Genomic DNA, 57671 nt, shown 5'->3' on the forward strand with positions numbered 1-57671 from the left:
TCTGCGTTCTGCGTTCTGCGTTCTGCGTTCTGCGTTCTGCGTTCTGCGTTCTGCGTTCTGCGTTCTGCGTTCTGCGTCACTTACCCCATTCCCCCAGTACCAGCCCCTTGCTATAGTCTTTACATGGTTATTCTGAAAAAGGTTTCGCACGACATGCACATTACTCGTTCCGAAGACGTCGCTTTGTTTCTCGACTTTGATGGCACTTTAGTGGATTTCGCTTCTACCCCTGAGGGCGTGTACGTATCGGAGCAGCTGCGTCGGGTCTTATCCGACTTGGCTGTGCAACTTAATGGTGCTTTGGCGCTGGTGTCTGGGCGTTCGATTGATTCTCTTTCGGGGTTGGTAGATCTACCCCTGGCTATGGCAGGGAGTCATGGTGCCGAATGGTGCCTCGCTAAGGGAACGGTTGAAGAGCGTGATCTTGAAAGTGAAGCCTTCGCTGATATCAAGGCCAAGTTACTTAAATACGCGGCAAAAGACGACTTGATTGCAGAAGATAAAGGACATGCTGTGGCCCTGCATTATCGCGGGAAAGAGCATTTGCGCGAGACTCTGGATTATTTTATCGATGTCGAATTAGGTTTGGATGCGCGCACTGACGTGCGGGTTATCAAGGGTAACTGTGTTCGCGAAATTCAGCCCACAGGGGTTGATAAGGGTGTGGCGATTGCACACTTTATGGGCATGGAACCTTTTAAGGGGCGTCAGCCCGTCTATATTGGAGATGATACAACGGATGAAGATGGATTCGCCTGGGTAAACCACAATGGTGGTGTTTCCATAAAGGTTGGAGAGGGGAATACCTGTGCGGGCGTGCGCCTAGCCGACACTGGCGAGGTTTTTGCATTTTTGCAGGGACAACTGGATAAGTTGAGGCAATTAAATGATAGAACGCAATCTCGAGCTGGCTCTAATCGGTAACTGTTCCATTGGAGCCTTGGTCGATAAGAAAGCTGAAATAGTATGGAGTTGTTTACCCAGATTTGATGCAGAGCCGGTGTTCTGCTCACTTCTGAAAACGGATAACCCCGATTCGCTTACCGGCACTTTTGCTATAGATCTGGCTGATTTTAGCCATAGCGAGCAATCCTACGAGAAAAACACCGCTATTCTCACCACCAAACTCTATGATGATCACGGTAATGGGGTGATCGTTACCGATTTTATTCCCCGTTTTATGCAATATGGCCGAACCTATCGGCCGGTGATGCTCAATCGCAAACTGGAACCTATTGGCTCGCCTAAAATCCGAGTGCGATTGCGACCTGCGTGCAAAGACGGTACTCAAGGTTTCCGTAAGGTGCAGGGCAGCAATCATATCCGCTATATCGGTTGTGACATGGCCTATCGCATGACTACCGGTATGTCGGTGACGGCGATTGTCGACGAAACCTGGTTTATTCTCGATACCGAGCACTATATGGTTTTTGCCGATGATGCGTCTATTACCGAGCCTGTCAAACAATTGTGCGAGCGGTTTCTGGTGGAAACCGAATCCTACTGGCTCGAGTGGTCGCGCTATTTGGCAATTCCTTTCGAATGGCAAGATGCCGTTATCCGCGCGGCAATAACACTCAAACTAAGTGCCTACGAGGATACCGGGGCGATCATTGCGGCTATGACCACATCGGTACCCGAGGCGCGCGATACCGAGCGCAATTGGGATTATCGCTTTTGCTGGCTGCGTGACAGTTACTTTACGGTGCACGCCTTAAATCGCTTAGGCGCGACGCGCACCATGGAGCAATATTTACACTATCTTGTAAATATTGTCGCGCAAATGGACGAAGAATACCTTCAGCCAGTGTTCTGCATTAATGGTACCAAGCAAATGCCGGAGCGCATCGCCCACGATTTATCCGGGTATCGAGGCATGGGACCGGTTCGGATTGGCAACCAAGCTGCCGAGCAGATTCAGCACGACGTATACGGCGCGATTGTCCTATCTGCGACTCAAATGTTTTTTGACGAGCGCATTCGTCGTCCCGGCAATGTCGAACTGTTTAAATTGTTAGAGAAGATGGGTGAGAAGGCGCTGGCCTTTTACAACCAGCCCGATGCGGGCTTGTGGGAGTTGCGCGGTTCTAAGCATGTACATACCTTCTCGAGCATGATGTGCTGGGCTGCCACGAGTCGCTTGGCCAAAATTGCCGCTAAGCTGGGCGAGGATGAAAAAGCCTCTTACTGGTCCGATGCCACCCAAAAAATTCGCGATGCCATCGAAGAGCGTGGGTTCAACCGTGATCTGAATGCTTACACTGCCACATGGGACGGCGACACCATGGATGCCAGTTTGCTGCTCGCCTGCGAGCTGGGGTATATCGGTGGCAAGGACTCACGATTTGTAGGAACCATTAAAGAGATCGAAAACAGACTCATGCCCGAGGGCAGCAAATACCTGTTCCGCTATGTGGTTGAAGATGATTTTGGTACGCCCGAAAACGCTTTTACCATTTGTTCATTCTGGTACATCGACGCTTTGGCGGCATCGGGTCGAACCGATGAGGCCAGAGAGCTGTTTGAAGATTTGCTGGATAAGCGCAATCACCTGGGCCTGATGTCGGAAGACTTGGACCCGGCAACAGGTGAATTATGGGGGAATTTCCCGCAGACATATTCCATGGTCGGAATTATCAATAGCGCACGAATACTGAGTAAAAAGTGGGAGCATGAACTATGAGTCGTTTGATTGTGGTGTCCAACCGTGTCGCCAAAACTGACGGTGCCACCAAGGGCTCTGAAGGCGGCTTAGCTGTAGGTGTAATGGCCGCCATGGAAAAGGCTGGCGGTGTTTGGTTCGGCTGGAGCGGTAAAGTCGAGAACAAAAACGAACCCGCTAAACACGAAGTGCGCGGTAACATTGAGTATGTCACGGTTAACCTGCGCCAGTCCGAGTACAACCAGTACTACAAAGGTTACGCCAACAGTGTTCTCTGGCCTTTGTTTCATCAGCGCCCAGAGTTAATGCGTTATAGCGACGCCGATTTGAGCGGTTACTTGCAGGCGAACAACAAGTTCGCCAATGAGCTGCTAAAAATCATCCAGCCCGACGATACGATTTGGATTCACGATTACCATCTTATTCCCCTGGGTAAAATGCTGCGTGATGCGGGAATAAAAAACTCCATCGGTTTTTTTCTGCATACGCCATTTCCTTCGCTGGATTTGCTCCGCACTGTGCCGGGGTATCAGAAGATATTAAAGGGTCTGTTGCATTATGACTTGGTGGGTTTTCAAACCCAGGCCGACCACATGGGATTTTGCATGGGGGTTGCTCAGGGGCTTGGGGGCGAAATTCTCAAAAATGATCGGTTGCGCTTTGAGGATCGCCACTGCACCGCTCGGGTTTACCCTATTAGCGTGGAGACCTCTGCTCTGCCGGAGGCAGCCACAGCGGGCGAAGCCTCGGATGAATACAAACGGTTATACAATAGTCTTGCCGACAGGAAGCTGATAATCGGTGTCGATCGATTGGATTACTCCAAGGGTTTAGTACAGCGCTTTCAGGCCTATGACAAGTTATTGGGTCATTATAAGGAGTTCATTCGTAAGGCGGTGTACTTACAAATTTCCCCCACGTCGCGCGGAGATGTACAGGCCTATGGCGACTTAGCCAAGCGCATTGATCGCGAAGCTGGGCATATTATTGGCACCTACGCCGATTTTGACTGGATGCCTCTGCGCTACCTCAACCGAGGGTTTCGCCGTCGAACTATTCTTGCCATGTACAGACTGGCCAACGTCGGTTTAGTGACGCCATTAAAAGATGGTATGAACCTGGTGGCTAAGGAGTATGTCGCGGCGCAGAACCCGGAAAACCCTGGCGTACTGGTTTTATCTGAGCTGGCAGGGGCGGCCGACGAGTTTGATTCGGCAGTCATTGTTAACCCCTATGACGTCAGTGGAATCACCGGTGGCTTGGCCCAAGCGCTTAATATGCCTTTGGACGAGCGTATCGATCGCTGGCGTAAAATGATGGACGTATTGGAGCAGCACGATATTCACGCTTGGCAAAAAAGCTTTTTGGAGGACTTACATTCGCTCACCCATCCCCAAATTGCGCAGGCGGTTAATCAATAGCTCGTCTCGGATGTGCTGGGAGTTGGAAGGCGAAAATATGCTCCCGGATCTGGCGCACCGGCACGCTACTGTTTTACCGGGCGCTTGTTGAGCTTACGCTGCAGGGTGCGTCGATGCATGCCCAATGCCCGTGCCGTTGCGGAAATATTGCCCTGGTGAGCGCACAGTACTTTTTGGATATGCTCCCAAGCCAATCGGTCGACAGAGTGCGGTTGGCTGGCAATAGGGATAGGTTCAGATTCACTTTCGCCAAAAGCCGCCAGCACTTCATCGGCATCGGCGGGTTTGCACAAGTAATTGTGGGCACCGGCCTTAATCGCCTGAACCGCAGTGGCAATGCTGGAGTAGCCTGTTAGCACCACAATTCTCATATCGCTTTGGCGCGCTAGAAGCTCTCTGACCACATCCAATCCCGACTCGCTGCCAATTTTTAAATCAACGACGGCATAAGTGAAAATGTGTTGTTCAAGTGATTGCAGGGCGGCAAAGCTGTTGGCGGCGAGGGAGACTTGATAGCCGCGCCGCGTTAGTGAGCGTTTAAGAATTTCCCCGAAAGTCTGGTCGTCGTCAACGATCAATAGATTAAGATCCATTACCGGGCTCCAGAGGTAGACGAATAATAGTGATGGTGCCCGCACCTGGGGTCGATTGCTGTATCACCTCGCCGCCGTAGCGTTGAATGCTGGCGTGGGTTAGAAAAAGGCCAATACCTAAACCGTCGGCTTTGGTGGTAAACGGGCGCTTTCCCAGTGCCGCATTGGCGGCCTCTGTCAGACCCTCTCCCTGATCGGCAACCTTCCATACAAGCCTATGCTCGTCCGCTTTAACCTCAATGGTAATGTCGTGAGCGCAGGCTTCGGCGGCGTTGTTGAGTACATTAATTAAGGACTGTTCAATCGTCGGGTGAAAACGAACCCATTGCCCCTCCAGGGAGTCTGCGAGGTTGACATGGGCGTGGGCATCGGGGCGCAGTAATAACCAGCGATCAATTAGCTGATGGCAATAATCCCTGGCGGCGGTTAAAGGAGGGTGGGTTAGCTGCTCTATATCTGCGCGCTGGCGCAAGCGCTGTAAAATCTCCCCACATTCATTTATCTGGCGGCGCAGCAGGCTAAGGTCGTCGCCAATTAACGGGGTGATACGGTTGTCGCGGCTCAGGTCGCTCAGCAGCACCTTGATGGTCGACAGAGGGGTGCCGAGTTCATGGGCGGTCCCCGCCGCCTGAGTGGCGACCGCTAACAATTGTTCATCGCGTAAATCCTCTTCCCGTCGGGCATTAAGGCTATCTTGCTGGCGCCGCACCGCCGTGGCCATTTTGACCACAAAGTAGCTGATGAGCAGTGCGCTTAGGGCAAAATTGAGCCACATGCCGATAAGGTGAGAGTTAACCTCGGCCGCGTGGTGGTGACCACCGTTGGGTGGAGCCAGTTGCTGCAGCGGTATATGCCAAATGAGCAGGGTGCCATAGAGTGCTATGGCTGTCAGACTGAGCGCCCAGGCGTAAATGCCGGGCAATACCGCCGCCGCGATGCAAACGGGGACTAGTACATAAGAGAGAAACGGATTTGAGGCGCCGCCGGTAAAATAGGCTAAAGCGGCAACGGCCAGAATATCCACGAACAATTGGGCGGTAATTTCAACACTGGCCACTGGGTGTCGAACATATAGGCGGGCAAGCGATAGAAGGTTGACCGCCGTTAGCATTAAAATGACACTCACAATCGGTGCGAGAGGCAGTTCAATAAATCGATTGGCCCCGATTGTGGCGATGGTTAGGGCGGCGATAAGCAGGCTGCGAATTAATATCAGTTGACGCAGATGGCCGGAGGGGGCTTGCAAGGGGGTAATTCGGGCAGTCATGGCCCCATTATACGCCCATTAATCTTTGTCGCCTGCGGCAAAGCGTCGCACTACAGCAATTGGTGAGCATGGATTTGGCCACTGAGAATACCGTCGTTGGTTAACCAGAGAGTGCTAAGACTGTGTGTTTTAAACCATTCGCGCACTTGTTTTAAGGGGGTACTATCCTCTAGGTGCTCCGTCTCTCGCTGCATAATTTGGTGTACGGTGCAGTATACGTGGGCGCGACGCGTCCATTGGGTCAGTTCATCCAGATTCTCTACATCCTGGCCTGTGGCGCGGCGAAAGTTGTCGTTAATCATTTGCGCCCGGTAGGTCTCGTCCAGTTGCATCAGGCGATGAATGTCCGCACTTCCCACGCTGCCTACCAGCTGATGGTCAGAGGCGATTACCGGGACGCGGGCGAGCTCATGGCGCTTGAGGAAGTGGTCCAGGCGCTGGATGGCCCAGCCCTCGTAAGCCGACAGAACTTCAGTAGTCATTAAGTCTTTGGCGGTTTGCGGCATGGGCGCTCCTTTATTTAGGAGTGAGTGTACACCAACCTCTTGCGGCCTGTCCTGCGGATCGTTTTGCACCCGCGCCCTGTGCTGTACAGTGCAGGGTAACCGGGTTTGATGCGACGGCGTGTTTCACAGGGGTGGGCAGGCTTGCGCTTCTAAAGAAGAAATATTTGACAAGGCGTGAATCTATTCGGATAATATTATAATACAAAATAAAAAGTGCTCCTCCTCTGGGAGTACCAAAAGGGTTTTGTCTTATGGTTTCGTATGCCTTGGGCCTGGATTATGGGTCCGACTCAGTTCGAGCGTTGCTCGTAAATACCGCGACCGGTGAAGAAGTGGCCTCCAGCGTGGTTAACTACCCCCGTTGGGCCAAGGGTCTTTACTGCGAGCCCGCTGCCGACCAGTTTCGTCAGCATCCGCTGGACTATCTGGAGAGCCTCGAACAAGCGCTCGCCAGTCTCTGGCAAGAGGCGCCCGAGGGCGCTGCCCAATCGGTCGTCGGCATTAGTTTTGATACTACAGGTTCCACTCCTGTAGCCGTGGATAGTGACGGCGTGGCACTCGCGCTTAAGCCCGAGTTTGCCGAAAACCCCAACGCCATGTTCGTGCTGTGGAAAGATCACACCGCCGTGAAAGAGGCGGCCGAGTTTACCGCCGCTGCCAACCGCAGCGAGCCCAACTACCTTAAGTATGAAGGTGGCATCTACTCGTCTGAGTGGTACTGGTCCAAAGCGCTGCACGTTATGCGCGCCGACAGCGCGGTAAAAGAGGCCGTGCATATGTGGGTAGAGCACTGCGATTGGATGACAGCCGTTTTAACCGGCACTACCCATCCCGATGCCTTTCGTATGAGCCGCTGCGCCGCGGGGCACAAAGTGATGTGGCATGAAAGTTGGGGCGGGTTCCCGGCCAATGAATTCTTTGCCGGTGTCGACCCGATCCTCGATGGTCTGGTGGAGTGTCTGCCGACAGAAACCTTTACCGCCGACCAGAAAGTGGGCGAGCTGACCGATGAGTGGGCGCAAAAGCTGGGCTTGCCAGCCGGTATTCCGGTGGGTTTCTCGGCCTTTGATTGTCACATGGGTGCGGTTGCCGCCAATGTTCAGCCCGGTGTGTTAACCAAGGTCATGGGTACCTCCACCTGCGATATCACCATTGCCAGCGCCGACGCTATTGGCGATACCTGCGTGCGCGGTATCTGCGGCCAGGTGGACGGCTCTGTGATTCCCGGCATGATTGGCCTCGAGGCAGGACAATCGGCCTTTGGTGATCTTTACGCCTGGTTTAAAAAGCTGATCAACGGCCCAGCGGTTGCCATTATCGAGCAATCCGATGTCCTTGATGACGCTAGCAAACAGAAGCTGTTGGCTGAACTAGACGACAAGGCGCTGATTGAATTGTCCGCTGCCGCACAAGCTATTCCCGCCGGCAAAAGCGGTGTAACCGCCCTGGACTGGGTGAATGGCCGTCGCACGCCAGATGCCGATCAGACCGTCGCCGGCGCTATTTCAGGCCTTAAAATGGGCAGCGGGGCGGCCGAAGTGTTCCGCGCTCTGGTTGAGGCCACCGCTTTTGGTGCCCGTGCGATTATCGAGCGCTTTCGCGAAGAAGGCGTGGCGGTAGAGAGTGTGGTGGCCATTGGCGGCATCTCGAAAAAATCCGATTTTGTGATGCAAACTTGTGCAGACGTCTGGAATTGCCCTATCGACGTACTGGACAGTGATCAGAGCTGTGCCCTGGGCGCGGCTATCTTCGCGGCGACCGTGGGCGGTGCTCACACCGATGTGGCCAGTGCGCAAAAAGCCATGGGTTCGCAGGTGTGTAAAACCTATCAACCCAATAGTGACGCTGCATTGGTATACGATAAGTTGTACCGTCAGTATGAGACGCTGGGGCAGTTTGCCGAAGGAGACAAGTCATGAGCTACACCGAGTTAAAACGCGAAGTCTACGAAGCTAACATGCAGCTGCACCACCGCAACCTGGTGGTGTACACCTGGGGTAATGTATCCCAGATCGATCGCGATAAAGGCGTGGTGGCGATCAAGCCCAGTGGCGTGGCTTACGAAGATTTGAAAGTCGAAGACATTGTTGTGGTCGACTTGGAAAACACCGTAGTTGAGGGAAAAATGCGTCCTTCCTCGGACACTAAAACCCACACTCACTTGTATCGACACTTCGACAATATCGGTGGTGTGACGCATACCCACTCTACCTATGCGACCGCCTGGGCGCAGGCGCAGGAACCTATTCCGTGCCTGGGAACCACCCACGCGGATTACGCCTATGGCGATATTCCCTGTACCGCCGTGATGAGTGACGCGCAAATTGAGCGCGACTACGAAGAGGAAACCGGCGTACAGATTACCGACTGCTTTACCGGTAAAAACCCGGTGGAAACGCCCATGGTGATTATTGCCGGGCACGCCCCTTTTACCTGGGGTAAAGATGCGGCGCAGTCGGTTTATCACGCGGTAATTTTAGAAGAAATCGCCAAAATGGCCTATTTGACGCGCACCCTCAAGCAAAGTGTGCAGCCTCTCAAGCAGGGCATTATGGATAAACACTATTTACGTAAACACGGCAAAAACGCTTACTACGGCCAAAACTGAGCCGGTCTTAAGCAGTGAGGTAGTTATGAAAATTTATGGTGATAAGAAAGTTTGGTTTGTGACCGGCTCGCAGCATTTGTATGGGCCGGCCATGTTGAAAGAGGTGGCCGACAACAGCGCGAAAATCGCCGCTGGTTTAACTGCCGCTGATAGCATTTCAGCAGAAATTGAATCGAAAGGTGTGGTGACCACGCCAGAGGAAATTCTGGACGTATGTCAGGCCGCTAACAGCGATAAAAACTGTGTCGGTCTGATTCTGTGGATGCACACTTTCTCGCCCGCCAAAATGTGGATTGCCGGTCTGTCTGCGCTGAACAAGCCTTACATGCACCTGCACACCCAGTTCGGTGCCGAACTGCCTTGGGGTGAGATCGACATGCACTATATGAACCTCAACCAAAGTGCCCACGGTGACCGCGAGTTCGGTTACATTGGCACCCGTCTGCGCCAGGAGCGCAAAGTGGTTGTGGGGCACTGGGAGCGCGAGAGCGTGCAACAGCAAATCGATAACTGGGTTCGTGCCGCTATGGGCTGGAACGAAGCGAAAAACTTGCGCATTGCCCGCTTTGGCGACAACATGCGTCAGGTGGCCGTGACCGAGGGTGATAAGGTCTCTGCGCAAATCCAGTTTGGTTACGAAGTTCACGCTTACGGGCTGGGCGACCTGGCGAAAGTGTGCGACGCGGTTACCGACGAGGAAATCGCCGCGCAACTGGAGCTGTACAAAGCCGACTACGAAATTGCCGATGAAATCTTCAGCGATGCACATCAGTTGGAAATGTTGCAAAACGAAGCGCGCCTGGAATTGGGTATGGAGCGCTTTATGGAAGAGAAGGGCTGTAAGGCCTTTACCAACTGCTTCGAAAACCTGACCGGTTTGTCGGGCCTGCCCGGGCTTGCCACTCAGCGCCTGATGAGCAAAGGCTACGGCTATGGCGGTGAAGGCGATTGGAAAACCGCAGCCATGGGCCGCATTGTGAAGGTGATGAGCAAAGGCCGCGAAGGCGGTACTTCGTTTATGGAAGATTACACCTACCACTTCGGCGCTAAAGACCAGGTGTTGGGTGCGCACATGTTGGAAATCTGTCCCTCTATCGCAGGTGACAAGCCAAAAGTTGTGGTTGAGCGTCATACCATCGGTATCAAAAAAGACATCGCACGTTTGTTGTTCACCGGCGCCACTGGTCCCGCATTGAACATTTCAACCATCGATATGGGTACACGTTTCCGTATTATCGTGAACGAAGTGGACACTGTTGAGCCACCGGCCGATCTGCCGCACCTGCCAGTTGCCAAGGCGCTGTGGGAGCCCAAGCCGAGCCTGGAAGTGGCCGGTGCTGCCTGGATTCACGCCGGTGGTGCGCACCACAGTGTGTACACCCAGGGCATTACCACCGAGCAGGTGCTGGACTTCGCCGAAATGGCTAACGTGGAAACCGTGGTTATTGACGAAAACACCACGGTGCGCGAGTTCAAGCAAGAGCTTCGCTTTAACTCGGTGTTTTACCACCTGAATCAAGGTATTTAACACCGCGTCATCCACAAAGGACGCTACGGCGTCCTTTGTTGTCTCTGGGCACCTGTGTGTCCGTAAAATAACAAGAGTCAGCGATAATAATGAAGACTGAAAAGTTATCCGTCGTCGAAAAAGTAGGCTTTGGTGCCGGCGATATGTCCGTGAATGTAATGATCGCGGCCATGTTCTACTTTATGCAGTATTTTTATACTGATATTTTCGGCTTAAAGCCCGCTCACGTGGGTACGTTGTTCCTTGCCGCCCGCTTCCTTGACGCTCTCAGCGATCCGCTGATGGGCATGTTGACCGATAAGTTTAAAAGCCGTTGGGGTCGTTTTCGTCAGTACTTTTTGTACCTCTCAATTCCCTATGGCTTCGCCGTCTTTTTGCTGTTTACCACACCGGACTTTAGCTACAACGCTAAACTGGTATGGGCCTATGTAACCTATCTCTTTGCCACCTTAATGTTTACCGGTGTGGCTATACCCTACATTTCGTACATCGGTGTTCTAACCAGTGATCCGCAAGAACGGTTATCCGCCAATGGCTATCGCATGTTCTTTGCAAAAATTGCCAATGTTGTGATTGTAGCCTCAGTACCAGCATTAGCCGCCATGTGGGGTGATGGCAACGCCGCCAAGGGTTATCAGTTGGCGATGGGCTTTATGTCCTTAATTGGTGTGGGCTTGCTACTGTTTTGTTTTTCTACCACCCGCGAGCGTGTTGAGCATGTGGTGGATAAAAAGCCACTGGGCGAGCAATTAAAATTGCTGCTCCAGAACGATCAATGGTTGGTCCTCGCGGCCTGCTGCATGCTGGGGACTCTGGGTTATGCCATGCGCGGTGGGGTGGCCTTTTACTACACCATTTATTACTTGGGTGGCAGTGAAAGTATGGCGGCAACCTTTACCAGTGCTGGTATTGCCGCGTCTATTGCGTCCATGGTGGCTTCTACCTGGATTACCAAGCGCTACTGTAAGGTCAAACTGTTCCGCTACTCGCAAATTCTCGTGGGTGTGCTAAGCCTGCTGATGTACTTTGCCGTATCCCCCGGCGATATTGCCCTGGCGTTTGTGCTCTATGTGATTCTGTCTTTTGTCGTGGATTTGCATGCGCCAATTTTCTGGTCTGCTATTGCCGAGGCGGTGGACTATGGCCAAGCCAAAACCGGCAAGCGAGTGTCAGGCTTGGCATTTGGCGGTATCTCTTTCTGTCAAAAGGCGGGCGCCGGTTTGGCGGGCTTTATCACCGGCCTGTTGTTGACCTTTTTCGGTTACCAGGCAGGAGAGCAGCAGACTGAGTTTGCCCTTACCGGTATCGCCCTTATGTTGACAATTATTCCCGGTGCCTTTCACACCTTGCTGGGCTTTGTGCTTTACAAGTACAAAATTACTGATCGCTTTTACAACGAGATGGTGGAGCGCGGCGAGATTGAATCGGAAGCGCCCGAATACACCATTGAAGAGACAACCTAACAGTTTCGGAGAGAATAGTGACTGTATTAAAACCGTTAATTGAACAGCGGGCAGACCCGCACATTTACAAGCACACCGATGGCTATTATTACTTTACCGCCAGTGTGCCAGCCTACGATGGTGTCGAGTTGCGTCGCGCCAAAACCATTGCCGAGCTGGCTACCGCCGAGCCGGTTATGGTTTGGAAGAAGCCCGACACAGGCCCGTACAGCGATCTGATTTGGGCACCCGAGATTCACTTCAACCAGGGTGCCTGGTATGTGTATTTCGCTGCAGCGCCGTCGCGCGAAATTAAAAACGATTTGTTTCAGCACCGGATGTATGCAATTTCTTGCAAAGACGACAATCCGGTAGCGGGGCAGTGGACGTTTGAAGGTCAGGTTGACTCGGGTATTGATACCTTTTGCCTAGATGCCACCACTTTTACTCACAACGACGTGCTTTACTATGTTTGGGCACAAAAGGAAGAGGGCATTCGCGGTAACTCCAACCTCTACATTGCCCCCATGAAAACGCCTACCGAAATCGAAGGCGAGCCGGTGCGCTTGACCATTCCCGAATACGATTGGGAAATTATCGGTTTTTGGGTCAACGAAGGGCCGTCTATTGTGAAGCACGGTGGTAAGATCTTTATGACTTACTCGGCCAGTGCTACCGACGAAAACTACGCGATGGGTTTGCTGTGGGCTGATGAAGATGCCGACTTGCTGGATCCCGCGAGCTGGACCAAGTCCAAAGAGCCGGTGCTGCGCTCCAGCCCCGACTACAATATCTTTGGCCCCGGCCACAACAGCTTTACCAAAGCCGAGGACGGCGAGACTGATTTGCTGGTTTACCATGCCCGCACCTACACCGAAATTGAGGGTGACCCACTGTGGGATCCCAACCGTCACACTTTTGTGAAAAAGCTTAAGTGGGGTGAAGATGGTATGCCGATCTTTGGCGACGCGGCATTGGATGATTAATCTGGTGCAGATCCACTGAACCAAACCTTCAGGCTCGCTTTGCGGGCCTTTTTTTAATCGGTATAAACAGGTCCAGAACCATGATAAAAAAACTTGTCCTCTGTGCCAGCCTGGCGACCCTGAGTATCGGCGCCCAGGCGGTAGATTACTTTGCCATTGATCAAGTGCGTGTAAACGACGGCCCTTTTGCCCACGCGCAGAATAAAAATCTTGAGTATGTGATGACCATGTCGCCGGACCGGCTGCTGGCGCCTTATTTGCGCGAAGCGAGTTTAACGCCTAAAACGGCCAGCTACGGTAACTGGGAAAATACCGGTCTTGATGGCCATATCGGCGGCCATTATGTGACTTCGCTCAGCCTCGCCTATGCCGCTACCGGTCGCGACGATGTAAAGCAGCGCCTGCAATATGTACTGGATGAGCTGGAGCGGGCACAGAATGCCAATGGCAATGGTTACTTGGGAGGCGTGCCCGATAGCGATAAGCTTTGGCAGGAAATCGCCAAGGGCGATATCCGTGCGGACTTGTTTGCCTTAAACGGTTACTGGGTGCCCTGGTACAACCTGCACAAGATTTTTGCCGGGCTACGCGATGCCTACCTGTATACCGGTAGTGAGCAGGCCAAGCGGATGATGATCAAATGGGCCGACTGGGTGGATGATCTGGTAGCCGATTTATCCGACGCGCAAATTGAGCAAATGCTTACCACTGAATACGGCGGTATGAATGAAACCTTCGCTGATGTGTATGAGATTACCGGCGACAAAAAGTATTTGACTCTGGCGAAGCAATTTTCCCACAAGAAAATTCTTAATCCCCTAGAGCAAAAGCGCGATGAGCTGACCGGCCTGCACGCCAATACGCAAATCCCTAAAATTGTCGGCTTTGAGCGCGTGGCGCAGGAAAGTGGTAACGATTCCTGGCACCAGGCGGCGGAGTATTTTTGGGAAACGGTGGTGAATGAGCGCAGTGTCGCCATTGGCGGTAACAGCGTGCGTGAACACTTCCACGACAAAGATGACTTTGACCCCATGATCGAAGAGATTGAGGGGCCAGAAACCTGCAATACCTACAACATGCTTAAATTAACCAAGTTGTTGTACGGCCGCGATACCTCGCTCGATTACGTGAGCTACTACGAGCGCGCACTTTACAATCACATCTTGTCGTCTCAGCATCCCGATACTGGTGGGCTGGTGTACTTTACGCCTATGCGCCCTAACCATTACCGCAAGTACTCAGAAACGCATCAAGGAATGTGGTGCTGTGTGGGGTCGGGGATTGAAAACCACTTTAAGTACGGCGAGTTTATTTACGCTCACGAAGACGATGATTTACTGGTAAATCTATACATCCCCTCGACTCTTAATTGGGAAGACAAAGGGGTCGTGTTAACACAAAGCACGCAATTTCCGGATCGCTCCACGACCCGTCTCACCTTCGAAAAGGCCGGAGATGTGACCTTAAAACTGCGTTACCCACAATGGGCCACGGCGAATGCTGAGGTCACTGTTAACGATAAAGAAATCGCGGTTGACGCCTCAGCGGGCCAATACATCGAGCTTGATCGGGATTGGCAAAAGGGCGATGTGGTAGAGCTTAAGCTGCCCATGAAAACCCATTTGGAAGCTCTGCCCGATGGTTCTGACTATTATGCGGTGATGTACGGGCCGATCGTGCTGTCTGCGAAAACTTCGCCGTTTAAAGATGAGGTACTGAACTACTACTCCGATGCCAGCCGCATGGGGCACATTGCCGATGGCGAGCGCTGCCCAATTGAGCAGGCGCCAATGCTGGTGGCCAAGGACACTAACTTTGCCGATCGGATTACCCGTGTCTCAGACGACGAGCTGCGCTTTAAGGCCTCTGAGTTGATTCAGCCTGAGTCCTACCAAAACGTAGAGTTGATTCCGTTTTTCCGCGTGCACGAGTCGCGCTATATGCTCTACTGGCCCTACAGTACCCCGGAGAATATTAACGCTTTACGCGAGAAGCGCGCCGCTGAAGAGGCCGCTAACTTAGCCTTAGAAGCGGTGACCGTGGATAAAGTCGCACCGGGTGAGCAGCAGCCGGAATCCGATCACTTCTTTAAAGGGAGTGAAAGTGAAGCCGGGGTTAACTTTGGCCGTCACTGGCGCCACGCCCACGACTGGTTCAGCTACCAGATGAATGACCCGGACGGTCAAGCCAGAATCTTGCAGATCACCTACTTTGGGGGTGATGTGGGGCGACATTTCTTTATCGAGTTTAACGGTAAGACCTTGGCCGAGGTGACCTTAGGCGGTGAGCATGGAGCAGAGTTTTATACCGTGGAGTATCCGATTCCAGAGCAGATGCTGGCACTGGGTTCAGAGGGCAAGCATGAGTTGAAGTTCGTCGCGGCTGAAAACTCCGTTGCTGGCGGTATTTATGGGGTTCGATTGTTGTCAGAAATGCCTGACAGCACCGATTAACCCCAAGCTGCCAACCGCCCGTTTCAGCGGGTGGTTGGCCGTTCTTTTATCTGCATTAACTGGCTATTATTCAGCCACTGCTGTATCCTTCGCGCCCCTTTGCGCTAATTCAGAATCCCCCTATGATCTTTGCCGAACTTGGCCTTTCCCCCGAAATTCAACAAGCCGTTGCCGAACAGGGCTATGACACCCCGACGCCCATTCAGGCCCAGGCGATTCCCGCCGTATTAAAAGGTCAGGATGTGATGGCCGCCGCCCAGACGGGTACCGGTAAAACCGCCGGGTTTACCTTGCCTATGCTCGAGCGCTTGTGCCAGAGCGCGGGTGGAAACCGCCCGCCGGGCAATCAGGTGCGGGCCCTGGTGTTGACTCCAACGCGCGAACTGGCGGCGCAGGTGGGGGACAACGTGGCTCAGTACAGCCGCTATGTGCCGATTAAGTCCACGGTGGTGTTTGGTGGGGTAAAGATTAACCCGCAAATGATGCGTTTGCGCGGTGGTGTCGATATTCTGGTGGCCACCCCGGGCCGTTTGCTGGATTTGTATCAGCAGGGTGCGGTTAAGTTTGATGCGCTGGAGATTCTGGTGCTGGATGAAGCCGATCGTATGCTGGATATGGGCTTTATTCACGACATCCGCAAAATCATGGCGCTGATGCCTAGCAAGCGGCAAAACCTGATGTTCTCGGCTACCTTCAGCCCCGAGATTCGCCAGCTGGCCAAGACCATTGTGCGCGACCCGGTGGAGATTACGGTTAACCCCCCCAACAGCACCGCGACCCGCGTAAAGCAGTGGATCTATCCGGTAGACAAAAAAGAAAAAACCAGTTTGTTGATTGAACTGATTAAAATCAACAACTGGCACCAGGTATTGGTGTTTTCCCGCACCAAGCACGGTGCTAACAAATTGGTGAAGCAACTGGATGCCGCTGGTTTAAAGGCTGCAGCGATTCACGGCAATAAAAGTCAGGGGGCCCGCACCCGCGCGCTGGCCGATTTTAAAGCCAATAAAGTGCGTATTCTGGTGGCCACGGATATTGCCGCACGCGGCGTGGATATTGACCAGCTGCCCCAGGTGGTGAACTTTGATTTACCGCAGGTTGCGGAAGATTATGTACACAGAATTGGTCGCACCGGTCGCGCCGGCGCCGAAGGCGCTGCTGTGTCACTGGTAAGTGCTGACGAGTTCGATATGCTCAGTGAAATTGAGCGGTTGATTAAAACCATCTTGCCGCGTGAGTTTATCGTCGGTTTCGAGCCGCAGCATGCGTTGCCCGAATCCAGCTTGGAGAAACGTGGCGCGCGCAATAATCGCTCACGCAGTGGTAACCCGCGCAATAAAAAACCATCTGGCAATAAGCCTAAAAAACCATCACAAGGACGCAACAGGAGCGCGGACTCGAATAAGCCAGAGACCAAAAGCGGTGATGGTAAACCTGCGGCCAAAAAAAGCTTTTGGCAAAAAAAGAAAGCAGGCAATGGTGGCGGAAAAGTAAAGCCTTTTGCTCGTCAAGGTGGGGAAGGAAAGAATAACCAGTGAACGCTGAATAAAAATACCAGGAGAACGGGTGATGGGGAATGGGTAACGTAAGCTCGCTCGTTCCCCGTCACCCATTCACCACATTATTCCGTTTACCTCTTAATTACAGCTGCCACTAAAGCAGTCATCGGTGTGGCCAAAGCCAATCACTCCACTGCAGTGCATGGTTTCGGAATAAGAACCACCGCCGCATTCACCATTGGCGTAAGTCGACGTGTTGTACTCCATATCTTCCGCCTGGCGGTTTTCGCCGTTAACTGTGACATAATCAAGAATCACATCACGACCCGAGGCGTCGTTATCGTATTCGACATTCACATCGCCGTAGGCGCTGCCATTATAAGTATAGTTTTGGAAGCTGGTGCTTAAGGTCCAATCGGCTACGGTCGCTCCACCGACGCGCAAATTAATGTGTTCACTGCCACTTACGCCCCGCGCTCTGACGGTGATGCTTTCACCTCCACCGCCATTGTTTCCGCCGCCACTTGAACCCAAGGTGATATTGGAATTACCGCTGCTCTGATAGCCTTCGGTAGCCATCACCATATAATCGTGATTACCCAGATTTAAGCCGTGGCTGGCCCAGGCGTCGAAGTGATTGCCTGTAGTGATGGTGCCACCAGTGCGTTTTTGCTGGCGAACACTCCAGTATTGATAAAAAGTCGCTGTCCCCTGAATAGAGGGTTGATTGACTCTTTGGGTGCGATAAATATCGTAGGTGCCACCATCGGAGTACACGGTGCCATAGTAGGTGCCGCTTTCGCCGGGACGATAGGTACCCCAGTTATCGACAATGTAATACTCAACCAGAGGGCTCGTAGTCCAGCCATAGAGGGTAAGGTAGCCATTGCCCGAAGGATTAAAGGTGCCGGAGTAGTTGACGGTACGGCGTCCGCCGGGGTTCCAGCCTTTACCGCCTACCCAGTTGCCTGTGTTGCTCCACTGTGATGAGTAGTTGCCGCCGGAACCAAGCGTCATTGATACTGTGCCTGGTGCGTCAGTCCAAAACGAATAGTAGTAACCATTGTGCGTGCCGGTTTGATTACTGGTTAGCGTCTGTGCTTGAGCGCCGCTGGTAAAACATAGCGCTGTCGTGGCTGCGACGAGCGTAGCGAGCTTTTTAGCCTGTGCAAAGGTTTTTGTTGATGCTCTCATTATTGTCATGGTTATTCTCCAGATAGGTGCCTTAACCAATACCGCTTATAGAGGCAAGGCGTGGGCTTTATCTGCGATACATCGAGCAGAGCTGATAACACTTAACCGACTACTTATAAGATTTATCTGATTAAGTGGCTTGCACCTTAGGTGGGAATACCAATGTTGTCAATGAGACTATATGCTTTTGGTCGAAATAACCATATGACACCGCTGTCAATGCAGGGCAGATCACATTTGCGGGCGGACGTTTCAGATGGATAATGCTAGACACGTGACAGTGTAATCGGTTGCAATTAGGTTCGACTCGAATACACTGGCCGTCACGACAATAAAAAAATTCACGACAAGGAACGATATAGCATGGATAAGTTTGCCTCAACGCCACCCGATCAAACCCGCTTACCGATTAGTGTTCGCGCCTTTTTTGCTTTCTATTTTTTCTTCATTATTCTATGGCTGCCCGTTTTGATGCTTGCGGAATGGACACTGGACCAGTGGCAGCTAACAGAATCGGCAGATGAAATAGTGTCAAGTATAGGCTTCTATCTCGCCATGCTGGGGGCACTGTTATATACCCCAGGTTCAGCAAAGGTTGTTTGGCGTAAAGCGTATGACTGGCCGTCTAAGTGCGTTTGGCCCGGTGCGCTTATTCTCACCTTGCTTTGTGTGGCGATTACGCCGATTACCGTGTATTTGGTGTGGACGCCTATGAGTTATATCGCGCCCGATTTTTTTTACTGGTGGCTCACGTTTGATACGGATTTTTTGGGAGTAAATGAACAAGGAAAAGTCGGCTGGGTGGCTTTATGCGCTATGTTTGTTGCCGTTGTTATTTTGGCTCCGCTGTTTGAGGAATGGGTGTTTCGCGGCGTTATTTTGCATCGTTGGTGTGGGAAATATGGCGTGGTTAAGGCAGCGGTTTTTTCCTCGCTTTTATTTGCCGTATTGCACATCCATCTGGATATTGTCGGTGCCTTTTTCTTTGCGCTGATCATGAGCTTTTTGTACCTAAAAACCCACACCCTCTGGGTTCCGGTTGTTTGTCACAGCATCAACAACGGCATCGCCTTTGTATGGAGCTATACCGACTACCGCTTGTATGGTATCTACGACTATACGCCTGAGATGTTTCGTGCCGAGGCGGTGCAAGTGCTCTACGCGATTCCTTTACTGATTTTATTGGCAGTGGCTTACCGGCGGTGGCCGCTGCCGCCGGGAACTCTGGGGTTCCCACGTATTATTGTGGCCACGCCCACTACTGACGAACCGGCGCGTCAGAATGAACTGGCTAAATCCTAGCATTCCCAGCTAGGCGGCTGAGCAAAAAAATTCGCGGCAAAGTCGATAAACGCCCGCACTTTACTGGCGAGGAATTTGCGGTGGGCGTAAACCGCGTAAAGCCCCAAGGGCTCGGGTTCGTGTGCGGGTAAAATTATTTTTAGCTGCTTGTTCGCGATGGCCGGGCCGGCAATAAACGTGGGTTGAATAATAATGCCGGCTCCGGCAATGGCGGCCTGAAGTAACACATCGCCATTGTTGCAGGTAAAGCCCGTTGTGGTGGTAGCCGCCACATTGAGGGCCTGGTGAACCTCATTGTCGCTGTTATCCATATAGCTGTAGCGCAAATAGCGATGCCCCTTTAAATCGTCCAAGGTTTTGGGGGTGCCTTGTTGCTTAAGATACAGGGGCGCTGCGCAGGTGACGATGCGAATAGGCGCGAGCGGTTTGGCGATTAAGGATGAGCTTTTCAATTTGCCGATACGCAGCGCGATATCGAAGCCTTCTTCAACAATATCGACCTTGCTGTCGTCCAGGCGAAGGTCAATCCCCACCGCCGGATGCTCGCGCTGAAAAGCCTGTAACAGCCCCGGCAGGTGACTGGTGCCGAATGACACCGGCGCGGATATTCGCAGAACCCCCCGGGCACTGCGCCGGTAATCGCCCAGCTGATTTTCCAACTCGTCCAGCTCTTCCAATAGCTGCATTGCCCGCGCTTGGTAACGGCTGCCCGCTTCGGTGGGGTGGACCCGCCGGGTGGTGCGATTGAGCAGTCGCAGCCCCAAGTGCTCTTCCAGCTGAGAGACGTATTTGCTGACCAGCTGCGGCGACATCGATAGCCTATCGGCGGCTTTAGTAAAGCTGCCTTCAGCGACAACGGCGACAAAGGTTCGCATGGCATCCAGTCGGTCCAAAGGGAAACTCCTTAAACGTAAAACTCAATTATCAATGATTTGTTGATAATTAAGCAATGCTGGCCTGCTTACTCTGTAATTTGTTGCGTATTACAGTGACCCCAAGCTGACGAGACAGCTCAATTAATCACTGTATGAGGATAGATACGATGAAAAAGGCAAATCTTGAAATACTCTTAGCGTCCCACGCCGGTTTTGGAGCCTTAGCGCTGCGAGTGCCTGTGGGCATTATTCTGGCCGCCCATGGGGCACAAAAGTTATTCGGTTGGTTCGGCGGTTACGGATTAGAGGGCACAGGACAGTGGATGGCAAGCATTGGACTAAGCCCCGGTTATCTGATGGCCGCGCTGGCCGGTAGCGCCGAGTTTTTTGGTGGCCTGGCCCTGGTGCTTGGTTTATTGACTCGACCCGCTGCCCTGGTATCGGCATTTACCATGCTGGTGGCTATCGTCACGGTGCACTTGGGTAATGGCCTGTTTATGAGCAACAACGGCTATGAGTTTGCGCTTAGTCTGCTTGCAGCGACTACCGCATCGGTGTTCTTAGGGGGCGGGCGCCTTGCCTTGGATGGGGCGCTGTTAGCGCAGCTGCGTAAGCCTGCGGCCTCAAAGCTTGCCGCGCTGGTATAGCCAGTAGATGTCATAGTTTACAGGAGAACGGATTATGTTGATAAACGGACAGTGGGCGCAAGATTGGCAGCCGGTACAGGCTAAAGACGACGAGGGCCGCTTTATTCGCCAGACATCCACCTTTCGCCATTGGGTTACCCCGGATGGTCGCGCGGGGCCGACGGGAGATCCAGGCTTTAAGGCCGAGGCCGGGCGTTACCACCTGTATGTAGCTTATATTTGCCCCTGGGCCTCGCGCACGCTGATGGCTCTGCAGTTAAAGGGTTTGGCCGAGTTGATCTCGGTGTCAGTGGTTAATCCGCGGTTAACGTCCGAGGGGTGGCGCTTCGGGGGCTTTCCCGGTGCAGACGAGGATCCACATTGGGGCGCCAAATATATGCACCAAATTTACACCCATGCTGATAGCCGATTCACGGGGCGAGCTACCGTCCCCGTTTTATGGGATAAAAAAATGCAGACCATTGTAAATAATGAGTCGGCGGATATTCTACGCATGCTAAATACGGCCTTTTGTTCGCTCACCGATACCGGTCCGGATCTCTACCCGCCCGCATTGGCTGGTGACATTGATGCGCTTAACCAGCGTCTTTATGCGGGACTTAACAATGGTGTTTACCAGGCGGGATTTGCCAGTAGTCAACAGGCCTATAACGAGGCCTACCAGCAGGTGTTTGCGACACTAGACGAATTGGAAAACCGTTTAAGCGATGGGCGCCATTACCTATTTGGTGGCGCTATAACTGAAGCGGATATTCGCCTGTTCGTAACCCTAGTTCGGTTCGATGCGGCCTATCATGGCTTGTTTAAATGCAACCGTAATACTCTGGCATCAATGCCGGGGTTGCACGCCTATATGCACCGTATTTGGCAGCTGCCGGGAGTGGCCGCCACGGTTCATTTGGACCATATCAAGGCGGGTTATTATTCGGTGAAATCGCTCAATCCCTCGGGCATCGTTCCTTTAGGCCCGGAGGTATTTTAATGGCCAAACAGCCCCATGTTGCGTTTATCTCTCACGGCGGTGGGCCTCTGCCGTTGCTCGGAGACGTAGCTCACGCGCAGCTGGTCACCTATCTGCAAAAGCTGTCGCGCGAGCTACCCAAACCCCGCGCGATTTTGGTGATTAGCGCCCACTGGGAGGCGCCGGTTTTTACCGTTAGTAGCGGCGCCTTGCCCGGTTTGGCGTATGACTATTATGGTTTTCCCGCCGCGGCTTACCAGATTCGGTATCCCTGCGCGGGGGAGCCATCGCTGGCGCATCAAGTCGCCGATGCGCTGCAGGCCTTTGGACTTGAGGTGGCGCTCGATGATGAGCGCCGCCTGGATCACGGCGTGTTTGTACCGCTCAAAATCATGTACCCGAATGCAAACATCCCGGTGGTTCAGTTATCGCTTAAGCAGGGATTGGATACCGCTGCGCACCTTGCACTGGGAGAGGCTTTGCAGGGGCTCAATTATGACGGGTTATTAGTCTTGGGTTCGGGCTTTAGCTTTCATAATATGCGCGAATTTTTCAATTCAGATCCGGAGGCGGAGCAGAAAAACCGGGCGTTTGCAGATTGGTTAAAACAGGTGTGCACTAACACTCAGTTAACCGCGCGCGAGCGTCAAGAACAGTGGCTGCAGTGGCAACAAGCGCCCCAGGCCCGTTTTTGTCATCCGCGCGAAGAACACTTGCTGCCGCTGTTATCCTGTACGGCGCTGGCCGGTCGCGCGGCGGACCGTTATAGTGAGGTTAGCATTCTCAATAAAACGGCTGCCATGCTGGAGTGGCACGTGCCCTAAACAAGGAGTGGTAGTGAAATATTGGGTGGAAGCTTTACTGGGAGGTCTGTTGCTAATCGGCGTAGGCTATGCCTGCTATGTGACTTATTGGCAGGCGCCAGCTGATACGGCGGTTGCAAATGCTGCGACTCAAGTCGCGCATCGACCTGCGAGCAAGATGGCCACTCGCTCGTTGACCTCTAGCAATTCTCTGCCGGCGAATACTTCCGAGTCCTCATCGTCTCGAGCGAGTCGCGCGAGCTTAGATAAATGGTTTTTGCTACTGCAAGAATACGCAGAAGAAAACCCCGATTGGCTTGCCCGAGTAGAGGCCTATGAGCGCAGTCGGGGACGATTTTCCGATGCTGAGTACGACGCTTACGCGCACTACGATCCTCCCACCCTCGAAGCCATGCTAGAAGGGGGCGACATGCTGGCCGGCCAGGTGTTGGCCAAACGTGCAAAGAGTGCCGGGCGCCAAGATGTTGCCCGTCATTATTGGCATGCGGCCGCGGTGCTCGGCTCGGAACGCGCCTTGCGGGCGATGTCTTCGATACACTTTGAGAGTTATCAGCAAGCGCGTCATCGCGATGATGTCGATATCGCTCACCAGAACAAACTGGACTACTTTATAATGCAAAATATTCTGGCACGGCGCGGTGATAACACCCCTTTGCCTGAACAGGTTGTGCAAGAGCTGGATCTTACCTTAACAGCTAGCGAGCATAAATTGGTGCAAGAGCGCGCGCAGAATTATTACCAGTTGTTATTAAGTCAGCGCGCCGCGCGAGGATTGGGCGAGTTTGACCCGCCCCAGGACTTTACTCCCCCTCCGCTTAAAGGTTGGGCGCCGTTACCTTCCAGTCGGGAAAACAACCGATGAAAATATGGGTCGATGCCGACGCCTGCCCCGTAGTAATTCGCGAGATTATATTTCGCGCCTCTCAACGCACTAAAGTGCCGGTTACGTTGGTTGCCAATCAGTTTATGAAAACGCCTCCCTCGCCTTTTATTACCTCTGTCCAGGTATCGGCGGGTTTTGATGTTGCCGATAATGAGATTGTGCAGCGCTGCGCGGCGGGCGATTTAGTCATTACCAGCGATATTCCCCTGGCGGCCGAGGTGATAGAAAAGGGCGCCCAGGCGCTTAGCCCGCGCGGGGAGTTGTTTACCGCTGCCAATATTAAACCGCGTTTAAATATGCGCGATTTTCTGGAAACTATGCGATCCAGTGGCATCCAAACTTCGGGCCCGCCACCACTCAGTCAGGGGGATCGGCAGCAGTTTGCCAACCACCTGGACCGCTGGTTGAGTAAATCCCGGTAAACATTATTCGTGTTTTCCGGAAGGCTTGCTATGCTTTTAAAACCCCAATTATTAAAGGCGTTACCGTGATGATGCAACCGGATTCCAACACCCGCTACGGCACCGTTAGCCGTTTATTTCACTGGTCAATGGCGCTGTTAATTTTATGGCAGTTTGTCGGCGTATTGGCGCGGGTACTGGCCGAGGACTCAGCGGTGGAAAAGTTTTTCTGGTCTACCCACAAACCCCTGGGGGTGGTTTTGCTGGTATTGGCCCTGGTGCGCCTTATCTGGACGCTAGCGAATTTGCGGCGTCGCCCGCGCGAATTAAATTGGGCATCGGCCCTCGGGCATATGGGGCTTTATGGTTTGCTGGTGGCTATCCCGGCACTGGGGTTGTTGCGTCAGTATGGCTCGGGGCGCACCTTTGATGTTTGGGGGTTACCCTTATTTACAGGTTTTGAGGGGCGCATCGACTGGATGGTAGAGCCCGGTAATTTACTGCACGGCAATTTCGGTTGGATTTTACTGGCGGCCGTGGCGGGGCATATATTTATGGTGTTTTGGCATCGTCGCGGTGACAAGGGCCAGAATGTATTGCCGCGAATGTGGGGGTGAGGCCATTGGCGTTTTTGGGCTGCCCGAGAAAACTTGACTCTGAATGCATGGGGTATTATATATAAAGTTCGGTTTTATATTTGATGTAGGTAAAGAGCAGTACACATCGACCTAAAGAAAGATAATAACGAGGTTAATCAACATGTTACGTTTTTTTCTCACTCTGGTACTGACGGCCTATGGTGCATTTTGTGTCGCTCAGGATAGCCCCAACCCCAACTTTGTGTACTTTACCCAGGGAAAAACACCGGGTAATTGGCAGTGGATTCTCTCAGACCCGGGTAACTGGTGGATGCCCATAGATGACTCGGGGGGTAGCAGTGCCAATGGCAAAATCACCCTCAGCAACGCCGGGGATGAGGACTTCCCCGGTGCCGTCAAGCTCAAGTGGAAGCGCTCTGATGATTGGGGGGCGGCGACTATTAGCGGCGGACAGGTGGATCTGGCAAAGTTTGAACAGGCCGCTGAAATTGCTATTGCTATGCGCGTAATGTCCAAAGTGCCTTCGGTGGTGAATGTGAAAATGGCCTGTGGTGAGGGGTGTGAGGCCGAGGTGAATGTGGCCGAGAACTTAAAGCAAATGCCCCGGGGGCAGTGGATGGCTTTGCCCCTCGCACTGGACTGTTTTACGGCCAATGGCCTGGATTTAAGCAAACTAAACTGGCCGTTTGCCATAGGTACCTCGGGCCAGTTAGAGCTGGATATCGTCGAGATTAGTCTGGCGCCTCTCGCCGAGGGCGATGAAGGGTGTGTACCGAACGCTTAGTACACCCTAAAGTGTATTTTCCGAAAAGCTTTGGCAGGCTCTGCCAAAGCTTTTTTAATATTGATGGGTAGTGGCGGCGTTGCGGCGCCGATGGGGGAACCGATGAAAAAACAACTAATGGCCATTGCTGTGCTCAGTACTTTACCGGTACTGTCGTCCTATACGCTAGCCAATAGTCTGAGCAATAGTGACCAGCTGCGTTTGCAGGGACGGTTTTGGCCCGTCGCCTCAAGTGCGCTCGCGTTTACTTGGCCGGGCTCGGCCTTTGAATACCGTTTTAGCGGTACGCAAAGCAGTGTCAATTTACAGGTAAGTGAACGCATGCGGTTTTGGCTTGAGTTGGATGGCGAGGGGCGCGAGCTATGGGTAGAACCCGGGCAGAAGCACTATCAATTGGCTAAAGGGTTGCCCTTGGGGGAGCATCAGATTCGCGTGACGCGCTTGGCCGAATCCTTCACTGGCGTCGCGCAACTACAAGGCTTGCCCGATACCGATGGCCAGCTGCTTGCTGCGCCTGCAGCGCCGGAGCGTAAACTGCTGGTTATTGGCGATTCCATTACCGCCGGCTATGGCGTTGAAGGCGAGAGCAAAGACTGCTCTTATTCGCAGCAAACCAGTAATCCGCTTAAAGCCTACGCGGGGCTGAGCGCCTCCGAATTAAACGCCGATATTCACACCATCGCCTGGTCGGGTATAGGTGTATGGCGAAGTTATGGTGAAGAAGAGCCAAAGTCACCCACCATTGCCGAACGCCGTAAACTGATATTGGGCGATGACTTTGACACACCGTGGAATAGTGCCAATTATCAGCCCAACGCGGTTCTGATTAATATCGGTACCAACGATTTCTGGCAGGGCAGTGCGCCCGGCTACCCCCAGGCAATGGGCGAGATGCTGAGCGATGTGCGCAGCGATTACCCTGATACGCCTGTGTATTTTATTCTAAGCCCCATGCTTGGAGGGGAGGCTCGCGTTAAGCAAGCCGATGATTTAACGGGTCTTGCAGAAGACGAGGATGTGGATGTGTTGGACTTAGGTCGTATACAACCCGAGGATGGTTACGGCTGTGACTGGCATCCCAACGAGATTACTAACACTCGCATGGCTGATAAACTTGTGGATCGGTTGCGTACGGATTTGGGCTGGTAAACATTTGTCGATATTAAGGAGTGTGCAATGCTTGAAGTTACTTTAGACAGCGAGCATGTGCTTGCGGTACTGGAACCTCAGGGAGCACTGAGCGAAGCTGACTTTATATCCGCAGCGCGCATTATTGATCCTTTCATTGCTGAGCATGGCAAGCTAAATGGTATTGTTATATATACCGAGCACTTTCCCGGTTGGAACTCGCTTGCGGCATTGCTTTCACATTTACATTTTGTGCAAGATCACCACACAAAAATCAAGCGCGTGGCCCTAGTGACCCAGTCGCCGGTAGGTAAACTGCTGGAAACGTTTGCGCAACACTTTGTGGCGGCCGAGATTCACTGCTTTGGATATGCCGATTTAGCAGCGGCCAAAATCTGGGTATCGGCTCCGGGTCAAAATACGCATTAAATCATGGCATTAACACTTTCGCGAGGTAGACAGTGGATAAACAGTTGGAAACAGAAATCGAAGCGGCGGCGTTTCGTCGTTTGCTTGAGCATTTAGACGAGCGCAAAGATGTTCAGAATATCGATTTAATGGAGCTGGCGGGTTTTTGCCGCAACTGTCTGGGTAAGTGGTATCAGCAGGCCGCTGCCGAACGCGGCGTTGAATTAGATAAGGAGCAGGCGAGGGAAGTGATTTATAAAATGCCCTACGCCGAATGGAAAGAAAAATATCAGACGCCGCGCGACTGATGTTAAAGGTTACTGCACTTATCGCGGCGCTGGCGCTCAGTTTCAATGCCAGCGCCGCCGAACCGGTATCGCTGGAGGGTTTTAGCGATGCGATTCATCACTGGTATAACCGCACCGACAAGCTCGATGCTCCGCTGCACCTGCAAAGCGATACCCGCGCAATTGCCGATAATATTCTTCTTTACCAGCGCAATAATGGCGGTTGGCCCGAGAATACTCATCCGCAGCGGGTGTTAAGCGAGGCGGAAAAAGCCGAAATATTGGCCGCCAAAAACCAAAGCGACGCCAGTTTTGATAACCGCAATATCTATCCGCAAATCACTTATCTGTCCCACGCTTTCCAGCGTAGTGGCGATACCCAATACCGCACAGCGGCGCTGGCAGGGTTAGACTTTGTTCTGAGTGCGCAATACCACAATGGCGGTTGGCCGCATTCGCCGGACCGGCCGGATCGCGCCTATGGCGATTACATTACCTTTGCCGACGAGGTAATGCCGGGTGTGCTTAGCTTTTTACGCCAGGTGCAAAGCGGAGAGTTTCCCTTTGATTATATTCCGGCGCACAAGCGCACAGAGGCCACGCAGGCGATTGCCAAAGGCGATCGGTTGATTCTTCAGCTGCAGGTAAAGGTCGATGGTGCGCCCAGCATCTGGGCGGGACAATACCACGAGCAAACCCTGCAACCAGTGGCGGCGCGCAGTTACGAATTACCGGCGCTGCAAACCTGGGAAAGTGTTGCGGTGGTGGAGTATTTAATGTCGATTCCCAAGCCCTCCTCCGAGGTTGTCAGCGCGGTCGATCACGCGGTCAGCTGGTTTCGCGACAATAAAATCCCCGGCGTGCGGGTTGAAGAGTTTGCCATAGAGCCTGAGAGGTTTGAGTATCACACCGCCCGCATTGACAGACGCCTGGTGAAAGATGCATCGGCCCCAGGCCTGTGGGCCAGGTTTTACGATTTAACAACCAGCGAGCCGTTTTTCACCAATCGCGATGGTTCGCGGGTCGAAGCCTTGCAAGATGTAGCGCTGGAGCGTCGCAGTGGTTATCACTGGTACGGCACCTGGCCTTCGAGACTTCTTACCACTGATTACCCGCGCTGGAAAGCAACCAAGGTAAACGCTGGCGGGCCTTAACGAATATTTAATAAACACAGAGGCCTTCCAGTTTTAAAGTCTGGCACACTATTACCGATAACTAAGGAGCCTCTGATTAAGTCCCCAGTGGTTTCTGGCTTACAGAGCTTTTCGAGATCAAGGCGGCGAACTAAAAGCGGGCTGACTGCCCGGTGAGGTGAGCCAACACAGAGATCGGAAAGCTCTGAAAGCCCCGAAGGGCGCGGCCAAAACGTCCATCCGCTGTGTTGCCTATACGGATGTAGGTAAGGGCCGTGAGCAGGACGCGGAAGGCTTGCACTTCTTGCCAAGGACTATGGCCATTGCCTGCGAAGCGCGCCAAGGGCAATGGATTGCCCGAATGCCGGAAAGGCAGGAGCATTTTCGGCGAAGGAGTGAACGTTCTGACTCGCGCAGAGACCGCTGGGGACTTGATCAGAGGCTCCATATAACGCTTAATTCGGAGTGCCAATACCTGTGTTACGTCAATTCTCTATTGCTCAACGCCTACTGGCGGCCGCTGTTTTGGTGCTTTGCGTGGTGCTGGGGCTTATCGGTCTGTTCTCGGTGAGTTACCACAAAAGCTTGCTGGAGGCGCGCCAAGTCAAAACTCAGCACCTAATTGAGGCCGCTATGGGGGTTTTGGAGCACTATCAGAGGTTGGAGCGCTCTGGCGAGCTGACCCGCGATCAGGCCCAATCTCGCGCTATCGCGGCCATAGACGGCTTGCGTTACGGTAGCAATGATTATTTCTGGATTCAGAATCGCCAGGTGGAAATGGTTCACCACCCGTTCAGTCAACAGTTAAATGGCACCAGTATCGCCGATTTAGCCGATCCCAATGGGGTGCGTCTGTTCAGCGAAATGGAGCGCCAAGTGACCCGTCAGGGTGAGGGGTTTGTCAATTACGCCTGGCCTAAGCCAGGTTTTGATGAGCCCGTTCCTAAGGTCTCTTATGTCAAAGCTTTTGCTCCCTGGGGGTGGGTCTTGGGGTCGGGTATTTACATTGACGATGTCGAGCAAGTTTTCTGGCAAACCATGCGGCTGCCGCTTAGCTTGGCGGTGCTGGGGGTATTGGTACTAGCGGCGTTCATTTATTTGATTGCTCGCAGTATTACCCTGCCCATGCGCGGTGCGGTGGCGGCGCTTGAGGATATCGCCAGCGGTGATGGGGATCTGACTCATCGTTTGAACGCTACCGGACGCGATGAGTTGGCGAGTCTGGGCGCTGCCTTTAATCAGTTTTGCGATAAGCTCAGCGGCGTCATCGCCAATGTGCACAGGCTGGTCGAGCAAAATCGGGATGTAGTCGCCACGGTTAAAGGTACCATGGGGCAGGCCAATGGCGTTTATCAGAAACAAAAAACCGAGCTGGACACCGTGGCGACCGCTATCGAGCAAATGAGTGTCACCTCGCAAGAGGTCGCTCAACGCATCGGCGATGCCGCCGCTGCCGCGCAAAGCTCCAGCGAGCAGTCCGCCAGCGGTCAGCAAACGGCGGTACAGACGCGTCAGTCAATGGACGCTTTGGCCACAGATATCGCCGGCACTCAGGCGGCAATCGCGCGCCTGGACGAGGAGTCCGGCCGTATTCGAACGGTTTTGGATGTGATTCGCGCGGTGGCAGAGCAAACCAACTTGTTGGCGTTAAACGCGGCTATTGAGGCGGCGCGCGCAGGCGAGCAGGGGCGCGGCTTTGCCGTGGTGGCCGATGAGGTGCGCACCCTGGCCAGTCGCGCCCAGGATTCCGCGGATGAAATTCAAACCATGATAGACGCTCTGTTGGAGAGCACCTCAGCCGCCGTCCAGTCGATGCAGGCCAGCCACGATCGCTCTGAAGCCTTGGGTGAGCGTGTGCGTTCGGTCGAGCAGATACTGCAAGAGATCAACAGCGCGGCAGGTACGATTACCGACATGACACATCACGTTGCCTCGGCCGCCGAAGAGCAATCGCAAACCACCCATTCCGTGGCGCAAAGCCTGTCCCACCTAAACCGTTATGGCGATGAAGTGGTTAACAGTTTGGATCGCACCGAGGTGAATACCCGCATTCTCGCCGACACCAGTGCCGAGCTGGAGGCAGTGATGAAGCAGTTTAGAGTTTAGAAGTGATGGAGGGCGGGGAATGGTTACCGGATGACGAGGAACGTATAATGTTTGTATCCCGTATCCCGTATCCCGTATCCCGGCCAAAAAAAAGGGGAGCAAAGCTCCCCGAAGTTAGACAAGTTTGTTGCGTAACATCATGCAACTCCAGGGCTTGTCTGTCCCCGGAGAACGCTCGCTACTCGATAGATTCCACCAAAACGCTCTGGTAGCTATCGAGCTCGGCTGGGTCCACTTGGGGCCAGCCGTTTTGCCATCGGATAGGCAAAATCTTTAATTTCTGCAGGCCGTTGTCGGCCGCTTCATAGGCGTGGAAGACTAAGTAGTCTTCACCCTCGAAGGTGTAGGCGCTGTTGTGCCCCAGCCCCGGCCAATCCTCGTTCCCTTTTAAGATTACCGTGGCGCCGCCCTGGGACAGGTCGCGACCGTCTTTATCCAGATAAGGACCCGTGACCGACTCGCTGCGGCCTACGGCCAAGTGGTAGGTGCTCTCGGCGCCGCGGCAGCATTTTCCTAAGGAAATAAATTGATAGTAGTAATCGCCGTGCTGGAAGATAAACGGCGCTTCCAGTTCGGTAGGGCCTGCCTCGTGGGCGGGCACATCGGCGGGGCGGGTGCCAGCGGCAATGCTGTACCATTGTTCGGGCTCGGCCGGGCCGGACCAATCCTCGTTTAACTTAAACATCTTGTGGCCGCTCCAGAAGGAGCCAAACGCCATCCAGCCGGTGCCGTCTTCGTCTTCAATAACGGCGGGGTCAATGGCGTTCCAGTTATCGCGGTTGGGTACTGACTGCACTACAATGCCTTGATCTTCCCAGCCGTAATCGGGCGAGTTGGGGTCAAGGGTTTCGGTGATGGTTAAACCGATGGCCGACGTATTTTTACCAAAAGCGGATACCGAATAGTACAAATGGTATTGGCCGTCTTTTTCCACCACATCCGGCGCCCACAGATGGCCGCCAAACTCCGCCGCTACGTCTTTGGCCCAAGTGGGCTCGGTGGCAAAAGCGCGGCCTTGATGCTCCCAGTGCACTCGGTCTTTGGAGCGATAAATGGTAATCCCGGGGCCGGTGCTAAACAGATAGTAGTAGCCGTCTTCGGTGGCCATTACCGGGTCGTGAATGCTTACTTGCTGGCCCAGGCGGTCAAATTCGGGCTTGGCGTTAGTGCAGCTGGCGGTTAGCAGGGCGCTGAAAATCAGGCCGGTAGTCAGTTTAAGTTTGCTCATCAGACACTCTTATGTTCTATCGTTGTTTACGCTTCTTTGCAGTGTGTGGCTCTGCCTTGTGGGTAATTTGATCCCTGCGCGCTTGTACCAATTATTGTATTATAATAATATTCAATTGCAAGCGGGTTACAACCCGTCACCCAATAATAGTTGCTAACAAGGGATCTCTATGGCTTTGCATACGCCACTGAAAATATTGCTGTGCGTCTTATTCCTGCTGGGGGCCACTTTTGCGGGGGGCGAGCCTAGCTATAATAATCCTATTGTCGAGCAGCGCGCCGACCCCTGGGTACACCGCCACAGCGACGGCTACTACTATTTTATCGGCACCGTGCCGGAATTTAACCGTTTGGTATTGCGCCGCGCCAAAACCATTAATGGCTTGTCTCAGGCCGATGAAAAAACCATTTGGCAGCCTACCGAGCAAAGCAGCATTGGTATTAATATCTGGGCACCGGAGCTTCACTATATCGATGAGCAGTGGATAATTTATTTTGCCGGTGCGCCGGTGGAAGAGCCCTGGAGGATTCGCATGCACGCCCTAACCACCAGCGATGCCAATCCGTTACAGGCCGAGTGGAGTAAACCCATTCCCATGCACACCCCTTGGGATGATTTCTCGCTGGATGCCACCAGCTTTGCGCACAATGGCAAGCGCTACTTAATTTGGGCGCAGAAAGACCGCGAACAAAAATACAACTCGGCCCTGTACATGGCTGAGTTGGAAACCCCGGTAAAAATTAAAGAGCCCGTCATTATGCTCACCGAGCCCACCCTGGATTGGGAAGTGGTGGGTTATAAAGTGAATGAAGGCGCGGCGGTGATTAAGAAGAACGGCCGTATTTTCGTCACTTATTCAGCCAGCGCCACCGATCACAATTACGCTATGGGCCTGTTGTGGGCCGATGAAAATGCCGATTTAATGGACCCGGAGTCTTGGCACAAACTGTCCGAGCCGGTGTTTTATAGCAACGAAGCGCTCAAGCGTTATGGCCCTGGCCACAATGGCTTTACCGTTGCTGAGGATGGTAAGACGGATGTCTTGATTTACCACGCTCGTGATTACAAAGAACTAAAAGGCACGCCCTTAACAGATCCAAACCGCGATGCCCGCGCACGTGCCATTAAGTGGGACGAGCAGGGGTTTCCGGTATTTGGCCAATCCAATAACGACTAACCTAAAAAGGAAGAGACATTATGTTTGATATCAGTGTAGATGATTTTGGCGCCCTCCCCGACGGCCGTGAAGCCCAGCTGTACACCCTGACCAACGAGCAGGGCATGAGCGTAAAAATTACCAACTACGGCGGTATTATCACCGAGCTGTGGGCGCCGGATAAAAACGGCACCTCCGCCGATGTGGTATTGGGCTTTGATAAATTAGAAGATTACTTAGACGGATCGCCTTACTTTGGCGCTCTGATTGGCCGGGTTGGCAACCGCATTGACGGCGGTAAATTTACCCTCGACGGTAAGATTTATCAGCTGGCTAAAAATGAAAATGACACCAGCCACTTACATGGCGGTAATGTGGGTTTTGATAAAGTCTTGTGGGACGCCGAAACCGAAGTGACCGAAGACGGTGCCGAGCTGCATTTAGAATACGTGAGCGCCGACGGTGAAGAGGGCTACCCAGGTGAGCTGACCGTTAATGTCACCTACCGCTTAACCGCCGATAACGAGCTTTACACCGACTACAAAGCCACGACCACCAAGGCAACCCCGGTTAATTTGACCCAGCACAGCTACTTTAATTTGGCGGGCAAAGGCAGTGTTGAAGATCAGCTAATGATGATCAACGCCGACAAGTACACGCCGATCAATGATGTTCTTATTCCGACCGGAAAGCTGGCTGATGTCGCTGGCACCCCCTTTGATCTTGGCGAACCTAAAGCCATTGGCGCTGAGGTAAACGCAGACCACCCGCAGTTGAAAATTGCCGGCGGTTACGATCATAACTATGTCTTGAACAAACCCCAAGAAGGCGAAATGTCTCTCGCCGCTGAAGTTGTTGACCCGCAGTCTGGCCGGGTTTTACAAGTGCACACCACTGAGCCTGGCATTCAGTTTTACTCGGGTAACTTCCTGGATGGCACTTTAACCGGTAAGGGTGGCGAAGTGTACGAGAAGCACGCAGGCTTCTGCCTGGAGCCCCAACATTTCCCCGACTCTCCTAACCAGAGCAATTTTAAAAGCATTATTTTGCAACCGGGCGATGTTTATTCATCGACCATGACCTTTAGCTTTTCGGTGTCTAAGTAACAAAAAAAGGGGGGGGAATCCCCCCTCGCTAATAATAAAAAGGAGAGCACATGAGATTCCACTACCTTGCCTTATTGGCGTTAGCCGGTTGCGGCGGAGAACCAGAACACCGCCTCACCAGCCCCGACGGAGATTTGGTGTTAACCCTGAACGAAGGTGAGCGAGGCCGTATTGAATACGCCTTAAGCCATAACAACCGTACAGTGTTGGAGCCTTCGCCCCTGGGGTTGGTGTTAAACGATGCCCGGTTTGATACCAATTTAGCCCTTGCCGATGCCGGGGATGTAAACGAAGTAACTGATAGCTACACCATGGCCCATGGCAAGCAGCGCAACATTAGCTACGATGCCAACGAGCAGGTATTTACCGTTAGAAACGCCGAGGGTGATTTGCTTGAGGTGGCATTTCGCTTGTCCGACGACGGTCTGGCATTCCAGTACCGAATTCCCAACGACACTGGTAAAAGCCGCAGTCTTAACCGCGAGTTGACTGGTTTTGATTTTTCCTCCGACAGCAAAGCATGGTTGCAGCCAGTGGCGGTGGCACAGACTGGTTTTGCCAACACCAATCCTTCTTACGAAGAGCATTACCAGATGAATATTCCGGCTGGCACCGCCAGCCCCACCGAGGCGGGCTGGGTATTCCCATCGCTATTCCATACCGGTAACGACTGGGTGTTGATTACCGAGGCGGGAATGGACGGACGCTTTAACGCCTCGCGCTTGGCGCAACAATCTCCAGAGGGTGAATATCGTATTGGCAAACCCATGGAGGCCGAGGTGGTGACCAACGGCGCTTTGATGGCCAATGCCGAAAGTGCGTTCTCTTCGCCCTGGCGTATTGTCACCGTGGGTGATTTGGCTACCGTAACAGAATCCACCTTGGGTACCGATTTGGCCGCCCCCGCCGTTGCCGAAATGGATTGGGTAACGCCCGGTTTGTCCGCCTGGAGTTGGGCGCTATTAAAAGACGAGTCGGTCAACGTCAAAACCACTCGCGAGTTTATCGATTACGCCGCGCAAATGAATTGGCCGTATGTGCTGATTGACGTGAACTGGGATCAGAACTTTGGCTGGGAAAAGCTCGCCGAGCTGGTGGAGTACGCTAAGCCCAAAGGTGTGGGCTTACTTGTGTGGTACAACTCCTCCGGCGACTGGAATGTCACCGAGTACACGCCCAAAAGCAAACTGTTTGAGCGCGAGTCGCGCCTGCAACAGTTTGCCCGTTTGCAAGAGATTGGTATTAAGGGTGTAAAAATTGATTTCTTTCCCGGTGATGGTCAGTCGGTCATGCAGTATTACAACGACTTGGTCAGCGATGCGGCGGCGCACCAGTTGATGGTGAACTATCACGGTTCCTCTTTGCCGCGCGGTTTGCACCGCACCTATCCCAATATGATGACCATGGAGTCGGTCAATGGGTTTGAGATGATTACCTTTACCCAGGAAACGGCAGATAAAGCGCCCAGCCATATGGCCATGCTGCCCTTTACCCGCAATGTGTTTGACCCCATGGATTTCACTCCGACCACCTTCGATGAAATTCCCAATATCGAAAGACGCACCAGCAATGGCTTTGAGTTGGCGCTGCCGGTGTTGTTTACCAGTGGTATTCAGCATATCGCGGAAACGCCACAGGGCATGGCCAAGGTGCCGGAATACATTCGCGAATACCTGCGCGACATTCCAACGTTGTGGGATGAAACCCGACTGCTCAGCGGTATGCCCGGCGAGCACGCGGTGATTGCCAGAAGACGCGGCAGCGATTGGTTTATTGCCGGTATTAACGGTACCGATAGCGAAAAAAGTCTGAACCTTGATTTGTCGTTTATCGATAAAGCCAGTGGCCAGTTAATTACCGACGGCGACACAGATCGCTCTTTCCGTCAAAGCGAGGTCGTGAACCAAGATGATTTCGCGATTACGCTGCGCCCGCGCGGTGGGTTTGTCATTAATTTCTAAATATTAATATCAACAATGAGGTAGTTATGAAAAATTGGAAAAAACTTACCGGCGTGTGCGCCCTGGCAGCGGCTGTGGCTGCTTGCGCGCAAACCGATAAAGTGACCACCAGCGAGCAAGAGCAGACTCTGCCCGAGGGTTACTTTACCAACCCGCTGTTTGCCAATGGTGCCGACCCCTGGTTGGAATATTGGGACGGCAACTACTACCTCACTACCACTACCTGGACCTCGCAGTTGGTGATGCGCAAATCGCCCACCTTGGCCGGTTTGTCTGAAGCGGCGCCGATCAATGTATGGTCCGATACCGATCCGGCGCGCAGCTGGAATTTTTGGGCGTTTGAATTTCACCGTTTAAATGGCCCCAACGGCTGGCGCTGGTATTTGATGTATACCTCGGGCGTCGAAGGTACTCTGGATTACCAGCACCTGTCAGTCCTGGAAAGCGCCGGTGACGACCCCATGGGCCCTTACGAGTACAAAGGCCACTTTATGCCCGATGAGTGGAACATCGACGGTACCTACTTAGAGCACGATGGCAAACTTTACCTGTTGTACTCTCAGTGGCAGGGCGATGAACAGCTCAACCTGATCACCGAAATGGAAAACCCCTGGACCCTGAAAGAGGGATCACCCAAAGTTGTGATTACGCGCCCCACATTGGAGTGGGAAATCAGCGGGCGCAAGGTGACCGAGGGTGCAGAGATCCTGAAACACAAAGATCGCACTTTCCTGATTTACTCGGCGAGCTACTGCGATACCCCCGATTACAAACTGGGCATGAAAGAGTTGATTGGCGACGATCCGCTTAACCCCGATCACTGGAAACAGTATGACGAGCCTGTGTTCCAGCGCGGTAACGGCGTATTCGGCCCCGGCCACAACGGCTTCTTTGTCTCGCCCGATGGCACCCAGGACTGGATTGTTTACCACGGTAACTCCAAAGAAGAGTATGGCTGTGGTTCGACCCGCTCGGTGCGCGCACAGGAGTTTACCTGGACCGAAGAAGGGCTGCCCGATTTCGGCGTTCCCATCCCCGAAGGCGAGCCTGTGAAAATGCCTTCGGGTGAAAATGGCCCCATTAAAGTATCGGTACAGGGTGTGCAGCAGCAGTTGGTCAATCGCGACGGTCAGTGCCTGACCACCAGCGGTGGTAAAACCTCATTGGCCGCTTGCACAGGTGCCAATGCCAACTGGGTGTTGGACTCAACGGCCGATGGCGCCTACCGTCTGGCGCACGTCGAAACCGGTACTTTTATCGATCAGAACCAAGAGTCTAGTGCCTGGGTGAACACCGATACCCAGCGCTGGAGCGTCACCACTGATGAAAATGGCTGGTTGAACATCACCAACCGCGAAACCGGTGCGACTCTGGGTGGCGATAACAGCCAATGGCGCTTGGCGCCCCAGGGCGATGTGGCCGTAATGAGTGTTCAGAGCGGTAAAGCCCTGGCTGTGGATGGCGACAACGCCGTGCAGGATGCCTGGACCGGTGTTGACGCCCAACAGTGGCAGCTCAGTCACACCGAAGAGGGTTTTTATCAACTGCATCCGGCGCAAAACGCCGAACAGTGCCTGACCCTTGAGGGCAACCCCATTGTGCCCGGCGCCAATGCCGCACTGGGTAGCTGCGACGAGGTATGGTCTGAGTGGGTGGTCGAGCCACTGGGCGACGGCTCGGTACAGCTGCGCAACCGCCACAGCAGCCTGGCACTGAATGTGGACAGCTGCGGGTTGGCCAACGGAGCTAACCTGGCGCAGGCGCCCTGGCTGGATACTGATTGTCAGAAATTCCAGTTGCGCGAAAGTCGCTAAGAAATGCAAAGCCCGCACATTGTTGCGGGCTTTTTTGTATGATGGGTTTGTCATATAATAGTCATTATTACTATTAGGCCCTTGCGGTCGAGAGCTCATAATAAAACCAAGGAGTCACCATGAAATTAAAACGCCTGTTAGCGGTTAGCGTCCTGCTGGCCAGTCAACCATTACTCGCTAAAGATCATAAGGTTGAGATCGAATTTGACGCCGATAAAACCGGCCCCCTGATTCACAAAGACATCTACGGCCAGTTTGCCGAGCACTTGGGGCGCGGCATCTACGAAGGCGTTTGGGTGGGCGAAGATTCCGATATCCCCAATACCCGAGGCTTTCGCAACGATGTTTTAAACGCGTTGCGCGACATTAAAGTGCCTTTGGTGCGCTGGCCCGGCGGTTGTTTTGCCGATGAATATCACTGGCGTGAAGGTATAGGCCCTCGCGATGAACGCCCGGTAAAAGTAAACACCCACTGGGGCGGAGTGGAAGAACCCAACACTTTTGGTACCCACGAGTTTTTTGAGTTCGTCGAACTGTTAGGCGCCGATGCCTATGTTAACGGCAACCTGGGCAGCGGCAGCGTACAGGAAATGGCCGAGTGGATGGAATACATGACCGGCGAGAAAGGCTCTACCCTTGCCGAAGAGCGTCGCAAAAACGGCCGCGAAGAACCCTTTGAAATTGCCTACTTTGGTGTGGGCAATGAGGCTTGGGGGTGCGGCGGCAATATGCGCCCTGAGTATTACGCCGACTTGTATCGTCAGTACTCCACTTTCTTAAAAGCCCCCAGCGGCAAAATGCCCAAGCTGGTGGCCAGTGGTGGTCACAGTGAAGACACAAGCTGGACCGATGTGCTGAGCAAAAACATCGAACAGAAAATTGATGGTATTAGCTATCACTACTACACCCTGCCCAATAGCGATTGGGATAACAAAGGTCGCGCCATTCAGTTCAGTGAAGACGAGTGGTTTAATACCATGGCGCGTACCTACAAAATTGATGATTACATCAGTGCCAACTTAGCCAAGCTGGAAGAGAACGACCCAGACGGAGATATTAAATTCTACGTGGACGAGTGGGGCACTTGGTATGACCCAGAGCCAGAACGCGACCCGGGCTTTTTGTACCAGCAGAACACCCTGCGTGATGCGGTGGTGGCGGCGGTGAATTTTAATATTTTCCACGACCACGCCGAGCGCGTCACCATGACCAATATCGCGCAAATGGTAAACGTGCTGCAGGCCATGATTCTCACCGATAAAGAGAAAATGGTTTTAACGCCCACTTACCATACCTACGGCATGTACAAAGTGTTCCAAAACGCCACGTCTATTCCGTTTGAAATTGACTCGCCCAAGTACCAAAAGGGCGATAAAAGTGTACCGGCGGTCACCGCATCGGTCGCCCGTGGTGAAAACGGAAAACTGTACCTGGCGCTGGTGAATATGGACCCTGAAAATGGTGCCGAGGTATCGCTGGATATCGATGGCGTCAAGGCCGAACGGGCGGTAGGGCAAATACTGACCGCCGAGGCGATGGACGCACGCAATACTTTCGACAACCCCGAAGCCTTGGAGCCAGTGGCGTTTGCAAGTGATCTGGATGAGCTGGAAATTCCGGCAAAATCTGTGGTGGTGGTTGAGCTGCAATAAGCAAAGGAGCCTCTGATCAAGTCCCCCAAGTTATTATCCGCTATAAAAAAGGGGCCGCAATAGCGGCCCCTCCCAACCAAAACGTATCGGCTTATCAAGATTTATCGGTTAGATAAAGCGACTTAAGGCGGGCAAGATCACTTGGGGAGACGTCCAGTTCCTTCTGGATATAAGCCATGGTTGAGCCGTGATTTTTTTCCAATTCATCGAACATTGCTTCAATAAACATGGGCTTAGAACCCATAAACACATTGCGCACTTCTTCGGGCATTTGCATAAAGCCTGAATGGGGAGCGTCTTGCTCTTGCGCCTTATCAATCTCTTCCTGGCTGTGGAAGGCTACCTTTTCTGTCAGCGCATAGTCAGTAATAACGGTATCGCGTGGAACGCCCAGTGCGGTTAGTACCAGCGCGGCCGCCATGCCGGCGCGATCTTTACCAGCCGAACAGTTAAAGGCCAAAGGCGCATTGCCCGCCACCAGCTCGGCAAACATTTGCTTGTATTGCTCTTTGTATGAGTAGGGGCCTTTGCGGTAGAAGCCGGCGAACATTTGTTCGGCATCTTCCTTGGTGCGGATAGAGGCAATATTCAGGGCGCCATCGCCAGACATCATTTCGCGCATGGAGTAATCGCGAGTCAGGTACTCGGCGCCATGGGTGAATGATTGCCATTGGGTGGGCTCGTGCTGGCGTTCTTCATTAGAGCGGAAGTCGCAGATTACCCGAATGCCCAAATCGTCCAAGTAGTCATAATCCGCATCGGTTAAACCATTCATGGTGCCGCTGCGGTACAGCTTGCCCCATTGTGTGTACTGGCCGTCTTCGGTTTGGTAGCCGCCCAGATCGCGGAAGTTATGCCCGCCCTGCAGGGGCAGCAAACGCTCGGCTACCCAGCGACCTTCGCCATTGTTGGGCGCCACATAGTAGTAATGGCGGGTGTCAAAATCGTCGTTAATGCGATAGCTGTTGCCGCTGATGTCGTCGGCAATTTTAACCATGTTTTGGATGTCGGGGCTGCTGGCCTGGTAAATGTCGACAGGTACCTGAGCGCCCTCAAAACCCCAGAACAGCAGTTGTGAGTCGGGGACAAATACACTGTCTTCGTTCACTAGCGACAGCGAGTTAAGGGTTCCGCCAGCCACTTGCTGTGTGTCTTGGTGGCTGCAGGCACTGAGTAAACTGGCGGATAAGCAGGCCGCCAGAAAAGTTTTGCCGGTAGTCATTTTCATCGTTATTTCCTCGTATTGTCTCTAGTGTTGATTAAAAGCTGGCGCGTACGCCAAACAAGTAGCGTTTACCAAAACCTTCAATTTCAACCGGGCGGCTTTCGTTACCCTGGTAGCGAATGCCGGTTTCGTCGGTTAAGTTATTGACGTCGGCGTACAAACCAATTGCTTCGGTAATCTGGTAGCGAATGGATAGATCCAGGCGCTCGGTGTCTTGCCAGTAGTAGTCGCCGTCAGCATCGGGCGAAATATCGTCCAGCCAGGCGTCGCGCCACTGCCAGTTCAAACGCACAGACCAGCCGAAGTTTTCGTAATAGACCGATGAGTTAATGATCTGGTCAGAGGTTCCGGGGAAGGCGGTGGTGCGCCCATCGGGGGTGGTGAATTCGCCGTCCAAAAAGGCGACGTTGGCCTGCATACCAAAGCCGTCAAAAGGTTCTGGCAGGAATGACCACTGCTGTTGATAGGCAAGCTCTACCCCGGCGAGTTTGCCGTCGTCACCGTTTAAGGTGGTTTGGTATTCGTAGTCAGAGCGATCAATGCCGTCGCTGTTGTAGCGGTCGTCGCCGACGGTGGTGACAGAGTCGAACAGCACGTTATCTACATCGCGATAGAAGGCACCGATAGACGCGACTGCGGCATCGGCAAAGTACCATTCCAGCGAGGTGTCGACGCCCTTGGCAAATTCGTTTTCCACCTCTGGGTTACCGCCCGATACCGTGGCACCGGCGTCGCTAATGCTGGCTCCGGCGCGCATCTGGTTAAACGTGGGGCGACTGCTACCGGTAACCAGAGCCAGGCGATATTTTAAATCGTCGGTGACTTCAAAGTTCCAGTGAATACTGGGGTACACCTGCAGCTCGTCGCTGTCCAGCGTAATGGGTGTTGTGCTGGTGCCGTCGTTTAGAAAACCTTCACTGGTTAAGTCGGTTTGCTCGATGCGGACGCCCACTAAAATTTGATGCCTGTCCCAGGTCCAGGTGTTCATCAGGTAGGCGCTGGCGATTTTTTCGTTTACCTGATAGCTGGAGTCGGGGCTGATAAATTCATCCGGGTTAACCAATCCCGCATCGGTCAGCGCCGCGAGCGCAGAGTCCAACTCATTGCGCAAGCCGGCATTATCAACGTAAGTAATATCAACGCCGCGATCAAAATCTGTGTCCCAGCTTTCATCGGTCACATACTGGTTGGGATTCCAGTCAAAGCCGATCGCTTGTGCCATAGGGCCCACGGCGACAAACGCCGAGCTGCTACCAGGGGATGTCGCCTCGCGATCATCGTACTGCACGCCAAACTTTAATTCAGAGTCCGCCGAGCCCATAGTCCAAGCGCGGGTAAAATCCAGCTTGGCGGTGTAAGCGTCGGTTTCCGAATTAATTAAATAGTTCACCAGGCCATCAAAGCCAAAGCCGGTTTGGTTTAGGCTGCTGCTTGCCTCGCCCATCACCGGCATGCCTTGCTCATTAAATTCGGTGCTATACAACTGCACTTGCGGGAAACCGCGATCTGTGTGGTCGTAAGTCAGTGAGGCAAATTCCAACGGATCGGTTTGGTTGCGCAGGATAATAGGCAGCTCGACATTGGACTCTGTCTGGGTATAGTTTAAGCGCCAATTAATTTCCCACTCGCCGGCAAAGTGATCGCCACCTAAGGTGTTGGTGAACGTGGAGTTTTCATAGTTGCCGTCTTGCAGCCAGCCTTCAATCGGAACACCGATCAGCTCGCCCGCGTCAGGGCCGCGATTGCCGGCAATGGCGTCTTCCAATGACAGCACATACATATTGCGCTGCTCGTGATCGAGAAACTCGGTGTACAGGGATGACAACACAAAATGGTGCGCCTCGCTGGGGGCGTACTCAAATTTAGCCATGGCCGAATTGGTTTCGCGCTCCAGTTTGTAAGAGCGAAAATCAAAAAACGTCGGTGCGTCGTTTTCGTCGTAACCAATTTCGTTGTTGTCGGTCACTTGCTCCATCGAGAAAGTCGACAGAGCCACCACGGCGCCAAAGGTATCGCCGCCCCAGGCCAAACGACCGGCATAGCGTTCCTGGTCGCCATCGCCCAGCTCCATGGGGCCGTAGCCCACATCGATATCGGCGCTAAAGCCGTCGCTCTCTAAAGGGGAGTAGGTATGAATGTCCACGCGCCCTGCGAGAGCCTCGGATGACATGGCGGGCGTCAGGGTTTTGCTGACCTCCACCGAGTCCATCACCGCTGCGGGTACCGAGTCAAAGCGGAACACGCGCTCTTCGGCGCCGATCACATTGATGCCGTCAAAAGAAACGGTGGTCCAGCGAGCCGGTGCGCCGCGTACCTGAATGTAGCGGGGTTGGCCCTGGTCACGCTGTACCGCTACGGCGGGCAGGCGTGCCAGTGCGGCGGCGGCGGTATGGTCGGGAAAGCGGCCGATATCATCGGCGGCAATGGCGCTTACCACGTTTACCGCATCGCGTTGTAAGGCGATGGATTGCGCTTGGGAGTCGGCAATGGGACTTGCCGATACCAGTACTTCTTCCATCACCGGTGCCACGATTGTCTGTGGCTGTTGTTCGTCCCCCTCGGCGGCCATGGCGCCGTTGCACACCGCTGCGCACAAGGCGGCCAGGGCGCACTTTTTAAATAATGGTTGAGTTGCGAGCATTACACGTCCTCAAAAGTTTGTTTTTTTGACGGCGCATACGCTAAGGCAGGAATGTGACAGATGTGTTACTACGGTGTAGTAGGTGTGCTATATTGTAAATAAGTTGCTATTTTGTATTCTTAGTGTGACTTTGTCATAAAACTGTTATTAAAACTGATTAAGATCGCGCAGCCGTATTGGAGGACATGTGAGAAAAAAGGCGTTGCCAGAACTATCAAAAACGGAATTTACGGTTTTAAATGTGTTGTGGAAAAAGAACCCGCTGTCGGTGCGTGAAATTCACGACCGCCTGAACAACGGCTGGGCTTATACCACCACTAAAACCACGTTGGATCGCATGGCGGGTAAAGGCATTTTAACGCGCGAGTCGGCGCACGGTGTTTTTATCTATGCACCATTGGTGGGGCGTGCTGCGGGATTAGTTCAGTGGGTAAAGTTTATTGCCGACAATGTGTTTGATTTAGAACCCGCCGAGGTGGTGAATTTATTCGCCAAACGAAAAACCTATTCCGACGAAGAGATAAAAGAGCTGCGCGATTTGTTGTCGCGCGATGACGAGCGCCACTGACTTTCTGAGAGTGAACAGTGACAGAACCCACTAGCTTTGTTTTTTACAGCTCCAGCCTGGTTTTGCTGGATTGGGCGCAGCGGTTTTTGCTGTTGTCCGTAGCGGGGTTTGTGGTGGTTTACGCCTTGACTAAGTGGTTAAAGCCCTACAACACTGGGCCAGTGTGGGCAGTTTTTTTAGGTTGGTTGTTTCTTACATCGTCACCGCTGGTGCCGGGTGTGCCGCAAAGCTGGATGGAGTGGACGGGGCTGTCCGCGTTTATTCTCGACGACCCCTGCGTGATGCTGCCAGTGGATCGCGTTGATTCTCTGATTACTCAGAGCCTTCCTTTTGTCACCAATACAGAGTTACTCGTCATTGCCTGGGGGGTAATAGCCTCGGGATTATTGCTTCGAATTATTTATAAAAGATTGAGCTTTGTTCGGATCATTAAAAAAGCAAGCCCGGTGAATGATATTTTCTGGCTTAACTATGTGGAAACTCTGCGCTCGGATTATGGGATTTCCCGTCCGGTTAGCATTTGTCACTCGCAATCTTACGCAGCGCCTTTTACCGTTGGTTATCTGCGCCCTGCAATCTTTTTGCCGTCTGACATAGTGGCTGATTTAGATCGGAATACTGTTAAAGTTATTATTGCTCATGAAATGGCGCATATCGCACGCGGCGATGATTTTAGTGTAACGATACAGCATGTATTTAACGCGCTGTTTTTTTTCAATCCTGTTGTTCGTATCGCACAGCGTAACCTGAACGATGCCCGCGAACTTGATTGCGACTGTCTGGCGGTGGCGCGGGGAAAAATTGCACCGCGCGATTACGGTTTGGCGATGGTGCGTGTGCTGGAATATTTTAAGGGTAGTTTAACGCCGGGGCTGCCGGTGGCGGGCTTTCTTAATAAAGACATCAAAAGCCGTATTCACGGTTTAATGGACACTCGGGCGCAGCAGCGCGGTTGGCTCATGGCTTCGATACTGTCGTTAGTGGGGTTGTTGCTGGTCAGTTCGGTATTGGCTGCCAGTAAGCCGGCGCCTCGCTTGTTGCCACAGGCTCAAGCTCAGGCGTTGCTCAAACCTTTGCGCCCGGTGCATCCAATGCCTGGCGCGAACATGACCGATCATTTGCATCTGGGGTCGCCGCTGGGCTGTTTGATTCCCGAGCGCGATCATTATCACACGGGTATAGACCTGACGCCTCAGGGGCCGGGCACGGCGGTTTTTTCGGTCGCGCCAGGCGTTGTCAGCAAAGTGCTCACTCCGGCGGGCGATTACGGTCAGCTGGTTAAGGTTGAGCATGCCAATGATATTCACGCAACCTATGTACGCCTTGATCGGGTTGATGTAAAAGTGGGGCAGCCTGTGGGGCGCGGTCACAAGCTGGGCGAAAGTGGCGCCAGCCCAGCCACCAATCATGTTCACTTCGAGTTGACTCGAGGCCAGGATATTATCAACCCCGAGCTTATCCTGCCTCACTGATTTATTTTGCCGTCAACGTTTGGCTAATGGTTGTTAGCCCATTAAGCTGTGGTTACTTTATAAAGGAGGTGCCATGCGCTTAATGATTCTGGGATTTACAATCGCTGTGTCGCTTTTGGCCGGCTGTGTTCAGCACAGCTCCGAGCGGCAAACGACCGCGCCAACTAAAGAAGGCTCTGCAATGGTGGCAAGTGCCATCATTAATCGCGCTGCCGACTACCCGCAAAGCCACGCCTCTACCATTGCGCAAACCAGCAATGGAGATTTGGTGGCGGCCTGGTTTGCTGGTCTGCACGAACGTCACCCGCAGGTGAAAATTTATTTTTCCCGCTATCAGCAGGGCAAATGGCTAGCTGCCAAGGCGGTGGCGACCGGCCAGCAGGCCGATGGCTCCTGGCTACCTACCTGGAACCCGGTGCTGTTTCAGCCCCCCGAAGGCGATTTGCACTTGTTTTACAAAGTGGGGCCCAATCCCCGCGAGTGGTGGGGCCTAGTGATTTCCTCGGCAGATGGCGGCCAAACCTGGAGCGAGCCTAAGCGCTTGCCCAAAGGGATTCTTGGCCCCATTAAAAACAAGCCTGTAGTCACCGGTATGGGGGCCTGGCTGTCGCCATCGAGCACCGAGGGGCCAGAGGGCTGGCGGCTGCATTTTGAAATCAGTAAAGATCAGGGCGAGAGCTGGAGCAAGACTGCCCCTGTAGATCCGGGGCCGGGTATCGATGCAATTCAGCCCAGTGTTTTGTTTTACCCCGATGGCCGCTTGCAGGCTTTGGCGCGCACTAAACAGGGCGTCATCGGCAGCAGCTGGTCGGTGGATCGCGGTAAAACCTGGTCGCCGATAGCGGCCATCGAGCTGCCAAACCCCAGCGCGGGAACCGATGCCGTCACTCTCGCGGATGGTCGCCAGTTGCTGGTTTATAACCACGCCGCTCACAACCCTGCGACTCCCGGTAAGGGACCTCGCTATCCGCTGGCGTTGGCCACATCCCGAGACGGTGTACGCTGGCAGCGGGTGCTGACCCTGGAAGATCAGCCGCTAAAAGAGGGCTATGGCTACCCGGCGATTATTCAGGCCTCGGATGGTCTGGTGCATGTGACTTACACGGTGGGTCGTGAGCGTATTAAGCACGTGGTGGTCGATCCGGCCAAGTTGAGCACAGCAAGGGTTAACCCTTAACGCCTGCATGTTTATTTAAAAACACAGGTATTTCGGCCCGAGTGTTTGGCTTGGTAAAGGGCAGCATCTGCGCGCTGAAATGTCTCAGTAAAGCTTTCGCGGGCTCGGGCGCAGGTAATACCAATACTAATGGTTAGGCCATCGCTCACACCATCGAACTCAGTTTGCGAGATCAGTTGCCGCAACTTTTCCGCCAGGGCCTGGGCGTCTTGTTCCTCGGTTTGCGGGCAGATCAGCATAAATTCCTCACCACCCCAGCGACAAAAAGTGTCCTGGGCGCGAATGTTGTGCAAAATTAACGTACACAGGGCTTTCAGTGTTTCGTCGCCCTGTTGATGGCCCAGGTTATCGTTGAGTTGTTTAAAGTGATCCAAATCAATCAGCATAAGCGCCAACTTGGCAAAGCTTTCGCCGCTGGGGTAAAGCCGATCTAACTCTGGCGCTATCCCGTGGCGATTGAGTACGCCGGTTAGCTGGTCGCGCATGGACAGTTGTTTGTATTTCTCCGATTTATCGTGCAGCGACTGGCTGTAACTTTGCAGCGATTCCAGGCGTTCTTCATCACGCGCGACACGGCGTTTTAGCCCCCAGTATTGGCGCAGGGCTATTGCCACCAGCGCTACCACCCACAGCCCCAGTAATAACTGATACCAGTTCGCCCGGCTGAGCAAGGGGCCGGTAAACTCAATGCGATTTACGGTAAACGTGTGTGCTCCTAGTTCTGAGGGGTAGGCTAAATCAATGCCAAACATAATCGCTTGCTCAAAGCCGGGCATGGTGTATTCCAGCGGCACATTGTTATCGTGTTTTCACCAATCAGCCACGGTAAACAGTGCCAGTGGTGCGCGCCAGGGCGGCTGGTATTGGTCCACCGAGACAATTACGTTGTTAAACTTGTTGCTTTCGTAGTCGTTGGGTTGGGAGAAACCCGGCTCAAAGTTGCGGATATAAAAACGGATTTTTCCGGTAGGGCCCTGGTATTTCACATCGAGTTCAATATGGGTATAGGGCGTCAGGTCTATGCCTTGCTCGCGGCCGTCGCCCAGAGGAATATGCATGCCACATATTTTCCAGGCTTCGCTGGGGCGCATAACGCAGCGAAACTGCCCCGGGGTCTCTGTCCAGCTGACAGTGGATTTTCCTCCTCGTTCGGCATCGGCGAATAATAACTCGCGACCCAACTCGGGATTGGGCCAAATTTGCAGGTGACGCTCTGGCAGCCACTCGTACATTAGTACTAACAATGCCGTAAAAAGTGCGGCCATCAATGTTAGGCGATAGCCAACGTGTTTCCCTACTCTGTACATAGATAACCAATATTATTGCTGTTTTTCTATTAACCCGGCCATTATGATTGTCGGGTTAATAGCGGTGCAGGATGCGCCCCGACGCCGCCGAAGGCGAGCCCTGTAAAATTAAGGGGTGTCGCAACTTCCGTCGATTTCACAGGGCGACCATTAAAATGCTCAGGTCTAGCATTTCAATCTCCACGTTAATAAGCGTATAGGCGATTGCCCTCGGGGTAAAGCCCGTGGGTGTGGTGACACTGAGGCGGCAACTGGCCTAAAATCTTAGCGCACCGGTAACCCAGTCCCCAAAGGAGTGCCTATGTACGATGGCGAAAGAATCAACAGTATTACCCATTTGGTGGGCGCAGTTCTGGCGCTGGTGGGGTTTGGTGCGTTACTGACGATTAGTATTCAGCAGTGGGATGCCGCGCTGATCGTCAGCTTTGTGATTTTCGGTGTGACCCTGGTTTTGCTCTACACCATGTCCACCCTGTACCACAGTTTCCGCTCGCCCAAGGTCAAAGCGGTATTTCGCCAATTAGATCATGTGTGTATTTACCTGCTGATTGCCGGCACCTATACCCCGTTTATGTTGGTGACTATTGGCGGCACGACGGGGTTGATTATGCTGGTTGTTATCTGGTCGTTGGCGTTGGTGGGTTTGCTGTTGGATATCTTGCCCAAAAAGCGCATTAAATGGCTGCAGATTTTAATTTATCTGGTTATGGGCTGGGTGTGTGTGGTGGTCTATCGCGACCTGGCGGCCAACTTTGATCCGGTGGGGCTTCTGTGGCTTTGGCTGGGCGGGGTTGCCTATACCGTGGGGGTGATTTTTTACGTGTTGGATGGCATGCGCAAGCTGCGCCACGCCCACGGTATTTGGCATATGTTTGTGTTAGCGGGTTCTTTCTGTCATTTCGTTTCTATTGTCGCCTATGTGCGCTAGGCCGCGCCAAAATAGCAAGACGGCGGTGGCGATAAAACTGAGGTTAATGCCCAAAGGCGCCGCTTTCCAGGCGTAGGCGCCGAACGCCATTGCATGCAGAATGACCATTGCCAATAGCGTCAGTGCACCGGTTAGTTGCAGCAGCCCTTTGCTGCGGTTGGGGCGATCGACCCACTGACACAGCAGTGCAGCGATAACCAGCGCGCCCCAAAAAATCCATTTGGAGCTGCCGCCCAGCGCCAGTTGTGCTACTGCCGTTAGGCCCAGCGCCAGCGGGGTGCCCCACACAATAGCGGTCCAGATATTATTCAGCCCATCGCGCTGGCGCCGCTTGGCCAGCCAGATATTGATACCGCTCACTGAAATAACGGCCAGCGCCAAACCGAGCGCGACATAGGCGAGCTTAACCAGCAAACCGCCAAAGTGGCCAAAGTGAATTCGGTACACCGAGAAAATCGCCTGGCGGCCCGCTTCGCCGTCGCTAAAGCCCACCTTACTTAAATAATTACCGGCGCTGTCAAAGCGATACTGCTCGGCATAAATTAAGCGTTCCGGGTGTTCGGCGCCCAGCAAAATATACTGGTGCTCGGTGCCTACATCTTCCACGGTAATGTAAAACGGTTCGGCTTCGGGGGCGATCTGCGGCATTTGCGCCAGGGCTTTACCTACGGCGGCGGTTTGTAGCGGTTGCTCCAGTTCGGGTTCGGCGCCGTAAATGGCGGGTACCACCTTACTGGTATCGCCATCGTAAAACGCCTGTGCGCCAATCAAGACAAATAAGCTGGCGAGGCCAAAAAACGCCCCGGTAACGCCAATCATTAAATGAAAGGGTGCGCCCCAGACGCTAAAGCGGTTGTGCCAGTCGGCCTGACTCAGGCGGGGGGCCGCTTTGGGGCGCAGGGTAAAGGCATCTTTAAAAATACGCGGGTGGGATAAAAAGCCCGAGATAATCAAGCCGCATAGCATCACCCCGAGAATACTCACCACGATCATGCCAAAGCTTTTGGGCAGGTGCAGATAAAGATGTAAATCGATCAGTAGCTGAGTCCAGGGGGTGTCGACTTTATCCCCCAGACTGCCGTCGGCGTTGACAAAATAGCTGCCGTCGTCGGATGCCACTCGCATATTGGGGCTGGCGGCGGTGGGCAGCATGACAAACATATGGTGGTGATGTTCGCTGTCCGTCTCGGCTTTATTTTGCTCCGCCATAACCTGCTTTTCTAACAGGTTATAAGCGCTTTGCACTTGTTCGGGAGTCACCTGATGGCGCTCGGGGGCGTCGGCCTGCTCCCAGTGCTCTAACTCGTGCTCGAACACCAAAAACGAACCCGACAAACACACCAAATACATAAAGGCGCCCACGGCCAGGCCCAGCCAGGCGTGGCTGGCCAGCGACTGTTTGACGAGGGCAGGGGAGAGTAATTGTTTCATAGCGTTACAACATAATAATGACGCCACTGACCAAGCCGGCCACCAGCAAAGAGACGGGAGGGCGCAGGGGGCGAGGATCGGCCAGCAGCCAATAGGCGGCAGCGCCCCAGACGACCGGCGAGACTAGAGCTGCCAACACCATGGCGTTTACATTCGACAGTGGCAGCAGTTTGGCGAGGGCAACCAACAGGGCGACACTGACCAAACCCGATAGCAAGACAACCGTGAATACCCGCCATAATTGCAGGCCGACCTGGCGTGCATTTGCCCATTGCAATGGGGTGCGGATTTGGGGCTTTACTTTTTGCCGCCGCGAATCCTGGTTGCCTATTGTCACTGCCCAGGCGGCCAGCGCCAGGGTGATCAACGTAAAGCTGATGCCAAACTCGGCCCCTTGGGCCCTGGACCAGGCCGCCGCCCCGGCGCCGATCAGCACCCAGCCGGCCCAAGTGAGTAGCGGTGTGCGCCGCTTAAGGCGCCAGGCGGCAAAGAGTGCGGCTAAACCAATACATGCCAGGGCGCAGCCGAGTAAAGCCAATATCATGGAAGCTCCAGTCAGATGTTAAGCGCGCCAATAGTAGTGAGAAATATTATTAACTGCAACCGCCGGTGGGGGGATCCCACGTATCGCGGAAGCTGGGGTTGATGCTTTTTGGTAAGCACCTAAAAGATAATAATTATTACAATTATTTACATCCAAGGAAAACAAGATGATAATGAGTCTTTTTAGCGCCAACTATATCAGGAGGATAGAAGTTCCATGCAATATCACCACTCGCTTATCACCCGCCTCAGCCCCCTCGCTCTCGCCATCTCATTGGTGCCCGGTTATGCCATGGCGCAAACCGATTCTGTTAGCGACTCTGATGAAAAAAGTAAGCCCAAGGAAATAGAAGAGCTGGTAGTGATTGGCGAGCCGGTAGACAGCTTGCTAACCACGGCCGATTTGGACCGCAAACAGGCCAATGATCTGGATGATATCTTCTCGGGCGTGCCCACGGTTTTGGTGGGCGGCTCGGTCGGGGCGGCGCAAAAAATTTACGTGCGCAACCTGGGCGAAGATACCTTGAACATCTCCGTCGATGGCGCCACCCAGTCCGGGGTGACCTACCACCACACTGGCCGTATTTCGGTCGAGCCCGAATTGCTTAAACAAGTGCATGTACAAGTGGGGGCGGGCGACGCCACCAGCGGCCCCGGCGCGCTGGGCGGGGCGATTAAATTTGAAACCAAAGACCCGGAAGACCTGTTAGGTAATCGCAATTTTGGCGGTATCGTCAAAGCCGGGTATTTTTCTAATACCGAAGGCTACAAAGGCAGCGGCACGGTGTTTGGCCGGCTGGGCGACACCTTTAGTGCCATGGCCAGCTATGTGACGTCTGATCAGGACGATATGCAAGACCCCAATGGCAACGAACTGCCGGGCACCAACTCGGACCAGGATCTGGGTTTTGTCAAATTTGTGGGTGATTTTGGCGGCGGACATAAGGCCAGCATCAGCTACGAAAATCTGGCCGAAGAGGGCGAAAAACTGACCCGCCCCGAGTGGGGGGAAGGGCCGCGCAATCCGCTGCGCGATTTGGAGTTCGAGCGTGCAACCACCACCGCAAAATACTCCTGGGATAAACCCGACAGTGATTTACTGCTGCTGGATGTCAGCCTGTACAACACCGACTTTGAGATCTACCGCCCCTGGGACGATTACGCCAGTGCTGTGGATACCCAGGGTTTTGTGATCAGCAACACCAGCCAGGTGGGCGAGCACAACATTGTGTACGGCTCGGATTACCGCGACGATGAAGTGACTGCCGGTGAAAGCGCACTGGGCGGTAACGCCTTTACCGAAACCAGCGATGTGCTGGGCTTTTTTGTGCAAGACCGCTTCCAGGCGACCGAGGCGCTGTTATTCACCTTTGGCACCCGCTGGGATGACTTTAATGCGGTGGACAAAGAAAATAACGAGTTTACCTCTGATGGTTTTAGCCCCAACGTCGGTTTTGCCTATGACCTGACCCGCGACTTGACCTTCAGCGGCGGTTACGCCGAATCCTTGCGTGGGGTAGAAACCAACGACGGCTTCAAGCTGTTTGGTACCACCAATGATCCGGACTTAAAAGCCGAGCGCGCCAAAAACTTTGAGCTGGGGCTGGACTACACTCTGGGCAGCTTTTTGCTAAGTGCCGGTTATCACGACACCACCATTGAAGACGCGATTGGTAACGATGTGCCCTGGTCGCGCCACTACGAAAACCTGGGCGAGCTGGAAACCAATGGCTACTCCCTGGGCGCCACCTACAACGGCGAGCGCTTGTTCTCCAAGTGGACCTATGTCGATACCGATGTCGAGCTGGATGGCGAACCTCTTACCCGCTATTCCTATGGTTATTTGGGGACCTCCACCGGTAATACTCTAACCATGGACACTTCTTACCAGGTGAACTCTACGATTGATGTCGGCTGGATTATGACCCTGGTGCAGGATTTGGATGATATTTATGTTGAGTCTGCCGGTGCCAGTATCAGCAAGCCGGGCTACAACGTGCACGATATCTACGCCCACTGGGAGCCCAGCGGCCTGCGCGGTTTTAGTGTGACCCTGACGGTAAAAAATGTGTTTGATGAGGAGTACCTGGACCACGGCAGTGTGGAGGACTTTACTCATTTGGACGGCTACACCGGTATCAAGGGCTATCCCGCACCGGGGCAGGATATTCGCTTGAGCATGGCGCTGCGTTTCTAACTGGCGGCGCAAAGCGCAGTGGTTAAGGCCGCTGCGCTTTTTTTGTGTCTGAAGTTTTTACAGCGCCAGCGACCCGCCCTCAAGCCAGCGCTGTACTCGAAGGATTTGATCCTGTTTGGCATCCTCGTCGCTGAGCGGTAAATAGATATCGGGTAATACGCCATGGGTATCCACCGGGTAGTGGGGTAGGCGCGCGCTGCGCGAGCTGGCGTACCAAAGTGTCATGCCCGATTCGGGTAAGCGATGACTGACCAGGTTTGAGTAGTCCAGTGCCCCGGCGGTAGGCTGTCCGATTAATGTCACTTTAAAGCTTTGCCGGGCGGTCAGTAGAAATTGCTCGCCAGCGCTATAGCAGTGGGGGCCTGTGAGTATGGCCACCCGCGCGGGGCCCGAGGGCTCGGCGCGGGTGCTGTTTAAACTGTAGGTGCGCGATGCGGTGCTGACGAACGAGCCCCGGCGCGACTCGCCCATGGTTTGAATAACTTTGCGCAAATAATCGGCGGCGTCGCCCTCGGAGGGGGGCGCATCGTCGGCGCTAAGCTCGTCTACAAGCCGTTGCAAACCGTCAATATTTTCGTGGGTGGCGCGCCACTGCACGCCGATGTTCACCACCTCGCCGTCCAGTATCCAGGGCAACAGGCTGGCGTAACTCCAGTCACTGCCGCCGCCGTTTAATCGTAAGTCAATAATCCAGTGAGGGCACTGCTCGAGTGTGGCGCGGTTGGTGTCGAGTAATTCTTGCAAAGGCCGCTGGTATTGCGGCTCGAAGCTTTGCAGGCGCAATAGCACACAAGTGTCTGATAGTTGCTCGAGGCGGGGGCCGAGGTCGCGGTGGTTGTTATCGCTCTCGCTCTCGCCATTGTGAGCGATGCTGACCGGCTGAATACCCAAATGGTGCTGGCGATAGTGGTGCAAGTGGCGGGTGTAAAGTTCGGCGCACTCGTGCCAGCTGTTTATGCCCCGCAGCGCCGCCATGGTGCGTTGCAGTGACTGCTCAAAAAACGCCTCGCCCCGGTGCTCGATATGGCTGGGGGCACCGGCGTCGTTGCTGCGAAAATAGTAATCCAGGTAGTTAAGCTCGCGCGCGGCGAGCTTAAAGCAAAAAGGCGCTTCGGCCAGGGTGGTGTCCATAATGTAAAATCAGCTTCCTGTCTGTGGGGCCCTTTAGAGCTTACTCCGCCAGAGTTTTACGCACGGCGGCTTGCCAGCCTTTTATCATAGTCGCTCGGGTGGTGGCGTCAATGTGGGGGCTGGCCTGGCGCTCTTGCGTCCAGTGTTTGGCAATATCCTGTAAGCTTGCGAACAGGCCCAGTTGCAAAGCGGCGAGCTGGGCAGCACCCAGGGCGGTGGTTTCAATCATACGGGGGCGCTCTACGGTGGTGTCGGTAATATCCGCCAGCGTCTGCAGCAACCAGTTGTTGGCGATCATTCCGCCGTCTACCCGCAGTGCACGCGTGCTGTGCCCGGCGTCCTTTTCCATGGCTTCCAGCAAATCGCGGGTTTGATAGCACACGGCCTCCAGTGCGGCGCGGGCGATTTCGGCGCGCCCGCTATCGCGGCTTAATCCGCAGATGGTGGCGCGGGCATCGGGTTCCCAGTGGGGCGCGCCCAGGCCCGTAAATGCGGGCACTAAATAAACCCCGTGGTTGCCGTCCAAGCTGGCCGCCAGGGCCTCAGTCTCGGCCGCTTCGCGGATTATGCCCAGCTTATCGCGCAGCCACTGTACCGCTGCGCCCGCGATAAATATGGAGCCTTCCAGCGCATAGTGTGGTTCGCCGTTTATGCGATAGGCCAGGGTGGTCAGCAGCCGGTTGGACGATGCCTTGGGGGTGTCGCCTGTGTGCATCAGAGCAAAACAGCCGGTGCCGTAAGTGCTTTTAATCATGCCCGGGGCAAAGCAGGCCTGTCCTATCATGGCCGCGTGCTGGTCTCCGGCGACACCGGTAATCGGAATTTGCCGCCCCTCCAAACCTTCGGTCGCGGTACCAAAGTCGGCGGCGCAGTCCAGCACTTCGGGCAGAAGGCTCGCGGGAATATTGAACAGCTTTAACAGCTCTTCGTCCCATTGTTGGGTGTGAATATTAAACAGGGCTGTGCGGCTGGCATTGGTGGCATCGGTCACGTGCCTTTGGCCGTTGGTAAATTTCCAAATCAGCCATGAGTCGATGGTGCCAAACGCCAGCTCGCCGCGCCCAGCGCGCTCGCGGGCGCCTTCGACCTTGTCCAAAATCCAGGCGAGCTTGGTGGCGGAAAAGTAAGGATCGAGCAACAGACCGGTGCGCTCGCGCAGCAGGGGCTCCTGGCCTTCGTTGCGCAAGCGACGGCAGGTGTCGGCAGTGCGTCTGTCTTGCCAGACAATGGCCGGGTAAATCGGTTCGCCGCTGCTTTTGTCCCACACCAGCGTTGTCTCGCGCTGGTTGGTAATGCCAATGCCCACAACATTCTGCCGGGCGGGCAGCTGCGCCAACGCTTGGTTGCAGACATCGGTGGTGACTTGCCAAATTTCCAACGGGTCGTGTTCAACCCAGCCATCGGCGGGAAAATGTTGGGTAAATTCCTGCTGGGCGCTGGCAAGCATTTCCCCCTGGCGTGAAAATAACAGCGCCCGGCTGCTGGTGGTGCCTTGATCAATAGCAAGAATGGCGTCGCTCAAGCGTTACCTCATCCGGTTTGTGAGTGTTGTAATGATTGTAGTGTATAAAAAGTGAATGCCAAATGATCTGACAACCAGACTCGGGGCTCGGTGGTGTGATTATTGAGGCGTGGCTATTGAGGCGCGAGAGGGGCGGGAAATTTTTGTGGTGAGGGGGGCGGTTTGCAGTGCGCCAGCGCACGCGGATGAGAAGCCGGGGCGGATCACAAACCCGCCCCGCTATTGACCGCTACCAGAAGCGGACGTAGATGCCCACGGTAATCGCGATAATCACCACGGTGTGGAAAATATCCCACTTGGTGATACCGGCTTTGATTTCCGCTTTTTGCTCCGGGCTGATAGAGCCGTAGGTGATACCGGCAATTTGGCTATCGGGCGCGCGCTGAGTAAAGAAGCTAACGCCGATAACAATAGCGCAGGTTGCCAGGAACAGGCCGATGCAGTAGTACAGCCAGTTAACGGTCACCAGTGACTCTAAAATGCCACCGGCCGGCAGGCTGTCGGAAAAGATCTGCAGTACCAGGCGCGTCATGCCCAGAATAAAGCCCCCGACCAGACCGATAAAACCTGCGGTGGGGGTGATTCGTTTAGAGAATACACCCAGCAGGAACACCACGGCGACCGCCGGGGCAATCAGCGACTGAACCAGTTGCAGATATTCGTAGAGTACATCCGCAACCATCTGCATCACCGGAATCCAGATAACACCCAACGCAACCACCACCAGAGTGGCCATACGGCCCACTTTTACCAGGTGTTGCTCGGACGATTCGGGCTTAAAGCGCTTGTAAAAATCGATGGTGAACAGGGTCGCCGACGAATTAAACAGCGATGCCAGCGAGCTCATCAAGGCGGCAATCAGGCCCCCGATGACAATACCTTTAACACCGGCAGGCAGCAAGGTAGAAACCAGTGTGGCGAACGCTTGGTCCGGCGTATCCATTTGGATAATGCCTTTTTCGTTCAGGGCGAAGGCGATCATGCCCGGGAACAAAAAGATAAATACTGGCAGCAGCTTCAGATACCCGGCAAAAAAGGTACCGCGACGCGCCGCCTGAATGCCCTTGGCCGACAGCACACGCTGAACGATGTACTGATCGGTACACCAGTACCAAAAACCAATAATCATCGAGCCGAAAATAACGCCGGGCCAGGGGAAGTTCGGGTCAGAGGCGGGGCGGAACAGGCTCATTTTCTCGCCATTAATGCGCTCCAGTTCGGCAAAGCCGCCCAGCGCTTCCAGGCCGGTGACCAGAATAACCACCGAGCCAATAATCAGCACCGGCGTTTGAATCACCGAGGTCCAGAGAATGGCTTTCATGCCCCCTAGGACGGTGTAAATACCGGTAATCAGCACCAGGCCAATCGCCGCCACCCAGAAGAAGTCAAAGCCCCACAGGGTATCAATGCCTAGCACCGTCTGCAGCACCACGCCGCCCGCGTATACCGTCACCGACACTTTGGTCAGTACATAGCTGATTAGCGAGATAATAGAGAGGAAGGTGCGGCTAGAGGGACCGTAACGGCGCTCCAGAAACTCGGGCATGGTGTAAATTTTACTGGACCAGTAAAAGGGAACGAACATCCAACCCAGCAAAATAATAATAAACGACTGCAGCTCCCAGTGGGCCATGGCCATACCGGTTTGTGCCCCGGCGCCGGACAGCCCAACCAAGTGCTCCGAGCCGATGTTAGAGGCGAAAATCGATGAACCAATGACCAGCCAGCCGGCGTTGCGCCCGGCGAGAAAATAGTCCGCGGTATCGTTTTCTTTTTGCCGCATGCAGATACCTACAGTGACGGCGAGTACTAGGAAGAAAGCGCCTAGTACCCAATAGTCTAAAAGGGCGAATTCAATCATTATTTGTATTCCCTGCTATACATAATTATAAGACTTAGCACAGTGTGGACTTATTATACTATAATAGTTTGTGTGACTATAAGTCGGCGTGTCGGTGGCGCTGATAAATCGCACGACCGGCGCAATCATAGCAAAGCCGCGCTAAATCGTTAAGTTCTAGGGCTTTTTTTAGGCATTCTTTTTGTTTTTCGCCCTTTTATAGGGCGTTATTAAAGCGGCTATGTCGCTTTAAAGTAAGATAAATTGTTTTATAT

47 protein-coding genes and 1 pseudogene are annotated in these 57671 nt (G+C 53.6%); 33 read left to right on the forward strand and 15 right to left on the reverse strand.

All coding sequences use genetic code 11. The annotated features are described in order from the left end of the window. The 3 genes from otsB to M6D89_RS00015 all read left to right on the forward strand — a co-directional run. The coding region (gene otsB / locus M6D89_RS00005; protein WP_253965975.1) for a trehalose-phosphatase at positions 1-924 on the forward strand (924 nt) is incomplete at its 5' end. Continuing rightward, entirely contained in the window at positions 887-2683 is a 1797-nt protein-coding gene (locus M6D89_RS00010; protein ID WP_253965976.1) for a glycoside hydrolase family 15 protein, read from the forward strand. The genes otsB and M6D89_RS00010, both read left to right, overlap by 38 nt. After that, positions 2680-4083 carry an alpha,alpha-trehalose-phosphate synthase (UDP-forming) gene (locus M6D89_RS00015; RefSeq protein ID WP_253965977.1) on the forward strand — a complete coding sequence of 468 codons (1404 nt, stop codon included), beginning with the start codon at positions 2680-2682 and terminating at the stop codon, positions 4081-4083. The genes M6D89_RS00010 and M6D89_RS00015 overlap by 4 nt, the downstream gene beginning before the upstream one ends. A 65-nt stretch (positions 4084-4148) precedes the next feature. Here the strand turns inward: M6D89_RS00015 and M6D89_RS00020 are convergent, their stop codons facing one another. From M6D89_RS00020 to M6D89_RS00030, 3 genes are read right to left on the reverse strand one after another with little or no spacing between them, the layout of a single operon-like run. Then, positions 4149-4676, reverse strand: a complete 528-nt coding sequence (locus tag M6D89_RS00020; protein WP_253965978.1) for a response regulator transcription factor — start codon at positions 4674-4676, stop codon at positions 4149-4151. Then, a complete protein-coding gene (locus tag M6D89_RS00025) occupies positions 4666-5943 on the reverse strand; it encodes an ATP-binding protein (RefSeq protein ID WP_253965979.1) in 1278 nt (425 codons plus the stop codon). Before M6D89_RS00025 ends, M6D89_RS00020 begins: the two co-directional genes overlap by 11 nt. 50 nt (positions 5944-5993) lie before the next feature. Further along, the gene (locus M6D89_RS00030; RefSeq protein WP_253965980.1) at positions 5994-6449 is read right to left on the reverse strand and encodes a CBS domain-containing protein; all 456 of its coding nucleotides are present in this window, start codon (positions 6447-6449) and stop codon (positions 5994-5996) included. Positions 6450-6700: 251 nt separating this feature from the next. Between M6D89_RS00030 and M6D89_RS00035 the strand changes: the two genes are divergently transcribed. From M6D89_RS00035 to M6D89_RS00065, 7 genes are all read left to right on the forward strand, one after another. Then, on the forward strand, positions 6701-8368 hold the full coding sequence (locus M6D89_RS00035) for a ribulokinase (RefSeq protein ID WP_253965981.1): 1668 nt from the start codon (positions 6701-6703) through the stop codon (positions 8366-8368). Then, on the forward strand, positions 8365-9057 hold the full coding sequence (locus M6D89_RS00040; RefSeq protein ID WP_253965982.1) for an L-ribulose-5-phosphate 4-epimerase: 693 nt from the start codon (positions 8365-8367) through the stop codon (positions 9055-9057). Before M6D89_RS00035 ends, M6D89_RS00040 begins: the two co-directional genes overlap by 4 nt. A 25-nt stretch (positions 9058-9082) precedes the next feature. After that, positions 9083-10585 carry an L-arabinose isomerase gene (gene araA / locus M6D89_RS00045; RefSeq protein WP_253965983.1) on the forward strand — a complete coding sequence of 501 codons (1503 nt, stop codon included), beginning with the start codon at positions 9083-9085 and terminating at the stop codon, positions 10583-10585. An 89-nt stretch (positions 10586-10674) separates the two neighbouring features. After that, positions 10675-12048 (forward strand): MFS transporter, encoded by a 1374-nt coding sequence (locus M6D89_RS00050; protein ID WP_253965984.1) that lies wholly within the window; start codon positions 10675-10677, stop codon positions 12046-12048. A 17-nt stretch (positions 12049-12065) separates the two neighbouring features. Continuing rightward, on the forward strand, positions 12066-13013 hold the full coding sequence (locus tag M6D89_RS00055; protein ID WP_253965985.1) for a glycoside hydrolase family 43 protein: 948 nt from the start codon (positions 12066-12068) through the stop codon (positions 13011-13013). Between the two features lie 80 nt (positions 13014-13093). After that, the gene (locus M6D89_RS00060; protein WP_253965986.1) at positions 13094-15466 is read left to right on the forward strand and encodes a beta-L-arabinofuranosidase domain-containing protein; all 2373 of its coding nucleotides are present in this window, start codon (positions 13094-13096) and stop codon (positions 15464-15466) included. Positions 15467-15588: 122 nt separating this feature from the next. Further along, entirely contained in the window at positions 15589-17004 is a 1416-nt protein-coding gene (locus M6D89_RS00065) for a DEAD/DEAH box helicase (RefSeq protein WP_253965987.1), read from the forward strand. Positions 17005-17106: 102 nt separating this feature from the next. Here the strand turns inward: M6D89_RS00065 and M6D89_RS00070 are convergent. After that, positions 17107-18159: pseudogene (locus tag M6D89_RS00070) on the reverse strand (glycoside hydrolase family 11 protein); the annotation flags it as partial. A gap of 363 nt (positions 18160-18522) precedes the next feature. On the opposite strand from M6D89_RS00070, the gene M6D89_RS00075 reads away from it, so the two are divergent. Beyond that, positions 18523-19461 (forward strand): CPBP family intramembrane glutamic endopeptidase, encoded by a 939-nt coding sequence (locus tag M6D89_RS00075; protein ID WP_253965988.1) that lies wholly within the window; start codon positions 18523-18525, stop codon positions 19459-19461. On the opposite strand, the gene M6D89_RS00080 is transcribed toward M6D89_RS00075, so the two are convergent. Beyond that, positions 19458-20354: a LysR family transcriptional regulator gene (locus tag M6D89_RS00080; RefSeq protein WP_253965989.1), complete on the reverse strand. Its 897-nt coding sequence runs from the start codon at positions 20352-20354 to the stop codon at positions 19458-19460. The genes M6D89_RS00075 and M6D89_RS00080 overlap by 4 nt on opposite strands. Positions 20355-20503: 149 nt before the next feature. Between M6D89_RS00080 and M6D89_RS00085 the strand changes: the two genes are divergently transcribed. The 12 genes from M6D89_RS00085 to M6D89_RS00140 all read left to right on the forward strand — a co-directional run bounded on the left by M6D89_RS00085 (position 20504) and on the right by M6D89_RS00140 (position 30497). Next, complete coding sequence (locus M6D89_RS00085; RefSeq protein ID WP_253965990.1) at positions 20504-20983, forward strand: DoxX family protein; 480 nt, start codon at positions 20504-20506, stop codon at positions 20981-20983. Positions 20984-21017: 34 nt separating this feature from the next. Beyond that, positions 21018-21965 carry a glutathione S-transferase family protein gene (locus M6D89_RS00090; protein ID WP_253965991.1) on the forward strand — a complete coding sequence of 316 codons (948 nt, stop codon included), beginning with the start codon at positions 21018-21020 and terminating at the stop codon, positions 21963-21965. Next, positions 21965-22768 (forward strand): DODA-type extradiol aromatic ring-opening family dioxygenase, encoded by an 804-nt coding sequence (locus M6D89_RS00095; protein WP_253965992.1) that lies wholly within the window; start codon positions 21965-21967, stop codon positions 22766-22768. The genes M6D89_RS00090 and M6D89_RS00095 overlap by 1 nt, the downstream gene beginning before the upstream one ends. Before the next feature lie 13 nt (positions 22769-22781). Next, positions 22782-23630 (forward strand): hypothetical protein, encoded by an 849-nt coding sequence (locus M6D89_RS00100; RefSeq protein ID WP_253965993.1) that lies wholly within the window; start codon positions 22782-22784, stop codon positions 23628-23630. After that, positions 23627-24073: a YaiI/YqxD family protein gene (locus tag M6D89_RS00105; RefSeq protein WP_253965994.1), complete on the forward strand. Its 447-nt coding sequence runs from the start codon at positions 23627-23629 to the stop codon at positions 24071-24073. The genes M6D89_RS00100 and M6D89_RS00105 overlap by 4 nt, the downstream gene beginning before the upstream one ends. Before the next feature lie 68 nt (positions 24074-24141). Beyond that, positions 24142-24669, forward strand: a complete 528-nt coding sequence (locus M6D89_RS00110) for a cytochrome b (protein WP_253967672.1) — start codon at positions 24142-24144, stop codon at positions 24667-24669. A gap of 142 nt (positions 24670-24811) precedes the next feature. After that, positions 24812-25435: a putative glycoside hydrolase gene (locus tag M6D89_RS00115; protein ID WP_253965995.1), complete on the forward strand. Its 624-nt coding sequence runs from the start codon at positions 24812-24814 to the stop codon at positions 25433-25435. Positions 25436-25537: 102 nt separating this feature from the next. Next, positions 25538-26584, forward strand: coding sequence for an SGNH/GDSL hydrolase family protein (locus tag M6D89_RS00120; protein WP_253965996.1), 1047 nt, complete (start codon positions 25538-25540; stop codon positions 26582-26584). A 27-nt stretch (positions 26585-26611) separates the two neighbouring features. Beyond that, positions 26612-26992, forward strand: coding sequence for a SpoIIAA family protein (locus tag M6D89_RS00125; protein ID WP_253965997.1), 381 nt, complete (start codon positions 26612-26614; stop codon positions 26990-26992). A gap of 32 nt (positions 26993-27024) precedes the next feature. Beyond that, complete coding sequence (locus tag M6D89_RS00130; RefSeq protein ID WP_253965998.1) at positions 27025-27279, forward strand: DUF1244 domain-containing protein; 255 nt, start codon at positions 27025-27027, stop codon at positions 27277-27279. Then, positions 27279-28412, forward strand: a complete 1134-nt coding sequence (gene pelA / locus M6D89_RS00135) for a pectate lyase (protein ID WP_253965999.1) — start codon at positions 27279-27281, stop codon at positions 28410-28412. Before M6D89_RS00130 ends, pelA begins: the two co-directional genes overlap by 1 nt. Before the next feature lie 456 nt (positions 28413-28868). Further along, positions 28869-30497: a methyl-accepting chemotaxis protein gene (locus tag M6D89_RS00140; RefSeq protein ID WP_253966000.1), complete on the forward strand. Its 1629-nt coding sequence runs from the start codon at positions 28869-28871 to the stop codon at positions 30495-30497. Between the two features lie 178 nt (positions 30498-30675). Here M6D89_RS00140 and M6D89_RS00145 read toward each other — a convergent pair whose 3' ends face one another. Then, positions 30676-31725, reverse strand: a complete 1050-nt coding sequence (locus M6D89_RS00145; RefSeq protein ID WP_253966001.1) for an arabinan endo-1,5-alpha-L-arabinosidase — start codon at positions 31723-31725, stop codon at positions 30676-30678. A 169-nt stretch (positions 31726-31894) separates the two neighbouring features. Here M6D89_RS00145 and M6D89_RS00150 point away from each other — a divergent pair, with 169 nt between their 5' ends. From M6D89_RS00150 to M6D89_RS00170, 5 genes are all read left to right on the forward strand, one after another. Beyond that, positions 31895-32902 carry a glycoside hydrolase family 43 protein gene (locus tag M6D89_RS00150; protein ID WP_253966002.1) on the forward strand — a complete coding sequence of 336 codons (1008 nt, stop codon included), beginning with the start codon at positions 31895-31897 and terminating at the stop codon, positions 32900-32902. 20 nt (positions 32903-32922) lie between these two features. After that, positions 32923-33987 carry an aldose epimerase family protein gene (locus M6D89_RS00155; RefSeq protein ID WP_253966003.1) on the forward strand — a complete coding sequence of 355 codons (1065 nt, stop codon included), beginning with the start codon at positions 32923-32925 and terminating at the stop codon, positions 33985-33987. A 50-nt stretch (positions 33988-34037) separates the two neighbouring features. Beyond that, positions 34038-35948, forward strand: coding sequence for a glycoside hydrolase family 97 protein (locus M6D89_RS00160; protein WP_253966004.1), 1911 nt, complete (start codon positions 34038-34040; stop codon positions 35946-35948). 26 nt (positions 35949-35974) lie between these two features. Further along, positions 35975-37762, forward strand: a complete 1788-nt coding sequence (locus M6D89_RS00165) for a family 43 glycosylhydrolase (protein WP_253966005.1) — start codon at positions 35975-35977, stop codon at positions 37760-37762. Positions 37763-37881: 119 nt separating this feature from the next. Further along, positions 37882-39414 carry an alpha-N-arabinofuranosidase gene (locus M6D89_RS00170; protein ID WP_253966006.1) on the forward strand — a complete coding sequence of 511 codons (1533 nt, stop codon included), beginning with the start codon at positions 37882-37884 and terminating at the stop codon, positions 39412-39414. Between the two features lie 94 nt (positions 39415-39508). On the opposite strand, the gene M6D89_RS00175 is transcribed toward M6D89_RS00170, so the two are convergent. Both M6D89_RS00175 and M6D89_RS00180 read right to left on the reverse strand, forming a co-directional pair. Further along, on the reverse strand, positions 39509-40642 hold the full coding sequence (locus M6D89_RS00175; protein WP_253966007.1) for a tyrosine-protein phosphatase: 1134 nt from the start codon (positions 40640-40642) through the stop codon (positions 39509-39511). Positions 40643-40673: 31 nt separating this feature from the next. Next, entirely contained in the window at positions 40674-43280 is a 2607-nt protein-coding gene (locus tag M6D89_RS00180; protein ID WP_253966008.1) for a TonB-dependent receptor, read from the reverse strand. Positions 43281-43467: 187 nt separating this feature from the next. Here M6D89_RS00180 and M6D89_RS00185 point away from each other — a divergent pair, with 187 nt between their 5' ends. From M6D89_RS00185 to M6D89_RS00195, 3 genes are all read left to right on the forward strand, one after another. Next, on the forward strand, positions 43468-43848 hold the full coding sequence (locus tag M6D89_RS00185; RefSeq protein WP_336297523.1) for a BlaI/MecI/CopY family transcriptional regulator: 381 nt from the start codon (positions 43468-43470) through the stop codon (positions 43846-43848). A gap of 17 nt (positions 43849-43865) precedes the next feature. Next, positions 43866-45320 (forward strand): M56 family metallopeptidase, encoded by a 1455-nt coding sequence (locus M6D89_RS00190; RefSeq protein ID WP_253966010.1) that lies wholly within the window; start codon positions 43866-43868, stop codon positions 45318-45320. A 73-nt stretch (positions 45321-45393) separates the two neighbouring features. Further along, entirely contained in the window at positions 45394-46497 is a 1104-nt protein-coding gene (locus M6D89_RS00195) for a sialidase family protein (protein WP_253966011.1), read from the forward strand. An 11-nt stretch (positions 46498-46508) separates the two neighbouring features. On the opposite strand, the gene M6D89_RS00200 is transcribed toward M6D89_RS00195, so the two are convergent. Both M6D89_RS00200 and M6D89_RS00205 read right to left on the reverse strand, forming a co-directional pair. Further along, positions 46509-47291, reverse strand: a complete 783-nt coding sequence (locus M6D89_RS00200; RefSeq protein WP_253966012.1) for a GGDEF domain-containing protein — start codon at positions 47289-47291, stop codon at positions 46509-46511. Positions 47292-47306: 15 nt separating this feature from the next. After that, a complete protein-coding gene (locus M6D89_RS00205) occupies positions 47307-47804 on the reverse strand; it encodes a hypothetical protein (protein WP_253966013.1) in 498 nt (165 codons plus the stop codon). A 301-nt stretch (positions 47805-48105) separates the two neighbouring features. Here M6D89_RS00205 and trhA point away from each other — a divergent pair, with 301 nt between their 5' ends. Further along, on the forward strand, positions 48106-48732 hold the full coding sequence (gene trhA / locus M6D89_RS00210; protein WP_253966014.1) for a PAQR family membrane homeostasis protein TrhA: 627 nt from the start codon (positions 48106-48108) through the stop codon (positions 48730-48732). On the opposite strand, the gene M6D89_RS00215 is transcribed toward trhA, so the two are convergent. Beyond that, on the reverse strand, positions 48682-50163 hold the full coding sequence (locus M6D89_RS00215; RefSeq protein ID WP_253966015.1) for a PepSY-associated TM helix domain-containing protein: 1482 nt from the start codon (positions 50161-50163) through the stop codon (positions 48682-48684). The two genes, trhA and M6D89_RS00215, sit on opposite strands and share 51 nt — an antisense overlap. 4 nt (positions 50164-50167) lie before the next feature. Next, on the reverse strand, positions 50168-50707 hold the full coding sequence (locus M6D89_RS00220) for a hypothetical protein (RefSeq protein ID WP_253966016.1): 540 nt from the start codon (positions 50705-50707) through the stop codon (positions 50168-50170). 216 nt (positions 50708-50923) lie between these two features. On the opposite strand from M6D89_RS00220, the gene M6D89_RS00225 reads away from it, so the two are divergent. Further along, positions 50924-52903, forward strand: coding sequence for a TonB-dependent receptor (locus tag M6D89_RS00225; protein ID WP_253966017.1), 1980 nt, complete (start codon positions 50924-50926; stop codon positions 52901-52903). Positions 52904-52960: 57 nt separating this feature from the next. On the opposite strand, the gene M6D89_RS00230 is transcribed toward M6D89_RS00225, so the two are convergent. The 3 genes from M6D89_RS00230 to M6D89_RS00240 all read right to left on the reverse strand — a co-directional run bounded on the left by M6D89_RS00230 (position 52961) and on the right by M6D89_RS00240 (position 57339). Further along, entirely contained in the window at positions 52961-54034 is a 1074-nt protein-coding gene (locus M6D89_RS00230) for a S41 family peptidase (protein ID WP_253966018.1), read from the reverse strand. Between the two features lie 40 nt (positions 54035-54074). Further along, on the reverse strand, positions 54075-55556 hold the full coding sequence (gene glpK, locus M6D89_RS00235; protein ID WP_253966019.1) for a glycerol kinase GlpK: 1482 nt from the start codon (positions 55554-55556) through the stop codon (positions 54075-54077). 229 nt (positions 55557-55785) lie between these two features. Beyond that, a complete protein-coding gene (locus M6D89_RS00240) occupies positions 55786-57339 on the reverse strand; it encodes a sodium:solute symporter (RefSeq protein ID WP_253966020.1) in 1554 nt (517 codons plus the stop codon). Between the last annotated feature and the right edge of the window lie 332 nt (positions 57340-57671).

Origin of the sequence: Gilvimarinus xylanilyticus (assembly GCF_024195295.1) — a bacterium.
In the GTDB taxonomy this organism is placed as follows: domain Bacteria; phylum Pseudomonadota; class Gammaproteobacteria; order Pseudomonadales; family Cellvibrionaceae; genus Gilvimarinus; species Gilvimarinus xylanilyticus.

Bases quoted from the DNA above. Each gene is read 5' to 3' on its own strand.
- M6D89_RS00090 (WP_253965991.1), top strand. From the start codon at position 21,018: ATGTTGATAAACGGACAGTGGGCGCAAGATTGGCAGCCGGTACAGGCT.
- M6D89_RS00165 (WP_253966005.1), top strand. From the start codon at position 35,975: ATGAAAAATTGGAAAAAACTTACCGGCGTGTGCGCCCTGGCAGCGGCT.
- M6D89_RS00120 (WP_253965996.1), top strand. From the start codon at position 25,538: ATGAAAAAACAACTAATGGCCATTGCTGTGCTCAGTACTTTACCGGTA.
- M6D89_RS00195 (WP_253966011.1), top strand. From the start codon at position 45,394: ATGCGCTTAATGATTCTGGGATTTACAATCGCTGTGTCGCTTTTGGCC.
- trhA (WP_253966014.1), top strand. From the start codon at position 48,106: ATGTACGATGGCGAAAGAATCAACAGTATTACCCATTTGGTGGGCGCA.
- pelA (WP_253965999.1), top strand. From the start codon at position 27,279: ATGTTAAAGGTTACTGCACTTATCGCGGCGCTGGCGCTCAGTTTCAAT.
- M6D89_RS00095 (WP_253965992.1), top strand. From the start codon at position 21,965: ATGGCCAAACAGCCCCATGTTGCGTTTATCTCTCACGGCGGTGGGCCT.
- M6D89_RS00155 (WP_253966003.1), top strand. From the start codon at position 32,923: ATGTTTGATATCAGTGTAGATGATTTTGGCGCCCTCCCCGACGGCCGT.
- araA (WP_253965983.1), top strand. From the start codon at position 9,083: ATGAAAATTTATGGTGATAAGAAAGTTTGGTTTGTGACCGGCTCGCAG.
- M6D89_RS00085 (WP_253965990.1), top strand. From the start codon at position 20,504: ATGAAAAAGGCAAATCTTGAAATACTCTTAGCGTCCCACGCCGGTTTT.
- M6D89_RS00230 (WP_253966018.1), bottom strand. From the start codon at position 54,034: ATGGACACCACCCTGGCCGAAGCGCCTTTTTGCTTTAAGCTCGCCGCG.
- M6D89_RS00075 (WP_253965988.1), top strand. From the start codon at position 18,523: ATGGATAAGTTTGCCTCAACGCCACCCGATCAAACCCGCTTACCGATT.
- M6D89_RS00180 (WP_253966008.1), bottom strand. From the start codon at position 43,280: ATGCTCGCAACTCAACCATTATTTAAAAAGTGCGCCCTGGCCGCCTTG.
- M6D89_RS00110 (WP_253967672.1), top strand. From the start codon at position 24,142: ATGATGCAACCGGATTCCAACACCCGCTACGGCACCGTTAGCCGTTTA.
- M6D89_RS00150 (WP_253966002.1), top strand. From the start codon at position 31,895: ATGGCTTTGCATACGCCACTGAAAATATTGCTGTGCGTCTTATTCCTG.
- M6D89_RS00040 (WP_253965982.1), top strand. From the start codon at position 8,365: ATGAGCTACACCGAGTTAAAACGCGAAGTCTACGAAGCTAACATGCAG.
- M6D89_RS00175 (WP_253966007.1), bottom strand. From the start codon at position 40,642: ATGAAAATGACTACCGGCAAAACTTTTCTGGCGGCCTGCTTATCCGCC.
- M6D89_RS00240 (WP_253966020.1), bottom strand. From the start codon at position 57,339: ATGCGGCAAAAAGAAAACGATACCGCGGACTATTTTCTCGCCGGGCGC.
- M6D89_RS00170 (WP_253966006.1), top strand. From the start codon at position 37,882: ATGAAATTAAAACGCCTGTTAGCGGTTAGCGTCCTGCTGGCCAGTCAA.
- M6D89_RS00145 (WP_253966001.1), bottom strand. From the start codon at position 31,725: ATGAGCAAACTTAAACTGACTACCGGCCTGATTTTCAGCGCCCTGCTA.
- M6D89_RS00020 (WP_253965978.1), bottom strand. From the start codon at position 4,676: ATGGATCTTAATCTATTGATCGTTGACGACGACCAGACTTTCGGGGAA.
- M6D89_RS00010 (WP_253965976.1), top strand. From the start codon at position 887: ATGATAGAACGCAATCTCGAGCTGGCTCTAATCGGTAACTGTTCCATT.
- M6D89_RS00030 (WP_253965980.1), bottom strand. From the start codon at position 6,449: ATGCCGCAAACCGCCAAAGACTTAATGACTACTGAAGTTCTGTCGGCT.
- M6D89_RS00115 (WP_253965995.1), top strand. From the start codon at position 24,812: ATGTTACGTTTTTTTCTCACTCTGGTACTGACGGCCTATGGTGCATTT.
- M6D89_RS00060 (WP_253965986.1), top strand. From the start codon at position 13,094: ATGATAAAAAAACTTGTCCTCTGTGCCAGCCTGGCGACCCTGAGTATC.
- M6D89_RS00225 (WP_253966017.1), top strand. From the start codon at position 50,924: ATGCAATATCACCACTCGCTTATCACCCGCCTCAGCCCCCTCGCTCTC.
- M6D89_RS00105 (WP_253965994.1), top strand. From the start codon at position 23,627: ATGAAAATATGGGTCGATGCCGACGCCTGCCCCGTAGTAATTCGCGAG.
- M6D89_RS00050 (WP_253965984.1), top strand. From the start codon at position 10,675: ATGAAGACTGAAAAGTTATCCGTCGTCGAAAAAGTAGGCTTTGGTGCC.
- M6D89_RS00220 (WP_253966016.1), bottom strand. From the start codon at position 50,707: ATGATATTGGCTTTACTCGGCTGCGCCCTGGCATGTATTGGTTTAGCC.
- M6D89_RS00205 (WP_253966013.1), bottom strand. From the start codon at position 47,804: ATGTACAGAGTAGGGAAACACGTTGGCTATCGCCTAACATTGATGGCC.
- M6D89_RS00015 (WP_253965977.1), top strand. From the start codon at position 2,680: ATGAGTCGTTTGATTGTGGTGTCCAACCGTGTCGCCAAAACTGACGGT.
- M6D89_RS00160 (WP_253966004.1), top strand. From the start codon at position 34,038: ATGAGATTCCACTACCTTGCCTTATTGGCGTTAGCCGGTTGCGGCGGA.
- M6D89_RS00065 (WP_253965987.1), top strand. From the start codon at position 15,589: ATGATCTTTGCCGAACTTGGCCTTTCCCCCGAAATTCAACAAGCCGTT.
- M6D89_RS00215 (WP_253966015.1), bottom strand. From the start codon at position 50,163: ATGAAACAATTACTCTCCCCTGCCCTCGTCAAACAGTCGCTGGCCAGC.
- M6D89_RS00025 (WP_253965979.1), bottom strand. From the start codon at position 5,943: ATGACTGCCCGAATTACCCCCTTGCAAGCCCCCTCCGGCCATCTGCGT.
- M6D89_RS00035 (WP_253965981.1), top strand. From the start codon at position 6,701: ATGGTTTCGTATGCCTTGGGCCTGGATTATGGGTCCGACTCAGTTCGA.
- M6D89_RS00125 (WP_253965997.1), top strand. From the start codon at position 26,612: ATGCTTGAAGTTACTTTAGACAGCGAGCATGTGCTTGCGGTACTGGAA.